Origin of the sequence: Pantoea sp. WMus005 (assembly GCF_013415305.1) — a bacterium.
GTDB lineage: Bacteria > Pseudomonadota > Gammaproteobacteria > Enterobacterales > Enterobacteriaceae > Pantoea > Pantoea rara.
Window position 1 is genome coordinate 171058 of the sequence record NZ_JACBXU010000005.1, and the last position, 56313, is coordinate 227370.

Here is a 56313-nt window from a genome sequence, read left to right on the forward strand (position 1 = left end):
TTCCGCCAGTCTTTCGGGGAGGGGAAGCAGATCGAAGCGCCCGATGACTGGCAGCGTGAACGCTATCCGTGGTTCCGCCACAATGCGGCGCTGGATGTGGAAGTCGCAATGGGGGGCCGGGTAGAAAAGCGGGAAAACGGCGGTGTACGCTGGCTTCCCGATTTTACGCTGCGTGGCGAGGCCTGGGATTTGCCAGTGACCGGCTACCACAACGGCGTGACACTGCCGCTGCGCCTGTGGCAGGCAGTGAGTGCGCATCCGTTTGATCTTACGGCCTTTAACGAGGGTAATTTCCTGCAGGCGGAGCAGCCGGGCATTGAGGCGGCAAAACTCACTAAGGTGCTCTATCCCAATGACAACCATCAGGCCGGCAAACGGCTGCGCCTGATGCAGCAATATTTTCAGTGCGCCTGCGCGGTGGCTGATATCCTCCGCCGTCACCATCTGGCGGGACGCAGCATTCACAGCCTGCCTGACTTTGAAGTGATCCAGCTCAACGATACCCATCCGACCATCGCCATCCCGGAGATGCTGCGTGTGCTGCTGGATGAGCATCAGCTGAGCTGGGATGAGGCATGGCAGATCACCAGCCGGTTGTTTGCTTACACCAACCACACGCTGATGCCGGAGGCGCTGGAGCGCTGGGATGAGAAGCTGATGCGTAATCTCCTGCCGCGCCACATGCTGATTATCAAAGAGATCAATCAACGGCTGAAAAAGCAGGTGAAACAGCACTGGCCCGATGACAAAGCGATGTGGCAAAAACTGGCAGTGGTGGCTGACGGTCAGGTGCGAATGGCCAATCTTTGCGTGGTCAGCGGGTTTGCGGTCAATGGCGTGGCGGCGCTGCACTCAAGCCTGGTTGTCAGCGATCTCTTTCCGGAATATCACCAGCTCTGGCCGCAAAAATTCCACAACGTCACCAACGGTATCACGCCGCGTCGCTGGCTGAAACAGTGCAATCCGGCCCTGGCGGAACTGATTGATGAGACGCTGAAAACGGAGTGGGTCAATAACCTTGATGCGTTAAGCGGTCTGGAGTCCTGTGCCGACGATCAGGCGTTTCGCCAGCGCTATCGCAGCATCAAGCAGCAAAACAAATTGCAGCTTACGGAATATATCGCCCGCCACACAGGCATCATCGTGAATCCGGCGGCACTGTTCGATGTGCAGATCAAGCGTCTGCATGAGTACAAGCGCCAGCACCTCAGCCTGCTGCATATCCTTTACTGCTATCAGAAGCTCCTGAATAACCCGGAAGATGTCAGCTTCACGCCTCGGGTATTCCTGTTTGGGGCCAAAGCCGCGCCGGGTTACTACCTGGCGAAAAACATTATCTACGCCATTAACAAGGTTGCGGAGGTGGTGAACAACGATCCTCGGGTCGGCGACAGGCTCAAAGTGGTGTTTATTCCCGACTACCGCATCACCGTGGCTGAACTGATGATCCCGGCAGCCGATCTCTCCGAGCAGATCTCTACAGCCGGTTATGAAGCGTCGGGTACCGGCAACATGAAGCTGGCGCTGAACGGTGCGCTGACTATCGGCACGCTGGATGGTGCCAATGTCGAGATTGCCGAACAGGTGGGTGAGGAGAATATCTTTATCTTCGGTCACACCGTGGATGAGGTGAAGGCGCTCAAGGCGAAAGGCTACAACCCCAAAAAGGTGCGTAAGCAGAATAAGCCGCTGGACGATTTACTGAAATCGCTGGAGAAGGGCAAATTCAGCGACGGAGATAAACATGCGTTTGATCTGATGCTTGAGAGCCTGACGAAACATGGCGATCCCTGGCTGGTACTGGCTGATTTCCAGGCCTATATCGAGGCGCAGCAACGGGTAGAAGCCCTGTGGCATGACCCGGAAGGCTGGACTCGCGCCGCCATCCTCAATACGGCCCGAACCGGCATGTTCAGCTCGGACCGTTCCATTCGTGACTATCAGCAACGTATCTGGCAGGCACCGCGCTAAGGAGCAGCAATGAAGCAAAATACACTCGATCAGGCCGCCCGTGCCGCAGGAATTTCACTGGATTACATCAACGTCAACGGCGAGAAAGAAGCGATCAGCGATGAGACCAAACGCGCGCTGCTGGCGGTGATGAACGATCCGCAGGACACCAAAAAAGCACCGCTGCCGCCGGTCGCCGTCTTCACCGGCAGTGGCAAGCGGCAGCTGACGCCACAGGGCAGCGGCGTCTACAGCTGGCAGTTGCAGACCGAAAAGGGCAAAACGCTTAGCGGCGAGTTAACCGCCGGGGAGCCTTTTACGCTGCCTGGCCCGCTGACGCAGGGTTATCACCAGCTGATGCTCAGCAAAGGGAAAAAGAGCTGGCAGACGCGGATTATCGTCGCGCCGCGCCGTTGCTATCTGCCGCCAGCGCTGGAGGCGGGAGAGAAACGCTGGGGCGCGCTGGTGCAGCTCTACACCGTGCGATCCGAACAGAACTGGGGTATTGGCGACTTTGGCGATCTCGACCAGCTGCTGGTGCAACTGGCTGAGCGTGGCGGCGATTTCGTCGGACTGAATCCGCTGCATGCGCTTTATCCCGCCAGCGCCGGTTTTGCCAGTCCATACAGTCCGTCATCGCGCCGCTGGCTGAACGTGATTTATATCGACGTCAGTCAGGTAACCGATTTTCAGCAAAGCGCGGCGGCACAGAAGTGGTGGAAAAGCGCCAAAACCCAGAAGGCGCTGACCAAAGCGCGTGAGGCGGAACGGGTTGACTACGAGGCCGTAATGGCGCTTAAGCTCGCCGCGTTGCGGCACGCCTGGGCCCATTTCCAGGCGCGTGACAGTGGGAGCGAAGAGCATCAATCCTGGATGGCCTTTGTGCATGAAGGCGGCGACAGCCTGCGTTATCAGGCGGCCTACGATGGCATCCAGATGGAGCGGCAGGCGGACAAGACACAGCAGGGCGGCTGGCCTGCGTGGCCGGAAGCGTGGCGCAACAGTCAGTTGCCCGAGGTGCAGCAGTGGTGTGAGCAGCATGAAGAGGAGATCGCCTTCTGGCAGTGGCTGCAATGGCTGGCACAGCAGCAGTTCTCTGGCTGCTGGACGCACAGTCAGGTGCTGGGCATGAGCGTGGGTCTCTATCGCGATCTGGCGGTTGGCGTAGCGGAAGGCAGCGCGGAAACCTGGCACGATCCGGAACTTTATCGCCTCAAGGCCTCAGTCGGTGCGCCACCTGATCGTCTCGGTCCGCTGGGACAGAACTGGGGCTTGCCGCCGATGGATCCGCATGTGATGCAGGCGCGTGGTTATCAGCCGTTTATCGACATGCTGCGCGCTAACATGCGCGACTGCGGCGCGTTGCGCATCGACCATGTGATGTCGCTGCTGCGTCTGTGGTGGGTGCCAGCCGGAGAGACGGCGGATAAAGGCGCCTATGTGGCCTATCCGGTGGACGATCTGCTGGGCATCCTGGCGCTGGAAAGCCACCGTCTGCGCTGCATGGTGATTGGCGAAGACCTTGGCACTGTGCCTCAGGAGATCGTCAGCCTGCTGCGCAAAAGCGGCGTCTTCTCATGGAAAGTACTCTGGTTTGAGCAGGAGAAAGATCAGCGCTATCGTGCGCCTCAGGACTATCCACGGCAGTCTATCGCCAGTGCCAGTACTCATGACCTGCCGACGCTGACCGGTTTCTGGGAGCAGGGTGATCTGGACCTGGGGAAGAAGCTTGGTCTCTATCCGGGCGATGCGGTGAAAGCCTTGCATCAGCAGCGCGCCGCACAAAAGCAGGCGCTGCTGGATGCGCTGCATCAGGCGGGTGCCTTACCGGCACGCAGTCAGAAGAAGGCAGAGAAGCTGACCATGACGCCTGCGCTGAACCGGGCGATCCATCGCTTCCTGGCGGATACCGACAGTGCGTTGCTTGGCCTGCAGCCTGAAGACTGGCTCGGCATGACCACGCCGGTTAACGTGCCCGGCACGGTGGATCAGTACCCTAACTGGCGACGCAAACTGAGTAAAACGCTGGAGGAGATCTTTGCGGACAAGGAAGTGAATGCGTTGCTGAAGGTGGTCAGCGAGCAGCGTCAGTCAGGAAAGAAAGAGAAGTAAGCAGGGTAATAAAATAGCGCGGCAGTCAGACTGCCGCGCATTATCATCAGTAGAACGAGTGTTCGCCGCGCTGATGCTCGGTAATATCCCGTACGCCTTTCAGTTCCGGGAAGGCAGCCAGCAGCTCCTTCTCAATACCATCTTTCAGAGTCACGTCGATCATCGAACAGCCGTTACAGCCTCCGCCGAACTGCAGAATGGCGTAGCCCTCATCGGTGATCTCCATCAGCGACACACGACCACCGTGGCCCGCCAGCTGTGGGTTGATCTGCGCCTGAAGCAGATATTCAACGCGCTCAACCATTGGCGCATCATCAGAGACTTTACGCATTTTGGCATTCGGCGCTTTCAGCGTCAGCTGAGAACCCAGATTGTCGGTTACGAAGTCGATCTCTGCATCTTCCAGATAAGGTTTGCTCAGTTCATCAACATACGCTGAGAGCTTCTCGAACTTCAGTTCAGTATCGGTGGCTTCAACGGCATCGGGCGGACAGTAAGAGACGCCACACTCGGCTGTTGGCGTACCCGGGTTAATCACGAATACGCGAATCTGGGTGCCATCTTCTTGTTTGGATAGCAGTTTAGAAAAATGTTCCTGGGCAGAGTCAGTAATTCGGATCATGTCGATTGCTCAATAGTTGACTAATTTAGTTGGTTATAATACGCCCATCAATGACGCTCTACAAGGTACGGCACAGGCACCAGACCTGCACGCTGGCGGCACCCTGCGCCAGTAACAGGCGGCTGATTTCATCTACGGTACTGCCGGTAGTAATGACATCATCCAGCAAGGCGATATGGCGTCCCTGCACCGCCATTTCAAGGCGGAAAGCACCCTGTAAGTTGGTGCGGCGCTGGCGGGCGCTGAGCTTATGCTGTAATGCGCCCCTTCGCTTGCGGGAAAGTCCTTCGCGCCATTCACATCCCAGCCAGTGTGCCAGCGGTGCGGCCAGCAATACCGTCTGATTAAAGCCACGCTGCCAGCGTCGTCGCCGATGCAGCGGAACCGGCAGCAACAGATCGGGACGCGGCACCGTGCTGTGCCGGTAAACATTAAGCCAGCTTAGCAAAATCAGCCGCGCCAGCATCACTCTAAGTGCGGTTATGTGAGAAAATTTCAGCTGATTAACCCACTGGCTGAACGGCGGACAATAGTCATTAACGCAGACCAGCGCCTGCCAGGCGGGCGGTTTAAGCTGGCAGCGGCCACAGGCGACTTTTGCTGAACCTGCCGGTAATCCGCAGCGCGGACAGAGCAATGGTAACGGCGGTAATCTGCGTAAACATAAGCTGCAGATGCCATGACGTGCTATCCGCAAGGGCATCTGGCATAGCCAACACAGGGCGGGCATTGCTAGCATAGCGACCTCCTTATCAATTTTCGGGATAGTAACTGATGACGTCGCTCTACTGGCACACCTGCGGAGAAGGAAAACGCGATCTTGTGCTGCTGCACGGATGGGGACTGAATGCCGAAGTCTGGCAAAGCATTATTCCGCGACTCAGCCCGCACTATCGCCTGCATCTGGTCGATCTGCCCGGTTATGGCCGCAGTCAGAATTTTGGCGCGCTGACGCTGGAGCAGATGGCTGAGCAGGTGCGACCGTTGTTGCCACCGCAGGCGATTATTGCAGGCTGGTCGCTTGGCGGACTGGTGGCGACGCAGCTGGCGCTGACCGCGCCAGAAAAACTGGCTGCACTGATTACTGTTGCGTCGTCACCCTGTTTCACCGCCACAGAGCGCTGGCCCGGCATTAAACCGGAGACGCTGCAGAACTTCCAGCAGATGCTCAGCAACGACTTTCAGCGCACGGTAGAGCGCTTTCTGGCGCTGCAGACGCTGGGCACGGAAACGGCGCGTGCCGATGCGAGGCAGCTGAAAGAGGTGGTGCTGTCACAACCGATGCCAGAGGTACCGGTACTCGATGGCGGCCTGGAGATTCTGCGTCAGGTCGATCTGCGCGCTGCGTTACCACAGATTACATTGCCGTTCCTGCGACTCTATGGCGCGTTAGATGGACTGGTGCCGCGCCGGATTGCCGCAGAGATAGATGAAATGTTGCCAGCCTCACCGTCAGTGATTATCGAAAAAGCCGCACATGCGCCTTTCATTTCCCATCCTGAGACCTTTTGTCAGCATATTGTTAATTTCATCAGTGATTTAGCGGGATAATCATGCTTTAAGTTGGCAAAATCTCAGGCAGCAGTAATACTTCTCTCTGTAAGCAAGGCCGCTGCAATTTTATGTGATTAGTCACGGAAATGACTATGCCGTTCCATACTGCCTTACGCGTTTAGCTGCTGCTTACATCTCACAATGGATCATGAATGAGGGTAAACATAATGAAGGTTTTCAAATGGGTTGTGGCTTCAATGATGATGGGCGCGATGTCATTTTCTGCGATGGCAGCAAAAGAAGTCACCCAGGAAGAAGTTAAGACAATGAACCTGCAAAAGATCGGCAACGTTAACACCACGGCGGAAACCACCTCGCCAATGGATGCTAAAAAAGTGCTGTCGAAGCTCGCTGACGAAAAAGGCGGTAAATATTACCGGGTGATCGCTGGCCGCGAACACGGTAAATTCAGCGCTACGGCTGAAGTCTACAAGTAATTAACGTAGCCACATGAACTGCCAGGCATCCAGCTTAACCGGCTGGGTGCCATCAACCTTCTCCCCGCTCACCACATCCTGCAACGTATGCGCCACCGGCAATCGCGTTTCCACCGACCGACCACTCAGATTAAACACGCACAGCAACCCCTCGCCGCTTTCAGGCTGATGACGGCTCAGCACCAGCACGGTGTTTTCGCTGTCATATAACGTCATCGGATTATCGGGATGGAAGGCCGGCTGGCGACGACGCAGCTGGATCAGCTGGCCGAGCCGGGTATAAATCTGCTGCCGCAGCCAGTCACCCCCCGCCAGTGCCGTCTCAATCTGCTGTAAATCATACTTCTGACGATTAATCGCCCGGTTGTGTCCGGCGGCCCGCACGCCATCATAATGGTTACGACCGCCCAGAATGCTCTGGATATAGATGGCAGGCACGCCAGGAAAGACCAGCAGAATCGCATGGGCCAGTAAAAAGCGTTTCAGCCGGGTGTTGTCGTCGTCCTCTTCACGGTTGAGCGCATCCAGATAGGTGACGTTGATTTCATAGGGGCTGGTGGTGCCGTCAGGATTGTTTTTATAGGAGACCAGCGCGCCTTCCAGCGCCAGATCGCGCACCAGCGCCACAATCTCCACTTCAGACAAAATGCCGCGTGCTGGATTAAGCCCAATGCCATCGTGTGACGCGAGGAAGTTGAAGAAGGTGGTGTCATTACTGCTGAGATCCAGTGAGCTGGCCCACTGCCGCAGCGCGCGCGCCGATCCGGTATGAATAGCATGCAGCACCAGTGGTGGCAGAGAAAACTGATAGACCATCTGCGCCTCATCGTGCCCGTTACCCAGATAGCTGATGTTGTCCTGATGCGGCACGTTGGTCTCGGTAATAATCACCGTGCCGGGCGCGACATGGTCGGCAATGGCGCGAAACAGCTTCACCAGCTGGTGGGTTTTTTCCAGATGAATACAGCGCGTGCCGGGCGTTTTCCACATGTAGCCAACCGCATCGAGGCGCACATAGTCGGCGCCGCGTATCAGGTAGTCGAGCAGCACGTTGACCATGCGCAGCAACACCTCAGGATTGGCAAAATTAAGGTCAATCTGATCGGCGCTGAAGGTGGTCCAGATAAAGCGGGTATCGCCATCGGCCATTTTAAACGGCGTCAGCAGCGGCGAGGTGCGCGGGCGCGTGACGGCGCTGAGATCGGTGGCGGGCGGCATGCTGATAAAGAAATCATTCCAGCCGGGATCCTGCGCCAGGAAGTGGCTGAACCAGGCACTCTTAGCCGACATATGGTTGCAGACGAAGTCGAACATCAGCCGGGTTTCCTGATGCAGGCGCGCAATATCCTGCCAGTCGCCGCACACGGGATCGACCTGATGATAATCAATCACCGAAAAGCCGTCGTCGGACGACCAGGGGAAAAAGGGCAGCAGATGAACCAGCGGAAACGTGGATTGCAGGTGCTGCTGATAGAAGCGTGAAAAGGTGCTGAGCGTGGGTTTATCGGCTTCCCGAAACTGATCGGCATAGGTGATCAGCACCACATCCTGTTCATCCCAGTGGGCCTTTCGCGGCAGCTTGATCGCCTCGTGGGCGGTCGCGATGTCAGACCGCAGGCGCGCAAAGGTCGCCTCCGGAAATGTGCCAGCATAAATCTTATCAATCAGATCGGTGATCGTTTCCATCGTGAATTGGGTGCCACAGCAGGTGTTGTTTTTATGACAGGCGTCTTTTTAGCGTAGCGCGATGATGGGGATTTTCAACCGTGAAGGAAGACGTGAAGAGGGGGCCAGATGTGGCCCCCTGAAAAGCTTAGCGTTTTTTACCCAAAGCGGCGGCCAGTGCATCACTCATCGCACTGTTACCGGCGGATGAACTGACCGGACGCGGACGGCCTTTACCGGCAGCCGGACGTTTCTCTTCGCGCGGCGCGGCATTCTTCGCGCCACCCCGTGCATTGCCTTCGCCCGGCTGCTCATCAAGACGCATAGTCAGGGCAATACGTTTGCGCTGGAGATCGACTTCCATCACTTTCACTTTGACAATATCGCCCGCTTTCACCACCTGATGCGGATCTTCCACGAAGCGATCAGCGAGCGAGGAGATATGCACCAGGCCATCCTGATGGACACCGATATCCACAAACGCACCAAAGTTAGTGACGTTGGTGACGGCACCTTCAAGGATCATGCCCGGCGTCAAATCGTTCAGGGTTTCGACGCCTTCCGCGAACTGTGCAGTTTTAAACTCAGGACGCGGATCGCGGCCCGGTTTCTCCAGCTCTTTCATGATGTCGGTGACGGTCGGCAGACCAAAACGTTCATCAATGAAATCACGCGGGCTGAGATTACGCAGGCTGCCCGCGTTGCCCATCAGATCGTTCAGCGCCTGCTCGGTGGCGGCCAGAATGCGTTCGACAACCGGATAGGCTTCCGGGTGAACGGTCGAGGCATCCAGCGGATTATCGCCATGGTTGATGCGCAGGAAGCCCGCACACTGTTCAAAGGCTTTTGGCCCAAGACGGCTTACTTTTAGCAACTGCTGGCGGTTCTGGAAACGGCCGTTCTCATCACGCCAGCCGACAATGTTCTGCGCCATCATGCGCGTCAGGCCCGCGACGCGGGTCAGCAGCGGTACTGAGGCGGTATTGAGGTCAACGCCGACGGCGTTCACGCAATCTTCCACTACGGCATCGAGTTTCTTCGCCAGCTGGCTCTGACTGACATCATGCTGATACTGGCCTACACCGATTGATTTCGGGTCGATTTTCACCAGTTCAGCCAGCGGATCCTGCAGACGGCGGGCAATCGACACCGCGCCACGCAGCGAAACATCGAGATCCGGGAACTCCAGCGCCGCCAGTTCAGAGGCCGAGTAAACCGAGGCCCCGGCTTCACTGACAATCACTTTCTGCGCCGTAACCTGCGGGAACTGCTGCTGCAAATCCAGGAAGAAGCGCTCGGTTTCACGTGAAGCCGTACCGTTGCCAATCGCCACCAGCTCAACCTGATGCCTGATACAGAGCGCGGCTACCGCGGCGGCGGCTTTGGCAGTCTGACCGGTGTGCGGATAGACGGTATCGGTCGCCACGACTTTACCGGTGGCATCGACCACCGCCACTTTGACGCCGGTGCGCAGGCCGGGATCCAGTCCCATGGTGGCGCGCATGCCCGCAGGGGCTGCCATCAGTAAATCGTGCAGGTTGCGGGCAAAGACGTTAATGGCTTCATCTTCTGCGCGTTCGCGCACCGTGCCCATCAGCTCCGTTTCCAGATGCAGCATCACCTTGATGCGCCACGTCCAGCTCACTACCGCTTTACGCCAGCTGTCGGCCGGTGCGTTGTTCAGACGCAGGTTCAGGTGTTCAGCAATCAGCGTTTCGCCGTGGCTTTCTCGCGGCGCTTCATCAAACTGCGGATCGGCATTCAGCGAGAGTTGCAGTACGCCTTCGTTGCGGCCACGCAGCATTGCCAGCGCACGGTGCGACGGCACGCCGCTCAGGGCCTCGTGGTGATCGAAGTAGTCGCGGAACTTCGCGCCCGCTTCCTCTTTCCCTTCCACCACGCGTGACACCAGATGGGCATTTTTCCACAGGTAGTTACGCACTTTCGCCAGCAGCGCGGCGTCTTCAGCGAAACGCTCCATCAGAATATAGCGGGCCCCATCCAGTGCGGCACGGACGTCGGCGATGCCTTTGTCGGCATCGACATACTGCTCAGCAAGCTGCTCAGGAATGTGTGACGGCGCCTGCCAGAGCGTGTCCGCCAGCGGTTCCAGACCAGCTTCAATAGCGATCTGTCCACGCGTCCGGCGTTTCTGTTTGTAGGGCAGGTAGAGATCTTCAAGCTCGGTTTTACTGAGGGTAGTGTTGATGGCGCGGGCGAGGTCGTCAGTGAGTTTACCCTGATCGTCAATCGACTTCAGAATCGACTGGCGTCGCTCTTCAAGTTCACGCAGATAGCTGAGACGGGTTTCCAGCTGGCGCAGTTGGGTATCATCCAGCCCGCCGGTGACCTCTTTACGATAGCGTGCGATAAACGGCACGGTATTCCCTTCATCTAACAGGCGAACGGCGGCGTCAACCTGCTCTGGTCGCGCCTGTAGCTCACTGGCAATTATCTGGCTCAGAACTTTCATCATCAGGACTGTCTTGCTTTCCGGGTTGAGAAATAGCCGACAGTTATACGGATTGATGGTTAAAATTGCCAGAGACGCGGGCGGCTTTCAGCGATAATCTGAATCGTTATTGCGGGTAGTCAATTGCATTGACATACCACAGCGCAGGACCGAGTGGCGTCTCAACGGTGGCGGCATCGCCAACCTCTTTTTTGAGCAGCGCCCGCGCCATCGGCGAGTCGATGGAGATGTAATCTTTGCGGCCAAAAATCTCATCGTAGCCCACAATACGGAAGCGTTTGAGGTCGCCCTCATCGTTTTCAATTTCCACCCAGGCACCAAAGAAAACTTTGCCATCCTGCTGGGGTGAGTAATCCACGATACGCAGCTGTTCGATGCTTTTGGTCAGATAGCGTACGCGACGGTCGATTTCACGCAGTCGTTTTTTGTTGTACTGATAGTCGGCATTTTCACTGCGATCGCCAAGGCTGGCAGCCCAGGTGACTTTTTTTGTCACTTCTGGTCGCTCTTCACGCCATAGATAGTCGAGCTCCGCTTTCAGCTTATCAAAGCCTTCGCGGGTAATGAGTCGGGTTTTCATGCTATACCGGCCACAGAGATCCAAAGAGCGACAGTGTAAGGCAAAGAGGGCGCGGCAAAAAAGAGTCGGGGAAAGGGTTTTTAAAGGCTAAAAACCCATGTTGCTTTCCCCGGCGGCGAAAGGGTTGGTGCTGTGATTCAAAATAAAGCCAGTAATCTGAAGCGGGTACAGAGGATGCTTAAGCTTATTTTCCGGCGTGGGTCGCCGTGGTGGTCGATGTACCGGTGCTGTGACCGTCACCGCCGCCGCCGCCCATGGTGGCCAGCGCGACGCCCAGCAGGGCTGCGACTGCACCAACACCGATGGCGTTAGAGTTACCTTGTGCTGTTGTTGTCGCTGCTGCGCCAGCCGCTTCACCGGTGGCTGTGGCAGCATAAGCTGGGCTGACGCTGCTTAATGCCAGCGCGCTCAGCAGTAAAATTGTTTTTTTCATTGTGTGTTTCCCCGTTGAGACATCGAATGTTGCCTGAGCAGTCTGGTTTAAAACGGAGAAGGCGAAAAGTTGACTTTACTGATTGATTTTAAGGACTTTAATTTCAACTGGCCTTGCTGGTGCCGCCGCTGAAACTAATCCGAGAGGAGCGTGGGGTGTTATGCAGTATTACTGGAATATTATGCTGTCTGGCTGCTGTTGAGGTAGATTATCTGGAGCTTATCCACAGTGATGGCTGATTATTAAGTCAAATTGCCTGCTAACTCACTGAATTACCTCACTGATTAAAAAATGGCACACTTCCAACGCCAGCGATTCAGAGAAACCAGGCCGTTTTTTCAGATTTGCCGTATCAGGGGTCGGGCAGGGGTAAATACGTTAAAACTGACCCGGAATCCCCTTAAATCAAATATAAGCTCCTGTTTAATATGCTTTGTAACAATTTTGGCTAGAATATAAACCAATAATGACTGTCACTATAAGGCATCTTTTTTTAACAATGTTGGCTCAGGCAATAGCGCCTTTGGGAGTTGAAAATGCAAGAGAACTACAAAATTCTGGTCGTCGATGATGATATGCGTCTGCGTGCACTGCTTGAACGCTATCTCACCGAGCAGGGCTTTCAGGTGCGCAGTGTCGCTAACGCCGAGCAGATGGATCGTCTGTTAACCCGGGAATCCTTTCATCTGATGGTGCTCGACCTGATGTTGCCAGGCGAAGATGGTCTCTCTATCTGCCGTCGTCTGCGCAGTCAGAGCAACCCGATGCCGATTATTATGGTGACCGCCAAAGGCGAAGAAGTGGATCGTATCGTGGGGCTGGAGATCGGCGCTGACGACTATATTCCCAAACCCTTTAACCCGCGTGAGCTGCTGGCCCGTATCCGTGCCGTGCTGCGACGTCAGGCCAATGAACTGCCAGGCGCACCTTCACAGGAAGAGGCGATTATCGCCTTCGGTAAATTCAAGCTTAACCTCGGCACCCGCGAGATGTTCCGCGAAGATGAGCCAATGCCGCTGACCAGTGGTGAGTTTGCCGTGCTGAAAGCACTGGTAAGCCATCCGCGTGAGCCGCTGTCTCGTGACAAGCTGATGAATCTGGCGCGTGGCCGTGAATACAGTGCCATGGAACGTTCGATTGACGTTCAGATCTCCCGCCTGCGTCGCATGGTGGAAGAGGATCCTGCGCATCCACGCTATATTCAGACCGTCTGGGGTCTGGGCTACGTCTTTGTGCCGGACGGCAGTAAAGCATGAAGCGACTGCGCTTCTCGCCACGGAGTTCGTTTGCCCGCACCCTGCTGCTGATCGTTACCCTGCTGTTCGTCAGCCTGGTAACGACCTATCTGGTGGTGCTGAACTTCGCCATTCTTCCCAGCCTGCAACAGTTCAATAAGGTGCTCGCTTACGAAGTTCGTATGCTGATGACCGACCGGTTGCAGCTGGAGGATGGCACGCAGCTGGAAGTGCCACCGGCGTTTCGCCGGGAGATCTATCGCGAACTGGGGATCTCGCTCTACACCAATGCAGCAGCAGAGGAGAGCGGATTGCGCTGGGCTCAGCATTATGAATTCCTCAGCGAGCAGATGGGTCAGCAGCTTGGCGGGCCAACCGATGTCCGGGTTGAGGTTAACAAAAACTCGCCGGTCGTCTGGCTGAAAACCTGGCTATCGCCTGATATCTGGGTGCGGGTGCCGCTGACTGAAATTCATCAGGGCGACTTCTCGCCGCTGTTCCGCTATACCCTGGCGATTATGCTGCTGGCGATTGGCGGAGCCTGGCTGTTTATCCGTATCCAGAACCGACCGCTGGTGGATCTGGAGCATGCTGCCCTGCAGGTCGGGCGCGGGATTATTCCGCCGCCGCTGCGCGAGTATGGCGCGTCAGAAGTGCGATCGGTGACCCGTGCCTTTAACCAGATGGCCGCCGGCGTGAAGCAGCTGGCGGATGACCGCACGCTGTTAATGGCGGGCGTCAGCCACGATTTGCGAACGCCGCTGACCCGCATTCGTCTCGCCACCGAGATGATGAGTGAGCAGGATGGCTATCTGGCCGAATCGATTAATAAAGATATCGAAGAGTGCAACGCCATCATTGAACAGTTCATCGACTATCTGCGTACCGGACAGGAGATGCAGACTGAGCGCGCAGATCTTAACAGCGTGCTGGGCGAAGTGGTGGCGGCTGAAAGTGGCTATGAACGTGAAATCGAAAATGCGGTGATGCCGGAAGAGTTAATGCTGGATATCAACCCGCTGTCGATTAAACGGGCACTGGCTAACCTGGTGGTCAACGCCGCGCGATACGGCAATGGCTGGATCAGGGTTAGCAGCGGACGGGAACTGCATCGCGCATGGTTCCAGGTGGAAGATGATGGTCCTGGCATCAAGCCGGATCAGCTGGCGCATCTTTTCCAGCCGTTTGTGCGGGGCGATAGCGCCCGAAGCACCAGCGGTACTGGCCTCGGTCTGGCGATTGTTCAGCGTATTATTGATGCCCATCAGGGATCGCTGGAGATTGGCGAGAGCGAACGCGGGGGATTACGTATTCGAGCCTGGTTGCCGTTAGTGGAAACGATGGCGCTGAGCCATAACAACGGCAGCAATAGCGTGTCTGGCTGATAAAAGCGGCGCGGCAGTATTATTGCCGCGCCGGTTCTTTTAGCGTTGCGGGCCAGCTTTCACCAGCGCAGCACCTGCGGCGTTATCAGTATACTTATCGAAATTATCAATAAAGCGCTGTGCCAGACCGTCGGCGGCCGCGGTCCACTTCTCTTCACTCTCCCAGCTACGACGCGGATCGAGCGTGTCACTATCCAGCTCGCCCAGCGCAACCGGCATCTGCAGATTAAAGATTGGCAATGTTTCCGTCGGTGCATCATCCAGTTCCCCCGCCAGAATCGCATTGATGATGGCACGGGTATTTTTCAGAGAGATGCGTTTGCCACTGCCGTTCCAGCCGGTATTCACCAGGTAAGCCTGCGCACCGGATGCCTCCATCCGCTTCACCAGCACTTCAGCGTATTGCGTGGGATGCAGCATCAGGAATGCTGCGCCAAAACAGGCGGAGAAGGTCGGCGTCGGCGCAGTAACGCCACGCTCGGTACCGGCCAGCTTGGCGGTGAATCCTGACAGGAAATGATACTGCGTCTGCTCCGGTGTCAGACGGGAAACCGGGGGCAGCACGCCAAACGCATCGGCGGTCAGGAAAATCACTTTCTTCGCGTGGCCCGCTTTTGAAACCGGCTGCACGATATTGTCGATGTGATTAATTGGATAGGAGACGCGGGTGTTTTCCGTTTTACTGCCATCGTCGTAATCGACGCTGCCATCTTCGCGCACCACCACGTTTTCCAGCAGCGCATTACGACGAATGGCGCGGTAGATCTCCGGCTCAGCCTGCTCAGAAAGGTTGATAGTTTTGGCGTAGCAGCCGCCTTCGAAGTTAAACACGCCATCATCGTCCCAGCCGTGTTCATCATCGCCGATCAGCTGGCGGTCAGGATCGGTGGAGAGTGTAGTTTTACCGGTGCCAGAGAGGCCAAAGAAGACCGCCACATCACCCGCTTTACCGACGTTAGCAGAACAGTGCATCGAAGCGATGCCTTTCAGCGGCAGCAGGTAGTTCATAATGGCGAACAGACCTTTCTTCATTTCGCCGCCGTACCAGGTTCCGCCAATCAGCTGCATACGTTCAGTGAGATTGAAGGCGACAAAGTTTTCTGAGTGCAGACCCTGCGCCTGCCAGTCAGGATTGGTGCATTTGGCCCCGTTCATCACCACAAAGTCGGGCGTGAAGTCGGCCAGTTCAGCGTCGGTGGGCTGGATGAACATGTTTTTCACGAAGTGTGCCTGCCAGGCGACTTCGGTAACAAAACGTACGCTCAGACGTGAATCGGCATTTGCACCGCAGAACGCATCCACCACAAACAGACGCTTGCCGGAAAGCTGGCGGGTGACGCAGCTTTTCAGCGCACTCCAGGTTTCCTGAGACAGAGGCTGATTGTCGTTTTTGCCGGTGCCCTGGTCGTTCCACCACAGGGTATCGCGCGTGGTGTCATCACGTACAATGTACTTATCCTTAGGCGATCGTCCGGTGAAAATCCCGGTGTCTACTGCAATCGCGCCGCTCTGCGTCAGGGTGCCACGAGCAAAACCTTCGAGGTCCGGGCGCGTCTCTTCCTGAAATAGCGTGTCGTAATCAGGGTTGTAAACCACTTCCGTGGTATCCACGATGCCCAAAGCGGCAAGGTCTTGCGAGGTCAGGCCGTTAACGCGCATTTTACTGCTCCTTAAATCGGTGTCTGTTCTGCAAAGCAGAGATAGGTTGGGATCGTGCCAACCGGCTGTTGCATCAGGTGCGGCGAATCACTGACAGTCCACTGCGCTTCGTTACCACAGCCTGCAAAGAGAACCGGACTTTTCAGGGCATCTGCCTCTGGCTTCCGGGCGTTTGCACGATCGCGCGCAGTTTACTCTTCTGCGTTATGGGAAAAAGGGCAGTGATCTAAAAATGCGACTCAGGGCGCGTTAAGGCTATGTTTCGAACGTTTAAAAGATGTTATGAAAGTAAAAAAAGATAATTTGTCTGGAAAATTATGGGGATAGGAAGGGAGGAAGGAGGAGGGGCGGCAAAAGCCGCCCGATCAATCAGTGCAGACGGTCGTTATTCTCAAGAGAGTGGCTGCGGATACCCGCGATATCGACGGCATCAAACACGTAGTTTGAACCGCAATAGTCACAGTGCATGTCGATTTTGCCATCTTCCGCGATGATCTCATCCACTTCTTCCTGTGGCAGCGTCGTCAGCACTTCGCCACAGCGTTCACGCGAGCAGGTGCATTTGTAGATCACCGGCTGCGGATCGTAGAGGGTGACCTCTTCCTGATGATAGAGACGCCACAGTGCTTCATTGGCAGGCAGATCGAGCAGCTCTTCTGTTTTAATGGTTTCAGTCAGTGTCGCCAGATGTTCGAAGACCTCTTTCTCTGTGTCCTGCGCAGGCAGCACCTGCAGCAGAATACCGGCGGCGCCTTTGTCACTGGTGCGGATAAACAGACGCGTGGGCAGCTGCTCTGAGCGCATGAAGTAATCTTCCAGGCACTCCGCCAGGGTTTCACCTTCCAGTCCGACCACACCCTGATAACGCTCACCCTTCTCCGGGGAGATAGTGATGACCAGATAGCCATTGCCGACCATGCTTTTCAGGCTGCTGTCGTCCGGGATGTCGCCTTTGATACGCGCCACGCCGCGCAGTTCCTGGCTGTTATTACCGTTAATCACGGCCAGCGACAGCGGACCGTCACCCTGCAACTGCACGGTGATTTCGCCATCAAACTTAAGCGTAGCGGTCAGCAGGCTGGTCGCGACCAGCATCTCACCCAGCAGCGTTTTGACCGGTGCCGGATAGTCGTGGTTCTTTACGGTTTCACGCCAGGTGTCAGAGACGTTCACCAGCTCGCCGCGCACGGCGGCATTTTCAAACAGATAACGGTGCAGTTGATCCGGGACTGACATATTTTTTTCTCTCACTGGAACGGAGCGATGGCGCGTCAGCTAAGACGGCGCTATTCATCGCCCGATAATTTAAACTTCATCAAATCGCGACGCTCTTTTTTGTCAGGTCGCCGATCGGGATGGGGCATAGTCAGCGCATTCATTTTGCGCGCCTGCGCCATTTTTTCGCGTTTTTCAATGCTGGCATCGGTTTCGCGATAGAGCTGCTGGGCCTCGCTGGCGGGGCGGCGCTGCGCGCTGATGTCTGCCACGATCACGGTGCGTTCATCGTTGCCCTGACGCAGTGTCAGTTCCGCATTCAGCTCCACCACTTTGCCAGGTTTGCTGCGCTGGCCGTTGTAATGCACTTTGCCGCCTTCAATCATCTCCCGCGCAATCGCCCGGGTTTTGTAGAAGCGCGCGGCCCACAGCCATTTGTCGAGGCGGACCTCTTCGCTGCTTTTCTCTTTCATTGCTGCTCCTGACTCAGATCAGCGTCCGGTAATCGCCAATGGCGCGGTGACGCTGAAAGATTTGCTCAGGACGACCCGAATCGGGATTCTTTACGCCTAAGCACCAGCCGATGCCCCATCGCTTTGCAGCATCCAGAATCACTTCGCTATCATCGATAAACAGCGTGCGCGGCGCAAAAAAGCCGGTGTGCTGTTGTACGGCCTGCCATAAACGTTGGTCTTCTTTCGGATACCCAAAGGTATGGGTAGAAAGTAATAAATCAAGGTGCGGCGCTAAACCGGTTTGCGCCAGTTTGACGTCCAGATTGTAAGGATGCGCGTTGGTCAGCAGGATGGTGGACTTGCCCGCGCGGCGCAGTGCCTGCAAAAAAAGCAATGTATCGTCACGCAGCGCGATACGGTTGCGCATCGCCAGCGTCATGGCACGGATGTCCAGCGCCAGCGACTCTGCCCAGTAATCCAGACAATACCAGTTTAGCGTATGGGCGGCGGCCTGATACTTTTCCGCGATGATCGCTTCGGCTTCCGCCCGGCTTATGCTGCGTTGCTGGCTGAGCTGTTCAGGCACATGTTCCAGCCAGAAGTGACGATCAAACGCCAAATCCAGCAGCGTGCCATCCATGTCGAGCAGCACGGTATCAATCTCAGACCAGTTGAGCATCCAGGTTCACCCCTAAAAAACCGGGCGACAGAGTAGCACAGAAGGGCAGGGCTCAGAATATCGAGCGCACACCCTGCAAAGTGCCAAGGTTATGGTTGAAACACTTTTCGTAGTATTGCTGGATATCGATCATGCGCTGGCGATTACGGTGCATACGGCGCAGCGCCAGTAGTCCGTTGATAATAGCGCAGGTGAGCAGTACCAGCAGCAGCAGCACAGTGCCGAGATAGCGCCACTGCGCCATGGTATCCGGTTCATTGTGCAGAACGATATGACGCGTGCCGTTGGCATCCGTTGAAATGCTGGTGATGATGCCGCTGGCGCTGAAAGGCGTGTGTAGCAGCATGGCGGAGATATTTTGCAGCTCGCGCCACTGAGAAGGCGGGTCGAGATCAAACAGAGACACAGTAGGCTGTGGCTGATTTACCAGCTGGCGACCCTCGTCGCTGACAATCAGGAATCCCCCTGGCGGTGGGCTGTTAAGGTTTTCTGCCGCACGACGGGTTTCACGGAAGAAGAAGGTCGAGGTTGCCGTGTTGACCAGGTTCTCCAGCGCTTCCGCACTCACCGGCCGCAGCAGCACATTCATGCCGTTTAACTGGCCGGAATCTGCCCGGCGCATCAGCGCTTCCCAGTCTTTGGCATTGCCCAGGTTTACCAGGGCATTTTTCAGGCGCATACAATCCTGTGGCTGATTACAGAGATCCTGCGTTTTCATCACCAGGTCTGAGAAGTCATCCAGCAGGATCATCCCGGATTTCTGAATCGCTGAGGCCAGTTGCGGGTTCAGTTTAGGGTCAGTATTGGTTTCCGGATGCAGCTGCTTTGTAGTGGTCTCCAGCAGAGCCGCAGCTTTATCAATAATGTCCGATTGCGGCTGCGGCAATGGCGTAGCGTTATTCCAGTACACTGCCGAGCAGTCGAACGGCATATAGGCGTAACTGCGGTTGCTCTGATAATTGTCCGGCACTGAACACATACCGGTCCCGCTTACCTTGAGGTTGTCGCCAATGTTCAACGCGACGCTGCTGAGTTTATCGACGCTGCTGACCTCCAGGCTGTCGGTGCCTCTGGCCCAGGCCAGACTGAGCTTGATTGGCATGCTGAGCGGAATCCAGGTGACCAGCATGATCAGCACCATTAGTGAACCACAAGCCAGCACCACGTTTTTCCGCCAGCGCTGAATCGGGAAGTTTTTGACTTCATCCTGCAGCGACAGGAAGCGACCCTGACGCACCACCTGACGGTTGAGGTAGATCTCAACATCGGTCACCTGGCCAAGATCGTGCGCCACATAAGGCTGCCAGTGCGGCGGATAGGCGAGGTCGATAATCCCCAGCGTGATGTTGCTCTGCTCCTGGTTCGACTCGCTGAACAGGCCCCAGCGCTTTGGTGCACCGCGCAGACAGTGTATGTCACGCAGGCCACGTTCACCGGGAATACGATAGAGCAACCACAGGCTGGCACCAATCATGGCTGTACCGGTCAGCACCAGCCAAATCATCAGCGTGGCAGGCACTAACAGGCTGAAGAAGAACAGTAAGAAGGCCAGGGCGATCATCACCGCTTCACGCGTGCCGTCTGGCCGCGACAGGCGATACTCTTCCGCGGTCTCTTTACGTACCTGAAGCAGTTCGACGTTTTCGGTTTCCGCCTTGCGGATAGAAGCATTGGTCGAGACCGGACGCATCAGCGTTGGCAGCGATTGCTGATCCACAGCGTAATCCACCAGCGAATGGCCGTTCAGCGAGATCACCAGGGGAATAGATTGGGTGCGGATTAACTCGACGTAGTTTTCGTCGGTGATGTATTGCTCCCACAGCGGCGGCAAATGAACTTCAACTTCATCCAGATAGTAGCGCCATTTGTGGGGATCATCCGTGGAGAGGCCGTAGCGGGTAATCGCGCGGGTAACCGGATAGACATTGTTGCTCTGCGCCGTCAGCGTCAGACGTTCAGAGGCGCTTCGCTTATCGGCAGTTACCGGGGCGCGCAGTTGTTTTTCCAGCGCGGCGACATACTTATCGACAGCCTCACGTTCCTGCGCAGAAAGCTTACGGCAGGGCGGGCTGATAAATGGCAGCGGTTTCGCCAACGGCGGACGATGCCGCATAGCGTACCAGAACCCAATACCTGCCAGGATTGAACAGGTCAGCACTATGGCCAGGATCATCAAGATTGTGCTCATGCTCTGCTCAATTCAGCCAAAATGCTGCCTTACTTTAAACTTTCGCTTTCGGTTATGCTCACTATAAAAGAGGCATTCCGGAAGATTATATAACCCTGAGGAGTCAGACACCCGATGAAATAGTGCCAGCGTATATCTGATTGGCATTTGTTAAACCCTGCCTTGTCCGAATGGTAACTGGCACACACTGGATTAAATATCGGTATTGTCTGAAACTTATCGCAGCATATTGACTAATGCAAATTTAGTCTTAACTGATAACCAAAGGCTGTTATTCAATCGCTTTAATCTGTGCAACGATAACGTCATTGTCTGACTGTCGCACAATTGCCTGTGGTTAGGTATGCTAATTCGCTACTGATAGCCGGCGCAGAATAATCTGGGGCTGATATGAAAATTCCAAAAAAACCTGACATCCTCAATATCACTGCCGTGGCACGTTCACGATTATTCACCATTGAATCAGTCGATCTGGCTTTCAGCAATGGCGTGCATCGCGTTTATGAGCGGATGAAGCCCTCAGAGCGTGAAGCGGTGATGATTGTGCCGATTATTGATGACCATCTGATCCTGATTCAGGAATACGCCGTCGGACTGGAAACCTATGAGCTGGGTTTCCCGAAAGGGCTGATTGATTCAGGTGAAACCGTGAATGAGGCGGCGGTGCGCGAATTAAAAGAAGAAGTCGGTTTTGGTGCCGACCAGCTGACAACGCTGGGGAAACTCACCATGGCACCTTCTTACTTTTCCAGCAAAATGAATATTGTGATAGCGGAAGGTCTTTACGCTGAAAAGCTGGAAGGTGATGAGCCGGAGCCGCTGATTATCCACCGCTGGCCGCTGACCGATATGCTGTCGCTGCTGGACGAACCTGATTTCCGCGAGGCGCGTAATGTCAGTGCGTTGTTTATGGCGCGCGAATGGCTGGTGAAGCAGGGGCGATTGAGTTACTGAATACACGGCGTGACTGAATAAAAAAGGCCGACTGATGTCGGCCTTTTTTATTGTGTGATTACGTCGGTCCCATCAGAACAGCTCGTGACTCTCACCGTTATCCATAATAGTTGTACCCACGTCGTGAACCGAATATTCGGTCGGCTGGGTGCCATTGATGAAATACTCCTGACGGGTGTTACCCCCGCCATTTGCCAGTTTGCCGGTACTGCGATCGATCGTCACGGTGACCACGCCATCCGGCGGTGTTAACGGCTGCACCGGAACACCGTCCAGCGCACTCTTCATATACTCATCCCATGCCGGTTGCGCACTCTTCGCGCCGCCTTCATAGCCCGAAATCTGATCGGGAATTGCACCGGAAAGCGTACTGCGGCCCAGGTTGCGGCGCGCATCATCAAAACCGATCCAGACTGACGTCACTACGCCAGGCCCGTAACCTGAGAACCAGGCATCTTTCGAGCTATTAGTCGTACCCGTTTTGCCGCCGATATCGTTACGCTTGAGGTCACGCCCGGCACGCCAGCCGGTTCCCATCCAGCCGGGTTCGCCAAAGATATTACTGTTCAGCGCGCTCCTGATGAGGAAGCTGAGCGGAGTGTTGATCACGTGGGGCGCATATTGCTGCTCACCCTGTTGAGCCTGTGCCGGAACCTGCTCCAGTTCAGGCTGGGGAACCGCCTGATTCTGGTTATTATTTGAGGCGGCAACGTTTTCAACGCTCTCCTCATTCAGCGCCAGCGCTTTCTTGGTCTCGCCGTAGATCACCGGCAGATTACACTGCGGACAGGCGATCTTCGGTTTCTCTTCAAAGACGGTGCCGCCCTGTTCATTCGTAATCTTCGTAATGAAGTAAGGATCAACCAGGAAGCCGCCATTCGCCATTACGGAGTAGCCACGCACGACCTGTAATGGGGTAAACGAAGCCGCACCCAGTGCCAGCGACTCGGTGTGAACAATGTTCTGCGCCGGGAAACCAAATCGCTGCAGATACTCTGCGGCGTAATCCACGCCCATCGCACGCATCGCACGCACCATCACCACGTTTTTCGACTGACCTAATCCCTGACGCAGACGAATCGGACCATCGTATGTTGGCGGTGAGTTTTTTGGACGCCAGTCTGCACCGGCACCGGCATCCCAGCGTGAAATCGGCACATCGTTCAGGATGGAGGCGAGCGTCAGTCCGCGATCCATAGCGGCGGTATAGAGGAAAGGTTTGATGTTGGAACCGACCTGGCGCAGCGCCTGGGTCGCACGGTTAAACATGCTCTGGTTAAAGGCGAAACCGCCTACCAGCGCGCGCACCGCACCATCATTCGGATCCAGTGAGACAAGTGCCGAGTTCACATCCGGTACCTGACCCAGCCACCAGTCATCACCCACTTTGCGCACCCAAATCTGCTGGCCAGCCTGCAGGACCTGCGTGACGCTTTTCGGCGTCGGGCCCTGCACGGTGTCAGACTTATAAGGACGCGCCCAGCGCACACCCGCTAATGACAGCGACACATTGCTGCCATCCTGCATCATCACGGTCGCTTCATCACTGCGCGCTTCCGTAACGACGGCCGGATGGAGTGGACCGTAGACCGGCAGCACCTTCAGCGCTTTCTCTATCTTCGTCTGATCCCAGGCCGGTTCACCCACTTTCCACAGCACGCTGGTCGGGCCGCGATAGCCATGACGCATATCGTAAGCCATAACGTTATTGCGAACCGAGGTCTGCGCAGCTTCCTGCAGGCGGCGCGTCACAGTGGTATAGACCTTGTAACCGTCGGTGTAGGCATTGTTGCCGTAGCGCTTCACCATCTCCTGACGCACCATCTCACTGAGATAAGGGGCAGAGAAGGCGATTTCAGGACCGTGATACTTCGCCACCAGCGGTGTATTACGGGCCTCGTCATATTGCTGCTGCGTGATGTAATGCTGATCCAGCATACGCGCCAGTACCACGTTGCGACGCGACAGGGCGCGGCTCGGCGAGTAGAGCGGGTTAAAGGTGGACGGCGCTTTCGGCAGACCGGCAATCATCGCCATCTCACTCAGCGACAGCTGGTCAACGGGCTTACCGAAATAGACCTGTGAGGCTGCACCGACGCCATAAGCGCGATAGCCCAGGTAGATCTTATTCAGGTAGAGCTCAAGGATTTCATCTTTATTCAGCAACTGCTCAATGCGGATCGCCAGGAACGCTTCCTTTATTTTACGCATCAGGGTGCGTTCCGGACTCAGGAAGAAGTTTCGGGCCAGCTGCTGAGTGATGGTACTGGCACCCTGTGAGGCATGACCGGAGACCAGCGCAATGCTGGCCGCACGGAAAATACCCACCGGATCAACACCATGGTGCTCATAAAAACGGCTGTCTTCGGTCGCAATAAACGCTTTCACCATCACAGGTGGCACTTGCTGCAGCGTCAAAGGGATACGGCGCATTTCGCCATACTGGGCGATTAAATCGCCATCGGCGCTGTAAACCTGCATAGGGGTTTGCAGACGCACATCTTTCAGCGTGTTCACGTCAGGCAGCTGTGGCTCTATGTATTTGTATAAACCATAAATCGAGCCAGCTCCCAACAGGATGCAACACACTGTAAGGATCAAGAGATACTTTACGAACTTCACCTGGAATTTCCCATCTGTTGTCGTTTGAGCAGTTTATAAACAACCGCGCGGTAGTATAAAGGCAAGCCAGACGCTTTGATATGTCCATCTTTCCCGGACGATAAGGAGATCGCGCGCATGGCTTTTCATACCTGGCAAATTGGGCTGGATATTCAGAATAGGCAGATTTGTGCCCTGGCCCTCCAGCCTCGTCGTGATGGCTGGCAGCTACGCCACTGGTGGCAGCAGCGGCTGCCGCAAGATACGTTAAGAAACGGCGTGCTGCAATCTTCACCTGAATTACTGGCGGCCTTAACGGGCTGGCGTCAGCGGTTGCCACGTCATTACTCACTGCGGGTCGCACTGCCTGCCCGGCTGGTGCTGCAGCGCCAGCTTCCCCTGCCAGCACAGTCACTGAATGAGCCTGCGCTGGGGCATTACGTGCAGGCGGCCGCGCGCCGTCTTTTTCCGCTGGAGCCGACTGCGCTGGCGCTGGACTACCGGCCGGATGCGCAGAGTGGCCAGCTCTGCGTCACGGCCGCGCGGCTGGAGATTATCGACCAGTGGGCGGCCCCCCTTTTGCAGGCCGGATTAAAGCCACAGGTGTTCGAACTGAGCACCGAAGCGCTGAAGCGGTTAGCCCAGCAGGCTGAACTGCAGAATGGCAGTGTGCTGGCCCTGCAGCAGGATAACCTCTGGCTCTGGAGCGATGCACGCACTGTAGCTGAGAGCGGTGAAGGCGACACGCTGGAGACACTGAAACAGCAGGCCTTCCCCAGGGGCCCTTCTGTTGCCTGGTGTGCAGCGGAGGCGTGTGCGCTGCCCGCTGACGCCATCGCATTTTCTCCTTTTGATCTGTTTCGTTATAAGCAGCCGCCCTTGCCGGAGAATCCGGGTGCTTTTGCGCTGGCGGCCGGTCTGGCGCTGCGCGACGGAGATGCATGATGGTGGCGGTTAATCTGCTGCCCTGGCGGCAGCGTCGTCAACAGCAGCAGCGGCGGCAGAGCCTGGTCGTGTTGTCACTGATGATGAGTGCTCTTTTGCTGGTGGTTGTGCAGCAAACCTGGCAGGTCCATCAGACGCGTCAGCAGGTTGCGCAGACGGGCAGGGTGCAGCAGCAGGCGCTGGCCATGCTGGAAAAGCAGTTAGCTGAGCAGAAGCAGTTACTGGCGCAAATAGCGGTCATACAAAAGCAACAGGCGAAGCAGCGCCAGCAGGCGGGACAACTGGCAGCCTGGCAACAGTTCTGGCTCGATTTACCTGCGTTGTTGCCTGACACCGCCTGGCTGACCCGGCTGGAGAAGCGCGACAACCATCTGACCCTGGAAGGCCAGGCGCAGGATATGGCGTCGGTGCGGCAGTTTCGCCAGCAGCTAACCCGCGTCGCCCTGCTGAGCCAGGTCAAGCAGGGCGGCGTTAAACGTCAGGCGGGTGGCAGCTACCGCTTTTCATTGCGGGCAGAGGTGCAGGAGGTCGCTGATGAGTGAATGGTGGGATCGCTGGTGGCAAATGGACGCTCTTCCGCGCTACGGCTTGCTCGCCGTCCTCTCATCGGGTCTGCTACTGCTCTCCTGGCTTCTTTGGTTACGGCCACAACAGCAGGCTTTGACCGCTGAAAAACAGGAGCTGCACAAGCTGAGCCGCACCCTGCAGCAGCGCCAGCAGCAGTGGCGTCAGAATCCGGATAATGCGCAGTTGCAGGCGCAACTGCAGTCGATGCAGATCGCCAGATCAGCATCGGGCGCATCGGGCCGGGCAGTGGAAGCGATTCTGGCAGCACGCCGTAATCAACTGGAGGAGTGGCAGCCGGATGCGCCTTCCCGCACGCTGACGCTGCATCTGCAGTGGCCGGCGTTCCCGTCGCTTTTTGCCGAGCTTGCCGATGCCTCCGCAGCGTTTCCGGTGCATTTCCAGCTGCTGGCGCAGCCGCAGTTCCTGGTTGCTCAACTCTGGCTGGAACCAGACGATGCGCCATAGCCTGCTGATTTTACTGCTGTGCTGTGGCGGGGTGCTGGCGCGTGACCCGTTCCGGCCGGTTGCCGGTTCAGTTTGTGAGGCGTCAGTAGAACCGCTCACCGGCTGGCGTCTGCAGGGGATCATTGGCCGGGAGGCGCATTTCCATGCCTGGCTGCTGGGCCCGCAGGGAGAGAGCGTCATCGCGCGCACCGGCAAACCATTTCCCGTATCGCCCTGGCAACTCGCTGATATGACCCGCCGCAGCATCACCCTGGCGGTGCAAAATAGCTGCACGGCACAACAGGCTGCATTCTATTTAAAAGGACGTTCGCATGAAAAGGATAGTCACTCTGCTGCTGGTCATCAGTTGCCTGCTGCCGGTTTACGCCGCTGATGAGGAGCCTCTCAGCCTGACATTTGATAATGCGCCGGTAGAGCGTATTTTGCAGGCGCTGGCAGACTATCAGCAGATCAATCTGATGATTGCGCCAGAGGTGGAAGGTTCGTTATCGCTGCGGCTGGATAACCTGCCATGGCATCAGGCGCTTGACCTGGTGGCGCGCATGGCAAAGCTGACGCTGATAGAACAGGATAATGTCCTGCTGGTCTATCCGGAGAGCTGGCAGCAGGCTCAGCAGCAGGCACGGCAAGCGGAACAGCAGGAGCAGTTGCAGCAGATACCTTTGCAGCAGCGCGCGGTAATATTGCGCTATGCCAGCGCCAGCGAGGTACATGCCAGCCTTCTGACTGAGCGGCAGACGCTGATGACTGAGCGCGGCAGCGTGACGGTCGACAAACGCACTAACGCCCTGTTACTGCGCGATACTGCGGCGGCGTTGAAAGAGACGGAACGCTGGATACGGGCACTGGATCTGCCACTGGAGCAGATTGAGCTGTCGGCCCACATTGTTACCATCAGCGAAGAGCATCTGCAGGAGCTGGGTGTGAAGTGGGGATTGCAGGCGGGTGATGCTGCAGTGACTGACATCCTGCATCATCCCCGGCTGGATATTCCGCTGGCGGTGAGTTCACCCGGCATCAGCGTGGGTATGGCACTCGCACGCATCGGGGGCCAGCTTCTGGATCTGGAGTTAAGCGCGCTGGAGCAGGAGAACCAGATCGAAATCATTGCCAGTCCGCGCCTCTTTACCTCACATCAGCAGACTGCATCGATCAAGCAGGGCACTGAAATTCCCTATGAAGTGTCGGCGGGAAACAGCGGTGCCACCAGTATTGAGTTTAAAGAAGCGGTGCTGGGCATGGAGGTGACCCCAACGATTTCAGGTAATGGCCGCATCCAGCTGAAGATCCATATCAGTCAGAATATGCCGGGTCGCAGCATCAGAACCGGCGATAGCGACATATTATCTATTGATAAACAGGAAATTGAGACTCAGGTCACGGTCAGTGACGGGCAAACTCTGGCGTTAGGCGGTATCTTTCAGCAGCAGCGTAGTCGTGGAGAAAATAAGGTGCCGCTGCTGGGAAATGTTCCGCTGATTGGCGGGTTGTTTCGCCAGCAATCTGAGCAGCGTAAAAAAAGAGAGTTGGTGATCTTCATAACGCCACGATTGGTCAGGGAAGCAGCGCTTACGGCTGGATAAAACGGAAAATGCGTCCCTTAGAGCCATCTGCGTTGACGCAGGGGACGAATTAGCTTACAAGGTTTAGCGATTTTCAATACGGTGTAACCGTCTATGTTGGGTAAATCCCGGCAAACAGATCAGAAAACTCCTCTGTAAGCAGCGTTGTAAAGACGCAGCGCTGGCGCGTTACAGTTTCGCGAACACAGGCTAATTCAGAAATGGATGTGCTGAAGGCAATATAATCGGTTGCCAAACAGCCTTGAGTGTTGAGATAATTTTTCATCTGACTCTTGCTAACGCTCATGAGGTCTCAGTTCCTGTCCCGCCAGCAAATGCTGAACGCGGGGTATCATTAACGAATTCTTAGTAATACCGACAAAATGGCAGAGAAACGCAATATCTTTCTGGTTGGGCCGATGGGTGCCGGCAAAAGCACTATTGGCCGTCAGTTGGCTCAGCAACTCAACATGGAGTTCTTCGATTCCGATCAGGAAATTGAGCGACGCACCGGAGCGGATGTGGGCTGGGTTTTTGATGTCGAAGGCGAAGCTGGCTTTCGCGATCGCGAAGAAAAAATCATTAACGAACTGACCGAGAAGCAAGGCATCGTCCTGGCGACAGGCGGTGGTTCCGTCAAATCACGGGAAACGCGTAATCGTCTCTCCGCCCGCGGTGTTGTGGTTTATCTTGAAACCACCATCGAGAAGCAACTGGCGCGCACCCAACGTGACAAAAAACGTCCGTTGCTGCAGGTGGATTCACCGCCGCGTGAAGTGCTCGAAGCGCTGGCTGGCGAACGTAACCCGCTCTACGAAGAGATCGCCGATGTAACCATTCGCACAGATGATCAGAGTGCGAAAGTGGTGGCGAATCAGATTATCCACATGTTGGAAAAAAGTTGATCCAACGTTCGAAGGCTCTTTAACAGGTATCGAGCATCATGGAGAAGATCACCGTCTCACTGGGGGAACGCAGTTACCCCATCACTATCGCCGCCGGACTGTTTAACGATCCGGCTTCTTTTTGGCCGCTAACGGCGGGCGAAAATGCCATGGTGGTGACAAACCAGACGCTGGCTCCGCTCTATCTTGACTCGCTGACAGCGTTGCTGACGGCGGCAGGTGTAAAAGTGGATCAGGTGATCTTACCCGACGGCGAGCAATATAAGACGCTGGCCGTGATGGATCAGGTTTTTACTGCACTTCTGCAAAAGCCGCACGGTCGTGATACGACGCTTATCGCCCTGGGCGGCGGCGTCATTGGCGATCTTACCGGTTTTGCTGCGGCCAGTTATCAGCGTGGCGTACGCTTTATTCAGGTACCGACTACCTTACTGTCGCAGGTTGATTCTTCGGTTGGCGGTAAAACGGCCGTTAACCATCCGCTGGGTAAAAACATGATCGGCGCATTTTATCAACCTGCGTCGGTGGTGATTGATACGGCCTGTCTGAAGACGCTTCCCGTCCGCGAAATGGCATCCGGTCTGGCGGAAGTGATTAAGTACGGCATCATCCTCGACGGTGCGTTTTTCCAGTGGCTGGAGCAAAATCTTGATGCTCTGCTGGCGCTGGATGAACAGGCACTTTCGTACTGTATTCGTCGCTGCTGTGAACTGAAAGCCGAGGTTGTAGCGGCCGATGAGCGTGAAAACGGTCAGCGGGCATTGCTAAATCTGGGCCATACTTTTGGTCATGCGATTGAAGCGCACATGGGGTACGGCAACTGGCTGCACGGTGAAGCCATTGCGGCGGGCATGGTCATGGCAGCACGCACGGCTGAACGTCTGGGGCAGTTCCAGGCGGAAGAGACCGAACGCATTATTGCCCTGTTCCGGCGTGCCGGTTTACCGGTGCATGGGCCGCAGACGATGAGTGCTGAGATGTATCTGCCGCACATGATGCGCGATAAAAAAGTTCTGGCGGGCGAACTGCGGCTGATACTCCCGCTGTCGATTGGCCGCTCTGAAGTGCGTGGTGGCGTGGCACATGATATGGTGCTGGCTGCAATTAACGATTGTCAGCAACCCTGAGATAAAGCAGTTGAGTGGTGACGCGGCGCGCAGGGTGCGCAGTGCGGAATGCCGCTTTACGGAGGAGCCAAAATGGATGAGTTTAAACCGGAAGACGAGTTAAAACCTGACGCCAGCGACCGCCGTCCCTCGCGCCCTCGTAAGTCGTCTACCGCGGCCAAAGCACCGGTTTCGCGCCAGCGCATCATGATGGGCGTTGGGATTTTGGTCCTGCTGTTACTGGTGCTGGGAATAGGTTCGGCGCTGAATGGCCCGGATGAGAAAAAACCTGCGACTGCAGGAACACCCCCTGCTGCCAGTGGCAGTTCCGGCAGCGAGAAGAATATTGACCTGGGCGGCTCCTCTTCCATGTCCGGTGGACAGACTCCTCCGTCAGCCGGTCAGACCACGCCAGCCACCAGTGAAAATACCGCAACGACCAGCGGCGATGCTACGTCTGACCCGCAGCGCGACGTTTCGATGCCGCCTGTGGCGTCTACGCCTACGCAGGCCGCGCCAGTTGACGCGCCAGCGAATCAGCAGCGTGTCACGCTGCCAGGCGATCTGAATAGCGCGCTGACAAATCAGCAGCAGCAGGTCGACAATGCTGCCATGGGAACGCAGGGTGGAAGTTCACTGCCAACAGCACCTGCTACCGTTAGCGGCAATGCCGGTACGGCGGCGAATCCTGTCACGACACCTTCAGGCCGTCAGACGCCGAACAAATCCACTGCTTCTTCCCGTCCGGTGCACGAGTCATCGCATAAAACGGCGGCGAAGCCTGCAACCCGTGACAGCAAAACGCATACTACGCCAGCACGGACACCAGCCAGTTCGGCTCCGGCCACTGCGGCGGCAGGCAGCAGCTCAGTGAGTAAATCCGTGCCAGGCGGCAGCTATACACTGCAGCTGAGCGGTGCATCAAAGGCGGAAAGCCTGAATGCCTGGGCGAAGCAGCAGAATCTGAGTGGGTATCATGTCTACAAAACCACCCGTAACGGTGAGCCGTGGTACGTGCTGGTGAGTGGCTCCTATGCCACGCCGGCAGATGCTAAACGCGCTGTCGCGTCGCTGCCTGCGGAAGTTCGTGCGAAGAACCCCTGGGTTAAACCCGTTAGCCAGGTGAAAAAAGAAGCCAGCCAATAGCGGATGTGGGGCCAGTCTCTGGCCCCGTTTTAAGCGCAGATCTGCTGTCGGTACAGCCACAGCCTCACAATAAGATGTAATAACCACGACAGCATGAAAAAAAATCGCGCTTTCCTGAAATGGGCAGGGGGAAAATTTCCCTTAGTAGAAGAGATCCATCGTCATCTGCCGCAAGGCGACTGTCTGGTCGAGCCGTTTGTTGGTGCGGGTTCGGTGTTTCTGAACACTGAATTTGATCGCTACCATCTTGCTGATATCAACAGTGACCTGATTAATCTCTACAACATTGTTAAAACGCGCACGGCGGATTTCATCCGTGACGCGCAACTGCTGTTTACGCCGGAAGGTAACAACGAGATCTGTTATTACCAGCGGCGCACCGAATTTAACACCAGCACCGACGCCTATCAGCGTGCGCTGCTGTTCCTCTATCTGAACCGTCACTGTTACAACGGCCTCTGCCGCTATAACCTGCGTGGTGAGTTCAACGTGCCATTTGGCCGCTACCGCAAACCCTACTTTCCGGAGGCAGAACTGTTATGGTTTGCCGAGCGCGCGCAAAAAGCGACGTTTGTCTGTGAATCTTACGATGTTACCCTGACCAGCGCTGGCAAAGGCTCGGTGGTCTATTGCGATCCACCTTATGCGCCACTGTCAGCGACGGCTAATTTTACGGCTTATCACACCAACAGCTTCAGCCTGCGTGAGCAGGAGAATCTGGCGGCGTTAGCGGCACAGCTGGCTTCGTCGGAGAACCGGATTCCGGTACTGATTTCTAACCACGATACTGCACTGACGCGTTTATGGTATCAGGATGCAGTGTTACATGTGGTCAAAGCCCGGCGTTCTATCAGCCGGAGCATAGCCGGTCGCACCAAGGTCGACGAACTGCTGGCACTTTATCGCTAGTCTGTTTCGTCCGCGACCAACGCATTACGCCAGCCGCAGGGCGGGCGCACAACAGTGGGAGAATCGGATGAAACAATATTTGCTGGCCCCTTCAATCCTTTCGGCGGACTTTGCTCGCCTGGGCGAAGACACAGCCAAAGCGCTGGCGGCCGGAGGTGACGTGGTTCACTTCGACGTGATGGACAACCATTACGTCCCTAATCTGACCATGGGTCCAATGGTGCTGAAAGCACTGCGTGACTATGGCATCACCGCCCCCATCGATGTGCATCTCATGGTGAAGCCGGTAGATGCGCTGATCCCGGAATTCGCCAAAGCCGGTGCCACCTACATCACCTTTCATCCGGAAGCCAGCCAGCACGTTGACCGCACTCTGCAGATAATTAAAGAGCACGGCTGCAAAGCGGGTCTGGTTTTTAATCCGGCGACCCCGCTGAGCTACCTCGATTACGTTATGGATAAGCTGGATATCATTCTGCTGATGTCAGTGAACCCTGGTTTTGGCGGTCAGTCATTTATTCCGGGCACCCTGGATAAACTGCGTGAAGCGCGCAGACGTATCGATCAGAGCGGTTACAGCATTCGTCTTGAAGTGGATGGTGGCGTTAAAATCGATAATATTGGCCAGATTGCTGCCGCAGGTGCCGACATGTTTGTCGCCGGTTCTGCCATCTTCGGTCACCCTGACTATAAAAAAGTGATCGACGATATGCGCAACGAACTGGAGAAGGCCAATGGCTCATTTCACTGATATTCGGGCGCTGGCGTTTGATCTTGATGGCACGCTGGTGGATAGCGCGCCAGGCCTGGCCGATGCGATTGATCGTACGCTGAAAGATCTTCGTCTGCCGCAGGCGGGCCTTGAGCGTGTCTCAACCTGGATTGGTAATGGTGCCGATATCATGATGGCCCGTGCGCTGACCTTCGCACTGGGCCGCGAGCCGCAGCCCGAAGAACAACGTGATGCGCGGGTGCTGTTTGACAGGCATTACGCCGATACCGTCGATGCCGGCAGTGCACTGTTCCCAAAGGTGAAGCAGACGCTGGACGCATTAAAGGCTTCCGGTCTGCCGATGGCGATTGTGACTAACAAGCCGACACCCTTTGTGGCACCGCTGCTGGCGTCACTCGGCATTGCCGATGCGTTTTCCCTGATTATCGGTGGCGACGATGTGCCGGTTAAGAAACCGCACCCTGCGGCGATCTTTATGGTGCTGGGCACCTTCGGCGTACTGCCAAATGAGTTGCTGTTTGTTGGCGACTCGCGCAATGATATCCAGGCGGCGCAGGCGGCCGGCGTACCTAATGTCGGTATGACGTTTGGCTATAACTATGGCGAGCCGATCGCGACCAGCCAGCCCGATTTAACCCTTGACGCTTTCGACGAACTTTTGCCCACACTGGGGCTGTAAATATCAGGACTTAAGTATGAAACCCATCGTTTTCAGCGGCGCACAGCCGTCCGGCGAACTGACCATCGGCAACTATATGGGAGCGCTGCGTCAGTGGGTGCAGATGCAGGATGATTTCCACTGCATATATTGCATCGTTGATTTGCACGCGATTACCGTGCGTCAGGATCCTGCTGCACTGCGTAAAGCGACGCTGGACACGCTGGCGCTCTATCTGGCCTGTGGTATCGACCCGCAAAAAAGCACCATCTTTGTTCAGTCGCATGTGCCAGAGCATACGCAGCTGAGCTGGATCCTGAACTGCTACGCCTATTTCGGCGAACTGAGCCGCATGACGCAGTTCAAGGATAAATCAGCGCGTTACGAAGAGAACATTAACGCCGGTCTGTTTGACTACCCGGTGCTGATGGCCGCTGACATTCTGCTTTATCAGACTAATCAGGTGCCGGTGGGTGAAGATCAGAAGCAGCATCTGGAGCTGAGCCGCGATATCGCGCATCGCTTCAATGCGATCTATGGCGATATCTTCCGGGTGCCAGAGCCATTCATTCCAAAATCCGGCGCACGCGTGATGTCGCTGCTGGAGCCGACCAAAAAAATGTCCAAGTCTGATGATAACCGTAACAACGTCATCGGCCTGCTGGAAGATCCTAAAGCGGTCGTGAAGAAGATCAAACGCGCCGTTACGGATTCAGAAGAGCCGCCAGTGGTGCGCTACGACATCAAAGAGAAAGCGGGCGTCTCTAACCTGCTGGATATTTTGTCTGGCGTAACCGGTAAAACCATCGCCGAGCTGGAGCAGGAATTCGAAGGTAAAATGTATGGCCATCTGAAAGGCGCAGTAGCCGATGCCGTGTCGGGCATGCTCTCTGAGCTGCAGGAACGTTATCATAGCTTCCGCAACGATGAAGCCTTGCTGGAGCAGGTCATGCGTGATGGCGCGGCGAAAGCACGTGCACAGGCGCAGGAAACGCTGAAGAAGGTTTATCAGGCGGTAGGTTTTGTCGCGATGCCGTAATGGCTGAACAGACAAAAAGGACGGCGGGCTTTGTGCCCGCCGTTTTTATTTGCCGGTTCAGAACCAGCGCAGGCTGTCGCGCAGACTCACCACGCTGCCGATGATCATCAGGCTGGGACTGATCACCTGTCCGGCTAACATTTCCAGCTCGCTCAGTGTCCCGGTGACGACCCGCTGACGCGTGCTTGTGCCGTTTTCCACCAGCGCCACCGGCATATCGCCGCGCATCCCGTGCTTTATTAACTGCTGCTGAATCTCTCCGGCCTGTGCCAGCCCCATATAAAACACCAGCGTCTGCTGTTCTGCCGCCAGCGTCTGCCAGGCGAGCGTGCCCGTTTTCTGCAGATGCCCGGTAACCAGCCTCACGCTCTGCGCATGATCGCGGTGTGTCAGGGGAATACCGCTGTAGGCCGCACAGCCTGAAGCAGCAGTAATCCCCGGCACCACGCTGAATGGAATCTGCAACTGCGCCAGCGCCTCCAGCTCTTCACCGCCGCGACCAAAGATAAAGGGATCGCCGCCTTTCAGTCGCACCACGCGCTTTCCGCGCTGCGCCTGGTCGCAGAGCAACTGGTTGATCTCATCCTGTGGCACGCAGTGATGTCCTGCCCGTTTCCCGACAAAGATGCGTTCAGCATCGCGGCGCACCAGGTTCAGGATCTCTTCGGAGACCAGCCGGTCATAAACGATCACATCCGCCTGCTGGATCAGCTGAAGGCCTTTGAGGGTGAGTAATCCGGCATCGCCCGGACCGGCACCGACCAGTGCCACTTCACCCTGCTGAACAGGATCTGCGCTAAAAAGTGCATCGGTAATCTGTTCCGCACGTTCGCCGTCGCCGTTAGCCAGGGTCTGGGCGAGCCGCTCGCTGTTAAAAAATCGCTCCCAGAAGTGACGTCGGGCATTGATGGCGTTGAACTGCTTTTTTACCCGCTCGCGCAGGGTGCCCGCCCGCTGCGCCAGCTGGCCCAGATGCTGCGGCAGCATCGCCTCCAGCTTTTCCCGCAACAGACGTGCCAGCACCGGCGCACGTCCACCGGAAGAGACGGCGACCATCAGCGGGGAGCGGTCAATGATCGACGGCATAATGGCGCTGGCCTGCTGCGGCGCATCCACCAGATTGCAGAAAATCTGCTGTTTTTCAGCTGCTTCCGCCACCTGCTGATTGACTGCGTCATCATTTGTCGCGGCGACCACCAGCCAGCAGCCGGTCAGCCACTCAGGATCGAAATGCCCGGGCAGCAGCGTGATGGCTTTCTGCTGCGCCCATTCCCGGAAGGTGGGGGAGAAATCAGGGGCACCAACCCAGAGCCCGGTGCCAGCTTCCAGCAGCAGGCGTGCTTTTCGCTCAGCCACGTCACCCGCGCCGACCAGCAGGCAGCGTCGGCCCTGCAGGCGGCAGAACAAGGGGAAGTAGTCCATCAGAGATCCTTAAAAAAGCCCGCAGAGGCGGGCTGTTGACGGGCGTTACAGGCAGACTTCGATCTGTCCGGCATTGACGCGCACTGGCCAGGACGCCACGGAGCGCGTTTCATCCTCCATGCAGAGGCCATCGCAGAGGCGAAAATGCTGCTTTTTCAACGGGCTGGCCACCCAGAGCGCATCCTGATGTTCGGCAATAATGCCGCGTGACAGCACACTGGCATCGGCAAACGGGTCGATATTGCTGATCGCATAGAGCTGTTCATCATCGCGTGGACGGAAGATAGCCACCTGCTGGCCTTTGACCAGCGCGCAGACGCCCGTGGCGGGCAGGATCTGTGTAAGCGGGCACACTGGATTCCACTGGCTCATGATTCGGTCTCCTCAATCAGGGTCACGGCAATACGTTCTTCGGGGCGTGCCGGGCGATGCTGGGCACGCTCTGCCACCCGCTGCACAGCAGGATCGCGCTGCGGCGAGTTGATAAAGTGGGCGAAGCGTGTCAGGTGGTCTTTATCTTCCAGCGTGGCCTGCCATTCACAGCTGACGCTGGCGCGCAGCTGTGCCAGTTGCTGTTCCATCTGGCTGTTGAGGCCGAGTTTGTCATCCACGATCACGTTGCGCAGATAGTCGATGCCGCCTTCCAGACTCTCCAGCCACAGCGAAGTGCGCTGCAGGCGGTCGGCGGTGCGGATATAGAACATCATGAAACGGTCGAGATAGGTGACCAGCGTCTGCTGATCGAGATCGGCCGCCAGCAGATCGCCGTGGCGCGGTTTCATGCCGCCGTTGCCGCAGACGTAAAGGTTCCACCCTTTTTCGGTGGCGATAATGCCGACATCTTTACCCTGGGCTTCCGCACATTCACGGGTGCAGCCAGAGACGCCAAATTTCATTTTGTGTGGTGTGCGGATGCCTTTGTAGCGGTTCTCCAGCATCACGCCAAAGCCGAGGCTGTCGCCCACGCCGTAACGGCACCAGGCGCTGCCAACGCAGGTTTTCGCCATACGCAGCGCCTTGGCATAAGCCTGACCGGTTTCAAATCCGGCATCGATCAGCTGTGACCAGATAGCGGGCAGATCGTCTTTCTGCGCGCCAAACAGACCGATGCGCTGAGAGCCGGTAATTTTGGTGTAGAGCTGGTAGCGTTCGGCGATATCGCCAATCACCTTCAGGCCCTGTGGCGTGATTTCACCGCCAGGCGAACGCGGGATCACCGAATAGGTGCCATCTTTCTGGATATTACCCAGATAGAGGTCGTTGCTGTCCTGCAACGGCGCGTGCTGTGGCTTGAGCACATACTCATTCCAGCAGGACGCGAGCAGTGAGCCAACCGCAGGTTTACAGACTTCACAGCCATAACCCTGACCATAGCGGGCCAGCAGTTCGTCAAAGGTTTTGATCTCTTCAAACTGAATCAGATGGTAAAGCTCCTGACGGGACCAGGCGAAGTGCGCGCAAAGATGGTTATTGACCTCAATGCCCTGACGGCTGAGTTCGCTGTTAAGCACCTGAGTGATCAGAGGAATACAGCCACCGCAGCCCGTGCCTGCACGGGTACTGTTTTTCAGCGCCGCCACGGTGTGACAGCCGCCCTGAACCGCCTTGATGATGTCGCCTTTGCTGACGTCGAAGCAGGAGCAGATTTGCGCACTATCTGGCAGGGAATCAACGCCGATGGCGGGTTTATTTCCACTGCCCGCCGGCAGAATCAACGCTTCCGGATTAGCGGGCAGCGGAATGGCATTCAGCGCCAGTTGCAGCAGGTTGCCATAGTCGCTGGTGTCGCCCACCAGCACGGCACCCAGCAGGGTTTTCTGATCTTCGCTGATAATCAGGCGCTTGTAGACGGATTTGCCTTCATCCAGCCAGACTACGCTGCGCGCGCCTGGCGTAGTGCCGCGCGCATCACCAATGCCGCCGACATCGACACCCAGCAGCTTGAGTCTGGCGCTCATGTCCGCGCCGGTAAACGCATTGTCACGGCCCAACAGATGGTCGCTGGCGACCTGTGCCATTTTGTAACCCGGTGCCACCAGACCGTAGATGCGATGCTGCCAGGCCGCGCACTCACCGATGGCGTAAATGGCGGGATCGCTGGTCCGGCACTGGTCATCAATGGCGATGCCGCCGCGCGGACCCAGCGTTAATCCACACTGCTTCGCCAGTTTGTCCTGCGGACGAATACCGGTAGAGAAGACGATGAAATCGACTTCCAGCGCGCTGCCATCGGCAAACTGCAGTGTTTTACCGCCATGCTCGTGGTGCACAATCTGCTGAGTATTTTTGCTGGTGTGGACCCGCACACCCATCTGCTCAATCTTGCGACGCAACTGTTCACCGCCTTGCTGATCGAGCTGTTCTGCCATCAGCACGGGCGCAAACTCAATGACGTGGGTTTCAATGCCCAGATTTTTCAGTGCACCCGCGGCTTCCAGTCCCAACAGACCGCCGCCAATTACCGCACCGCGTTTGCTGCGGCGTGAGCAGGCTTCAATGGCGTTGAGATCTTCGATGGTGCGATAGACAAAGCAGTCGCTACCTTCAGCACCGTTAATCGGCGGAATCCACGGATAAGATCCCGTAGCAAAAATCAGCGTGTCGTAGTGAACGGCGCGACCGGTGCTGGAGTGGATGAGCTTCTCATCACGGTTAATGGTGATGGCGCGCTCGCCCAGCAGCAGATTGACCTGATGCTTGTCGTAATAGCCTTCACGGACCAATGACAGTTCTTCAGCCGTGTGGTGAGAAAAGTAGGCGGACAGGTGGACACGATCGTAGGCGACGCGGGGTTCTTCACAAAAGACGGTCAGCGAAAACAGGTTGGGTTCTGCTTTCTCAAGTAACTCTTCTATGAAGCGGTGGCCGACCATGCCGTTACCGATAACGACGACATTGTGCTTGCTCATTTTGGCCTCAAATTTGCGATATCTGCGGCTACAATAGCGCGCCCTTTCTGGCGCTTATTGATATACATCAATCACGACCCTATATACCTATTAAGAGGTATATATTTGATTTTAATTAAGTTTATCCGTAAGGGCTAACCTGCTGAATATCCTGCATTGCCGCGTGAGGTATGAATCGTGCTAGTTTTAACCCCACAGGTTAACTGGATAAGGAATCAGCCATGCTGTCACCCAAGTGGATCAATAATGTGCGTCTACCCTGGCGGGAAGGTTTGTGGCAAATCGAAATCGCCGACGGAAAAATAGCCCGAATTTCAGCTCAGCCGCAGCAGCCTTCACCGGTGCAACAATCGCTGGATGGCGAGGGCGGCCTGGCCTGCGCGCCCTTTATTGAGCCACATATTCATCTGGATACCACCCAGACGGCGGGTGAACCGGCATGGAACCAGTCCGGGACGCTGTTTGAAGGGATTGAGCGCTGGGCCGAACGCAAGGCGCTACTCAGCCACGAAGATGTTAAACAACGGGCATTGCAGACGCTGAAGTGGCAGATCGCCAACGGCATTCAGTTTGTCCGCACCCACGTTGACGTGTCAGACCCGTCACTGACGGCGCTGAAAGCGATGCTGGAAGTGAAAGCAGAGATGGCGCCATGGATCACCCTGCAGATTGTGGCGTTTCCTCAGGAAGGCATTCTCTCTTATCCCAACGGCGAAGCGTTGCTGGAGGAGGCGTTGCGGCTGGGCGCAGATGTGGTTGGCGCGATTCCGCATTACGAATTCACCCGCGAATATGGCGTCGAGTCGCTGCATAAAACCTTTGCGCTGGCTAACCGCTACGACCGGCTGATCGATGTTCACTGCGATGAGATCGATGATGAACAGTCGCGCTTTGTGGAAACCGTGGCGGCGCTGGCACATCGCGATGGCAACGGTGCACGCGTGACCGCCAGTCATACCACGGCGATGCACTCCTATAATGGCGCGTATGCCTCACGGCTGTTCCGGCTGCTTAAACTGTCGGGTATTAACTTTGTCGCCAACCCGCTGGTCAATATCCACCTGCAGGGACGCTTTGACACCTATCCTAAGCGGCGCGGGATAACGCGGGTGAAAGAGATGCTGGATGCGGAAATTAACGTCTGCTTCGGCCACGACGATGTGTTTGATCCCTGGTATCCGCTGGGCACTGCCAATATGCTGCAGGTACTGCATATGGGCTTACATGTCTGTCAGCTGATGGGCTATGAGCAGATCGATGCGGGCCTGGATCTGATTACGCATAACAGCGCGAAGACGATGCAGCTGTCAGGCTATGGCATTCAGAGCGGCAACGAGGCCAGTCTGATTATTCTGCCGGCAGAAAGCGGTTTTGATGCGGTGAGAAGGCAGGTTCCGGTGCGCTATTCGGTGCGTCGCGGCGTGGTGGTTGCAGAGACAAAGCCCGCAGAAAGCGAAATTTACTGGCGGGAACGGGAGCGCATCGACTTCCGGCGGTAAACAGCAGGGCGGCGATCACTCGCCGCCCTGAATGATTAATGCATGACGTGACCGTGAGTACGATGACGGCTGACAAAGCCGAGCAGGGCACACATCACAAACACCACGGCGTAGAGCGCGTTAGCCGTCGCCAGTGCGGTATGCACACCACTTTTCTCAACGATAGGCGCCGTGACCACAAAGGTCAGCATGGTGCCGACGGTACCGCAGGTCAGGATGAAGTTCACCAGTTTCGGTGACGCGACCCTGGTCTGCAGCGAGCCGAGCGTGATGATGGTGGTGTAAATCGCGCTGGAGCTGAAGCCCAGCACCATGATGATCCACTTCAGCATGCTGGCATCACTGCTGCTGACAAACCAGTACATCAGCACGGTTGCCAGACCCGCCAGCACCATCAGAATGCGTTGCAGATCGAAGAAGCGCAGCAGGAAGCTGAAGGCCCACATGCCGACCATATAAGCCGTCCAGAAGCTGCCCACCAGTTGTCCGGCGTCATTGATGTTCATGCCCATGACTTTCGTGGCATATTCTGGCACCCAGGAGATAAAGCCGAGCTGGCCCAGAATGTAGCAGAGTGCCGCGACAGCCAGCAGCAGCACGCCCACACCCCATTTTTCTTTCTCAACGGTCGGGCTGTTTTCAGGCTTACGCAGCACCGGGAACTCGACAAACAGCGTCATGATAAAGATGGCGACGTAGATAAAGCCGATGCAGACGTAGACCCAGTACCACGGCAGCTGACGCGCCAGCAGAACCCCTGCCAGTACCGGAAACAGCGTACCCGCCATGCTGAAGAAGGAGTCGGTAAACAGCAGGCGTGAACCACGCTGACGGCCTTCATACATGTGGGTGATCAGGAAGGTGCCGATCGACATGGTAATGCCGCTGACCACGCCCAGGACAAACATACAGAGCGAGAAAATGGTCAGATCGCGGCTGGTCATCAGCCCGATTATCGCCAGCACCATCAGGACGAAGCCGAAAATCAGCTGACGTTTCAGTGGCACAATCACCATCAGCCAGGCGTTCAGGAAAACCGCAGCCAGGATGCCGCTGTTGAGGAAGGTGAAGGTGTTACTCATGCTGGAAATGGGGATCTGGAAATCTTTTGCGATATCGCCCATTACCATGCCGGTAACGATCACCAGCGCGCCGGTCAGCGCGTAGGAGAAGAAGCTTATCCAGGTAAGGCCAATACGATTACGGTTTGTCATGTTCTGAACCTGTTGAGAACCGGGTGCCAAAAAGTGTCAGAAAGTGTAAACGGAACTGTGATCTTAATAAACAAGCAGTGAAATTACTGATCCATATTTCATGTGATGTGTGATTTTAATCACGTAATTGCGGAGGGTTAACGTTTGCTCACCTCATTTGCCCTAACAGCGTAAATATAGGTAAAACGCTGGCTCCTGGAATAGAGTCTCTTTACAATCAATCACGTTTTTGTGCCCGCTCTCCCAGGTAAGGAATCTCTCATGTTCAAACGTACTTTAACAGCGGCTATCACCCTGTTAGCGCTCTCTTCCGTTTCCGCCCAGGCGCTGGCCGCAAAAGGTGACACCCACGTTCTGCTCACCACCTCCGCCGGCAATATCGAACTCGAACTGAATAACCAAAAAGCGCCGGTCTCTGTGAAAAACTTCGTTGATTACGTCAACAACGGTTTTTACAACAACACTATTTTTCACCGCGTGATCCCGGGCTTTATGGTACAGGGTGGTGGCTTCACCACTGACATGCAGCAGAAGCAGACCAACGCGCCGATTAAGAATGAAGCGGACAATGGCCTGCGTAACCTTCGCGGCACCATCTCTATGGCGCGTACCGCCGATAAAGACAGTGCGACCAGCCAGTTCTTCCTCAACGTCGCGGATAATGCCTTCCTCGACCACGGACAGCGTGATTTTGGCTACGCCGTATTTGGTAAGATTGTGAAAGGTCAGGATGTGGTTGAAAAAATTTCTCAGGTGCCGACTAAAGATGTGGGTCCTTACCAGAATGTTCCGTCCAGACCGGTAGTTATCCTTTCCGCTAAAGTCCTGCCTTAACGCTTTTCGTCGCCATCTGCGGATGGCGACCGCCTGCCGCCTCCGGCAAAGCCAGAAATTGCTCTTATACTTAGGGCAAAAACCTGAGCAGGAGGCGGCATGGCGAACAAACTCACCGAAAAACAGAAGGTCACCCTGTGGCAACAGCGACGTAGCGCCAGCTATCAGGCCAGCTGCCGGCTGGAAGGCTTCTCATCGAATGAAACCAGCGTCAACAGCGATGATGCAGCCGCACGTCTGGCGTCACTGAGGAGGCAATATGGACTCTAATACCGCCGTCAGTCAGGATCCCTACCTGTGGCAGCATGACAATGTGCTGAAAAATCTGCCCGATATTCATGACGCTGCGCAGCTGCGCAAGGCGGAGCTGAGCTTTAGTGCGGCGCGCGCCGCCACGCTGGAGCTGGGTCCCCGTAATGCCGGGTTGCCTTACCTGCGTCAGATCCATCGCACGCTGTTTCAGGATGTCTACAGCTGGGCAGGTGAACTGCGCACTATCGATATCTGGCGTGATGAGACGCCGTTCTGTCATTTCGAATATATCGAAAAGGAAGGCAATGCCCTGATGGCCGCGCTGGAAGAGGAGAAGGGGTTAGCTGATCTGCCGCGTGACGAATTTATTCAGCGCCTCGCTCACTACTATTGCGAAATCAATATGCTGCATCCTTTCCGCCACGGAAACGGTCGGGCACAGCGGATTTTCTTTGAACAGCTGGCGCTGCATGCCGGATATCTGCTGAACTGGGAAGAGACGGATGCTGAAAACTGGAAAGCGGCTAATCAGGCCGGTGTGGCCGGAGACCTGGCCCCGCTGGAGCAGGTCTTTGCGAAAGTGGTGAGTGAGGCGGCCTGACCGCGTAGAATAGCGGCGCGGTTTACCATTCTGGACACGTCATGCTGCTGATTATCGACAATTACGACTCCTTTACCTGGAATCTTTATCAATACTTCTGCGAGCTGGGCGCGCAGGTTCAGGTGGTACGAAATGATGCCATCACCCTGGAACAGATGGCGGTGCTACCATTGACGCATCTGGTGATTTCCCCAGGCCCCTGCACGCCATCGGAGTCAGGCATCTCTCTGGCAGCGATCAGGCACTTCGCCGGGCAGCTGCCGGTGCTGGGCGTCTGCCTGGGCCATCAGGCGATTGCGCAGGCGTATGGCGCACAGGTGGCGCGTGCGCGTCAGGTAATGCACGGCAAAACCTCCGCGATTCAGCACACCGGCCAGGGCGTGTTCCGCAATCTCAATAATCCCCTTACTGTGACCCGCTATCACTCGCTGATTGTGCAGCGCGATTCTCTGCCCGACGCATTCGAGGTGACTGCCTGGACGGTGCGTGACGGCGAGCCTGACGAGATTATGGGATTCCGCCATAAAACCCTGGCGCTGGAAGGCGTACAGTTCCATCCCGAAAGCATTCTCAGCGAGCAGGGACATCAGTTGCTGCGCAATTTCCTTGAGCAATAAGTTGCCTTTGAGTGATTTTTTATGCATATTTTGTGATTATTATTTCAAGGCAGCACAACAATCATTCAGATGGGGTTACTAATGGCAGCGGAAAAAATTGCGGTCACGCGGGAGACGTTCGATAACGTTATTTTGCCTGTTTATGCACCTGCGCAGTTCGTGCCGGTAAAAGGCAAGGGCAGTCGCGTATGGGATCAGCAGGGCAAAGAGTATATCGATTTCTCGGGTGGTATCGCCGTCACCGCACTTGGACACTGTCATCCTGCGCTGGTAGAGACGCTGAAAAGCCAGGGCGAGACGCTGTGGCACACCAGCAACGTTTTCACCAACGAACCGGCGTTGCGCCTCGCCAGTAAGTTAATCCAGGCAACCTTTGCTGATCGCGTCTTCTTTGCCAACTCCGGTGCCGAAGCCAACGAAGCCGCGTTTAAGCTGGCGCGCTATTACGCCTGCAAACGTCACAGTCCGTTCAAAAGTAAGATTATTGCTTTCCATAACGCCTTTCATGGCCGGACGCTGTTTACCGTTACTGTCGGCGGACAGCCAAAGTATTCTGACGGGTTCGGGCCGAAACCGGCGGACATCGTCCACGTGCCGTTCAATGACCTGGATGCGGTAAAAGCGGTGATTGACGATCATACCTGCGCCATCGTGGTTGAACCGATTCAGGGTGAGGGCGGTGTCGTGCCCGCAACGCAGGCGTTTATGCAGGGACTGCGTGAGCTTTGCGATCAGCATCAGGCGCTGTTGGTGCTGGATGAAGTACAGAGTGGTATGGGACGCAGCGGCAAGCTGTTCGCCTATGAGCATTATGGCATTCAGCCCGATATTCTGACCTCAGCCAAAGCGCTGGGCGGCGGTTTCCCGGTCAGCGCCATGCTGACGACCAACGAGATCGCCTCGACCATGGCGCCGGGCGTGCATGGCACCACTTATGGTGGCAATCCGCTGGCCTGTGCCATCGCCGAAACGGCGCTGGATATCATCAATACGCCGGAGGTGCTGGCGGGTGTGGAGAGGCGTCGTCAGCACTTTGTCACGGCGCTGGAGGCCATCGACGCGAAGTATGATCTGTTCAGCGACATTCGCGGCAAAGGGCTGCTGATTGGTGCAGCGCTGAAACCTCAGCATGCCGGCAGGTCGCGCGACATTCTGAATGCTGCCGCCGCTGAAGGCGTGATGGTGCTGGTAGCCGGCACCGACGTGATGCGTTTTGCCCCGTCACTGATTATCGAACCGGCCGACATTGAAGAGGGCATGAGCCGCTTCGCCACCGCCGTCGGCAACGTACTCAACGGCTAGCTTAGTTTTTACGTAAGCGTCTGATTAGCCAGCGGCCATGTTGCGGTCGCTGGTTCCACGCCAGCGATGAAATGGTGTACATCACGCTCAGATGGTCGAGAATGCGCCGTACATGCTGCTCCACCACCGTGATCGGTCCCTCGCTGATATTCTCCAGGTCATCCAGCAGATTCACCTGTGAGCTTTCACCATCATATTCCAGCCGCTGCTGACACCGCTGCAGCGCGATTTCACAGGATTGCAGGTAGCGTTCAGCCAGTGCGCTCGTCAGCATGGTGTGCTCCCGCGCCAGAATCGTTATCGCATTGATATGCTCAACAATAAACTGGCTGTGCGTGACCCAGAGTCGCATATCACTCAGATAGCGGGAGTTAAACGCCGGTTCCTGCATCGCCTGATTGAGTGAGTTAAATAGCGCATTGTGTGCCTGATTAACCTTCACGCGCTGATAAGCCAGTTTCTCTGGTGACTGTTCGTCGCCCAGCAACAGCCGCAGAGCATCCTGATAGGTTTCCAGCGCATCATGGGCATTTTGCCGCAGTAAGCCGCTCTGCCACTGCGGCCACAGCCACAGCATTCCGCCGAAGGCGATCAGACAGCCCATCAGCGTATCCATCAGTCGCGGCAGCAGGAACTGCGCGCCATTCAGCGACAGCAGTTGAAGCGAGTAAACCGCCGTGACCGTAAAGCCAATCATCGACCAGCCATAGAACTGGCGGGTAAAGCGATAGCTGATAAAGGTTATCGCCAGCATGATCATCAGCACCAGCGATTCCGGCACCGCCAGGCGCAGTGTCGCGGCCGCGATGACCAGACCAGCAAAGGTGCCCAGCGCCCGGTGCTGGATGCGGACACGGGTGGCGCTGTAGCCGTTCTGGCTGACGAACATAATGGTCATCAGGATCCAGTAGGGTTTGGGGATGTTGAAGAACAGCGCCAGCGCGCTGCCCAGCATCAGCATCACCGCAAAGCGTCCGGCAGTGCGCAGCGCCGACGAGCGGAACGAAAGATAACTGCGCAGTGCCGGTAACAGCGGCAGACGACGCTGACGGTCCGCCATGAGATCGCGCTGATACAGGGGTTTCTGCGTGCGCAGAACCCGCGCAATGCGGTTGAAGTGGTAAAGACAGAAGTTACCCACCGGATTGTCGGGATGCTGATGGGCGATCTTCTCCAGCGCGCCGAGCTGTTTATCCATCGCAAAGCGGTCGGGTAGCTGGTGATAAAGGATGTTATCCGCCAGCACCCGCAGCCGGGCCGAGATGGTTTTGGCATTCCAGCGGATCACCGCTTCGGCATGGCTCTGTTCGACCAGCTTCTGCACCTCTTCCGGCCGATGCAGGCTGACCGAGATATGTTCCTGCAGATCCAGCGCCACCTGAAAGGCGCGCGTCAGCCGTTTATGGCTGTGATCGCGACTTGCCGACAGCATATGCATCTGCTGATAACAGGTGTTAATCAGATCGACCACTTTTTGCTGACGGGCCAGCAGCGGCGGCAGTGCCTTTTCCGGGTCGGTCAGCTGCGTCAGCAGGGTATATTTGGCGTCGCAGTAGTTAGCCAGCTCGCGGTAGATTAGGCTCAGGCTCTCGCGCATCGGCTGCTCTTTCCACAGCCAGAACCAGAACCAGTTGAACAGTCCGTACCACAGCGTGCCACCGATATAGAGCAGCGGGGGAACATAGATTGGCATGCGGCCAATCAGGCTCAGGGTAAAGATGGCGGCAATCAGGGTGCCGGGCAGCAGACGAGCATGCAGCGGGCTGATCTCCCCGGTAACGCCGAGCAACAAAGGCATGGCGAACAGGATCAGCGGCAGCGGAATAGCATGCAGGGTAAGCCACTGCATCAGAAAGCTGCCGAGGGCAAACAGGCTGCCGCCAACGATCAGGCGTTTGAAGAAGCGTTTATGGGGGGTATCCAGACCGGCGATGTTGCAGCAGGCGGGCACTAATGAGAACAGGAGACCTTTTTGCAGGTCGCCAGCCAGCCAGCCCAGCGCCACCGGCAGACAGAGCACCAGCGTTTGCCGCAAGGCGTAGTTAACTTCAGGATGGTAAATAATTCGACGCCACATCGGCCCAACACAAACAATAACGGCGTGATGTTGCCATCACGCCGTGGGTGACAGGAATTAGCGGGTGCCGTAAACGACGATGGTTTTGCCGTGTGCGGAGATCAGGTTCTGATCTTCCAGCATCTTCAAAATACGGCCCACGGTTTCACGTGAACAACCAACAATCTGGCCAATTTCCTGACGCGTGATTTTGATTTGCATGCCGTCGGGATGCGTCATGGCATCTGGTTGCTTCGCCAGGTTGAGCAGGGTCTGTGCAATGCGTCCGGTGACGTCGAGGAAAGCGAGGTTACCCACTTTTTCAGACGTGACCTGCAGGCGACGCGCCATCTGCGATGAGAGTCGCATCAGGATGTCAGGGTTAACCTGGATCAGCTGACGGAATTTCTTGTAAGAAATCTCCGCCACTTCGCACGCACTTTTCGCACGTACCCAGGCGCTGCGCTCCTGGCCTTCTTCGAACAGGCCAAGCTCACCAATAAAATCGCCCTGATTCAGGTAGGAAAGAATCATCTCTTTGCCTTCTTCATCTTTAATCAGAACCGCGACGGAACCTTTAACGATGTAGTAAAGCGTTTCTGCTTTTTCACCTTGGTGAATCAGCGTACTTTTGGATGGATACTTGTGAATATGGCAATGGGACAGGAACCATTCGAGTGTAGGGTCTGTTTGCGGTTTGCCGAGAACCATTCGCTATTATCCTCTGTTGTAATCGTGCCCAAAATACAGGGGGCAGTTTTCCCTGTCAGGCGGTGAAAGCTTCAAGCGTTTCCATTTCAGGAAATTATTCGGGCCGCATCAGGCGCAGTGCGCATCATCCTTCCCGGCTTCGCCATCGGGTGACGAAAAATATTTTCAGCACTGTTTGTAGCACAGCTTTTGCCGACTGTCTTCTGTTGTCTCGCTTCAGCTATAGGCGGATTTCTCTGGATTGCTGTTTACCAGGCGAAAGCGTACTCTGGCGAGAAAACAGCGTATTCCGGAGCAAAAATCATGCAGGCAAGAGTGAAATGGGTAGAAGGGCTGACATTCCTCGGAGAATCCTCATCCGGCCATCAGATACTGATGGATGGAAATTCGGGTGATAAAGCGCCCAGCCCAATGGAGATGGTGCTGATGGCGGCCGGCGGATGCAGCGCGATTGACGTGGTTTCAATTCTGCAAAAAGGCCGCAACGATGTGGCTGATTGTGAAGTAAAACTGACCTCAGAACGTCGTGAAGAGGCGCCGCGAATCTTTACGCACATCAACCTGCATTTTATCGTGAGTGGTAAAGGGCTCCAGGATAAAGCGGTCTCACGCGCGGTGGATCTTTCTGCTGAAAAATATTGTTCGGTGGCTATCATGCTGGGTAAAGGTGTGACGATTACCCATAGCTATGAAGTCATTGAGCTGTAACAGGCTGAGGGGCCTTTAAAGTCACGGGCAAAATCTGAGCCAGCCCGGTGTCAGGCGGCTCCCTGCGTGTAGAATGTACGTATTGCTGTCAGATTCACCCTGATCAGGTCCAGTCACTCGGCTGAGAAGCCATGACTGGCCTTTATTCAATCCGTTTGCCTTCCATCAGTCGCTTCACCAGCGGACCCATGATCAACTCCATCGCCAGACCCATTTTGCCGCCGGGCACTACCAGCGTATTGATGTGCGAGATAAACGAACCCTGCAGCATCGCCAAAAGGTAGGGGAAGTCGATATCTTCCAGCGCCTGAAAGTGAATCACCACAAAGCTCTCATCCAGTGACGGAATGGCGCGGGCAGCGAACGGGTTTGAGGTATCGACAGTCGGGACGCGCTGAAAGTTGAGGTGAGTGCGTGAAAACTGTGGCGTGATGAAATTGATGTAATCTTCCATCGAGCGCACCACGGAATCCATCACCGCTTCGCGTGAATGACCGCGCTCGCCGGTGTCGCGCACCAGCTTCTGAATCCACTCCAGATTAACAATCGGCACCACGCCCACCAGCAGATCGACCTGTTCCGCCACGTTGTGCTGCGCCGTCACCACGCCGCCATGCAGGCCTTCATAAAAGAGAATGTCGGTGTTCTGCGGCAGCGGCTGCCAGGGCGTAAAGGTGCCGGGCACCTGATTCCACGGCACGGCTTCATCGTAGGTGTGCAGATATTTACGCGACTGGCCCTGTCCGCTTTGACCATACTCTTTAAAGCTCTGCTCCAGCAGACCAAAGTCATTGGCTTCCGGACCGAAGTAGCTGACATGACGTCCTAAATCGCGCGCCTTACGAATTGCCATATCCATTTCCGGGCGGGTAAAGCGGTGAAAGCTGTCACCTTCCAGTTCGGCCGCATGGAGATCGAGCTGCTGAAAGATTTTGCGAAACGCGAGGCTGGTGGTGGTGGTTCCTGCGCCGCTGGAACCGGTCACCGCGATAATGGGATGACGTGCAGACATAGAAAAGCTCCCTGTGAGGTCGGGCGATGAGCATTGTTATCATGAAATGATGCCGGGTGCATCAGCCGCGAAATTCTTTGCGTGGCATGATGTTGACCGATTCATGCAGTTCCGACCACACCAGTACCACTTCACCGGTTTCCAGCTGGCGTCGCACATCAGCTACTTTGTCCAGCAGGCTGCGTTCCTGCTCGCCGTAGTCTGTGCCTTCGCGTAGTACAAAGGTTTCAATCAGATTTTCAAGGGTCTCTGGTGAGACCTGTTGCCAGGGAATAATCACGTGATCAGTTATCCAGAAAAGGGGCGATCCACTGCGGGATGCGCTGTTCCAGCCACATTTCAGGCTGGCGTAACGTCCCGCCGACAAAACCTACGTGGCCGCCGTGGGGGGTCAGTTGATAAGTAATAGTGGCAGATAATTGGCTGCTGTGCGGGATCACTTCATCACTCATAAAGGGATCATCTTTGGCGTGGATGATCAGCAGCGGTTTCTCTGTGTGCTTCAGCCAGGGCATAGCGCTGGCGCGATGATAGTAATCTGCTGCATCAACAAAACCGTGGGCGCGGGCGGTAATCGCATCATCAAAATCGCGCAGTCGCCGCAGCGCTTTGAGTTGCGTCAGATTGACCGGCAGCGTGTCCGGCCAGGCATGCAGTTTGCGGCGGGCATTCTTCTTGAGCTGCGCCAGCAAGTAGTACTGATAGAAACGTGAGAAGCCGCGTTCCAGTTTCACGCTGCACGGTTCCAGCAGCAGCGGAGCGGAGACAATCACGGCCGCATCCACCTCAGCGGCTGTGCCCTGCTGGCCCAGCAGGCAGCCCAGCATGTTGCCGCCCAGTGAGAAACCGACGGCGGCGGTGGGAACGTGACCCCAGCGGCTGCGCAGCCAGTGCAGGAAGAAGCGGGCATCTTCAGTTTCGCCGGAGTGGTAGATGCGGTTCAGCCGGTTAGGTTCGCCGCTACAGCCGCGAAAATGCATCACCACCGCCAGCCAGCCGCGTGCGCGGCATACCGCCATCAGGCCATGAATATAGGGGCTGTGAAAACTGCCCTCCAGGCCATGAAACAGAACAACGCGCGGTTTATGCTGTGCCAGCTGCGGATCTTCGCTCCACGCGAGATCAACGAAGTCGCCATCCGGCAGATCGAGGCGCTGCCAGTGAGGATCGACCGTGATACGGCGACGCAACAGGCGCGGCAGCATTGTCTGCAGGTGCGCGTTGCGCAGACTGTCAGGTGGCGTGAAGTGCTCGTTTTCCGGTCCGGTAAATTTCATGTGGTAAAAGCTTGTCTGTTCCATATCACACTGTTAGCTTCGATAAGTTTTTTCTTGCAGGGTAAGGAGTACCCGATTGCCATGGAACTGAGTCTTTTCTTATCAATGTTGGGATTTCTTTGGGTCGCGGCTATTACGCCAGGTCCCAATAATATGTTACTCACCGCCTCGGGCGCTAATTTTGGCTTTCTGCGCACCATTCCGCTGATGATCGGCATCATGATCGGCATGCAGGTGATGCTGCTGATGGTGGCTTTTGGCGTAGGCGGTCTGATCCTGCTCTATCCGTCGCTGCATCTGGTACTGAAGATCGCCGGTAGCCTCTATCTGCTCTGGCTGGCGTGGAAGATAGCGACGTCCAGTTATGAAAAGCTGGAAACTGACCAGGCGCCGGATGCGCCGATGCCGTTCTGGCAGGGTGGGTTGCTGCAGCTGATCAATCCCAAGGCCTGGCTGATGGCGCTGGGTGCGGTCGCCAGCTTCAGCTTGGCCGGTGATGCATATCGCCATTCGGTCATGGCGATAAGCGTCGGCATGTTTCTGGTTAATCTGGTCTCGGGCGTGATCTGGATGGGATTTGGCGCGATGATCGGCCGCATCCTGCGCAGCCGTCGCGCCTGGAAAATCTTTAACCTCGCCATGGGGCTGCTGACTGCGGCCTGCGTGCTGTTAATCTGGCACTGAGTTAACTGGATGCGCGTTCGACGCGCGTCCAGGGCAGCACCTCACGAATCACTGGCGCGTTCGGATTACGAATCTTCTGCAGCAGCAGCTGCACACTGCGCGCGCCCAGTTGGTTCATCGGTTGCTCGATGGTGGTCAGTGGCGGATTGAGGCTGCGGGTAAACGACACACCATCAAACCCGACCACCGCCAGATCTTCCGGCACGCGCAGACCCGCTTCCAGCGCCGCATGCACCACGCCCACCGCCAGCACGTCTGACACCGCAAACACTGCGTCCGGCGGTTCCGGTAGCGCCATGAGTTCTCTCAGTGCCTGGCTGCCCGCCTCACAGGAGATCTCGTAGGTATAGGAGATGCCGGACCATGCATATCCCAGCTCCTCAATTGCCTGCCGGTAACCCTTTTCCCGATGATGTGAGTACAGGTAACGCATATCGCCATTGACCAGCCCGATGCGTTTACGCCCTTTCCCGGCGAGATAATGGACGGTGTCGCGGGCTGCCTCCTGGTGATCAATGCTGACTGAGGAAGCGGGGATATCCGGATCAAATTCACAGCACTGCACCCAGGGCGCACCGGCGATCAGCGCCTGTAAATCCGGTAAGCCTGAAGCAGCATCCATGGTAATAACGCCATCCACCACTTTCCCGGTCAACAGGGAGAGATAGGCGGCTTCACGCTGAAGCTTCGAGGCGGAGTTGCAGAGCAGGATGTGATAACCGTGCAGTTCTGCTTCGGCCTCAATGCCCTGAACCACGCGTGAACAGAAGGGATTAGTGATATCCGATATCAGCACCAGCAGCATGTGGCTTTGCGCCGTGCGCAACTGACGCGCCAGTAAATTGGGCTGATAGTCGCAGGCAGAGATGGCCGCCAGAACTTTCTCACGCGTATCGGGCTTTACGCCGGGATGCGCGTTGAGAACCCGCGATACTGTGGCTTTGGAAACGCCAGCCAGCTGAGCGACTTTCTCGATCGACATCGGATTCAGAGACCTTAACAGGCAATCATTGGGAACGCATATGAATAGCACAGGCACAATGTGAGCGCCTGACATTTTTGCTTACTTTAGCTATTTTCAGCATTTGCGATTTTCAGCTTAGTTTTGCAGATAGTGATCTAAGAACTTATTTCTATTAGGGATAATTTTTAATTCCTTTGTGAAACTATCGCGCACAGAGACACTGCCTCTACGATTAAAAGGGTGGGGTAGTGATCATGGCAGCAACACGTTTAACTTTTTTAGCCGCAGCGCTGGCGCTGCTGGCATTTCGGGCTGATGCAGTCAATGTCACCGTCGCGTACCAGACCTCTGCCGAACCGGCGAAAGTGGCACAGGCTGATAACAGTTTTGCCAAAGAGAGCGGGGCCAGCGTCGACTGGCGTAAGTTTGACAGCGGTGCAGGCGTATTACGCGCGCTGGCGTCCGGCGACGTCCAGATTGGTAACATCGGTTCCAGTCCGTTAGCGGTCGCGGCGGCGCAGAAGCTGCCAATTGAAGCCTTTTTACTTGCCTCTCAGCTGGGCAACTCTGAAGCGCTGGTAGTGAAGAAGAACATCACCACACCCAAAGATCTTATCGGCAAGCGCATCGCGGTGCCGTTCATCTCTACTACCCATTACAGCCTGTTGGCTGCACTGAAGCACTGGGGCATTCAACCGTCGCAGGTACAGCTGGTTAATCTGCAGCCGCCTGCGATTATCGCGGCCTGGCAGCGTGGCGACATTGATGGCGCTTACGTCTGGGCGCCTGCGGTGAACGAACTGGAAAAACAGGGCAAGGTGCTGACCGACTCTGCGGAAGTGGGGAGCTGGGGATCGCCGACGCTGGATGTCTGGGTGGTTCGTAAAGATTTCGCTGAGCAGCATCCGGAGATCGTGACCGCCTTTGCCCGCAGCGCGCTTGATGCGCAGCAGGCCTACCTTAACAGTCCCGACGGCTGGCTGAAGCAGTCTGATAACCTTAGCAAACTCTCTCGCCTCAGCGGGGTGCCGGAAGCGCAGGTGCCGGATCTGGTGAAGGGCAATACCTACCTCACGGCGCAGCAGCAGGTTGAGCAACTGGGTAAACCGGTCAATAAAGCAATTGTCGATACTGCGCAGTTCCTGAAAGCGCAGGGCAGAGTGCCTCAGGCGGATAACGACTACAGCAGCTACGTGACCTCCCGTTTCGTCGCGCCATTAGTTAAACCCTAAGGAGGCATTATGCTGCGTATCGCTCACCTTAATGCACGTTATGCCGGACAACCGGTGTTGCAGGATATCAGTCTGCAGCTGGACAGCCATGAACTGCTGGTGGTGCTCGGTCCTTCCGGCTGCGGTAAAACCACGTTGCTGAATCTGGTTGCCGGATTTCTGCCGGTGGAATCGGGCAGCATCACGCTGGATAACCAGCCAGTAACGGGGCCTGGTGCCGAGCGCGGCGTGGTGTTTCAGAATGAAGGCTTACTGCCATGGCGTAACGTGCTGGATAACGTCGCTTTTGGCCTGCAGCTGGCGGGGATGTCGCGCCCGGCGCGCGAGGCCATCGCGCGGAAGCTCATCAGGCAGGTGGGGCTGGAGGGTGCGGAGAAGCGCGCCATCTGGCAGTTGTCCGGCGGTCAGCGTCAGCGGGTAGGTATTGCGCGTGCGCTCGCCACCGATCCGCAATTGCTGCTGCTGGATGAGCCTTTCGGCGCACTGGATGCCTTTACCCGCGAACAGATGCAGACCCTGCTCCTGACGCTGTGGCGCGACAGCAGTAAACAGATCCTGCTGATTACGCACGATATTGAAGAGGCTATTTTCCTGGCCAGCGAACTGATTCTGTTGTCGCCAGGACCGGGCCGCATCGTGGAGCGGTTACGTCCCGGCTTTGGTCAGCGCTTTGCCGCAGGCGAGTCGTGCCGCAGCATCAAATCCGATCCGCAGTTTATCGCCCAGCGTGAATATGTACTGAGCCGGGTATTTGATCAGCGGGAGGCGTTTGCATGAGCGCGTTAATCCACGACAAGTCTCTGCCAGTGCGCCGTCGTTTGCGCTGGCCGTTTTCAACCGCTTTTACGCTAAGCATGCTGAGTCTCTCTTTGCTGTTGCTGCTCTGGTGGGGTGTGACTGCGCTGGGTCTGATTGCTCCGCTGTTCCTGCCGTCACCCCAGCAGGTATTCAGCAAGCTGCTGCTGATTGCCAGCGCGCAGGGCTTTATGGATGCCACGCTGTGGCAGCATCTGGCCGCCAGCCTGACGCGGATGCTGATTGCGCTGACGGCGGCGGCCGCCATCGGCATTCCTGTGGGAATTCTGATGGGTCTCAGCCCGGTAGCACGCGGGCTACTCGATCCGCTTATCGAAATCTATCGCCCGATTCCGCCACTCGCCTATCTGCCGCTGATGGTGATCTGGTTCGGCATTGGTGAGACGTCGAAAATCCTGCTGATCTACCTGGCCATCTTCGCGCCGGTGACACTCTCCACTCTGGCTGGGGTGCGAAACACCCAGCAGGTGCGGATTCGTGCGGCACGCTCGCTGGGGGCTAACCGCTGGCAGTTGCTGCGCTGGGTGATTCTGCCGGGCGCGCTGCCAGAAATTCTCACCGGTCTGCGCATTGGATTGGGGGTGGGCTGGTCAACGCTGGTGGCAGCGGAGCTGATTGCTGCCACGCGGGGCCTCGGTTTTATGGTGCAGTCAGCGGGAGAGTTTCTCGCCACCGATGTGGTGCTGGCGGGTATCGCAGTGATCGCTTTTATCGCTTTTAGCTTAGAACTTGGGCTTCGCGCGTTGCAGCGCCGTCTGACGCCCTGGAGTGGAGAACAATCATGAATGAACGTCTGAGTTTTACCCCGCTTGGTCCTTACATCGGCGCACAGGTCTCTAACCTGGATGTCTCTCGCCCATTGAGTGATGCGCAGTTCGAGCAGCTTTATCATGGTCTGCTGCGTCACCAGGTGCTGTTTCTGCGTGACCAGAAGATTACGCTGGAACAGCATCGTGCACTGGCGATCCGCTTTGGCGACCTGCATATCCATCCGGTCTATCCGCATGCGGAGGGCGTCGAAGAGATTATCGTCCTCGATACCCATCAGGATAATCCGCCGGATAATGACAACTGGCACACGGATGTCACCTTTATTGAGACACCACCCGCTGTCGCGCTGCTGGCCTCGAAGGTGTTACCGGCGTCGGGGGGTGACACGCTCTGGACCAGCGGGGTGGCGGCTTACGAGGCGCTGTCGGCGCCCTTTAAGCAGTTGCTGGCAGGTCTTTACGCCGAGCATGATTTCAAAAAGTCATTCCAGGAGTATAAGTACCGTAAAAGCGAGGAGGAGCACCAGCGCTGGCAGCAGGCGGTGGCGAAACATCCGCCGGTGCAGCACCCCGTGATCCGCACGCATCCGGTCAGTGGTAAAAAAGCGCTGTTTGTGAATGAGGGTTTTACCACGCGGATCGTGGATTTAAGCGAGAAGGAGAGTGATGCGGTGCTGAGCTTCCTGTTTGCGCACGCCACCAAACCGGAGTTTCAGGTGCGCTGGCGCTGGCAGCCAGACGATCTGGCTATCTGGGATAATCGGGTCACGCAGCATTATGCCAATGCCGACTACTATCCTGCGCGGCGGATCATGCAGCGCGCAACCGTGCTGGGTGATAAACCCCGTTAAAAGAGACGCTCCCCGCTCGTGGGGAGCGTGTTTTTATGAGGCCATAATCTGTTCGAGTTGTTCCTGCGCTTCCAGCCACGTCATCTCAACCTCCTCCAGCGCAGATTTACTCTCTGCCTGACGCTGCAGCGCAGTGGTCAGGTCCGCTTTACGGCTCTGATCATAAATCGCACTGTCTGAGAGCTGAGCTTCGGCATCGGCCAGCTGGCTCTGCCACTTGCTCATCTGCTTTTCCAGCTTCTCTATCTCTTTGCGCAGCGGCTGGGTCTGGGTGCGAAGTTCGGCATCCCGGCGCTTCTGATCTTTACGCGCCTGGGCACTGTTGCCGTTATCCTGCTTTGGTGCGGCAT

Annotated in this window: 55 protein-coding genes (2 of these 55 cut by a window edge); 31 read left to right on the forward strand and 24 right to left on the reverse strand. The window is 56.3% G+C overall.

The window, feature by feature from the left end; all coding sequences use genetic code 11:
* Together malP and malQ are read left to right on the forward strand one after the other, a co-directional pair.
* Nucleotides 1-1971 carry the 3' portion of a maltodextrin phosphorylase gene (malP, locus tag HZZ01_RS17700; protein ID WP_179898826.1) on the forward strand. It extends 435 nt beyond the left edge of the window, so the window shows 1971 of its 2406 coding nt (coding positions 436-2406); the start codon falls outside the window, past its left edge; its stop codon occupies nucleotides 1969-1971.
* A 9-nt stretch (nucleotides 1972-1980) separates the two neighbouring features.
* Nucleotides 1981-4062, forward strand: coding sequence for a 4-alpha-glucanotransferase (malQ, locus tag HZZ01_RS17705; RefSeq protein ID WP_179898827.1), 2082 nt, complete (start codon nucleotides 1981-1983; stop codon nucleotides 4060-4062).
* 46 nt (nucleotides 4063-4108) lie between these two features.
* Here the strand turns inward: malQ and nfuA are convergent, their stop codons facing one another.
* Nucleotides 4109-4684, reverse strand: a complete 576-nt coding sequence (gene nfuA, locus HZZ01_RS17710) for a Fe-S biogenesis protein NfuA (protein WP_010253194.1) — start codon at nucleotides 4682-4684, stop codon at nucleotides 4109-4111.
* A 58-nt stretch (nucleotides 4685-4742) separates the two neighbouring features.
* Nucleotides 4743-5423, reverse strand: a complete 681-nt coding sequence (gene gntX / locus HZZ01_RS17715) for a DNA utilization protein GntX (RefSeq protein WP_179898828.1) — start codon at nucleotides 5421-5423, stop codon at nucleotides 4743-4745.
* A gap of 35 nt (nucleotides 5424-5458) precedes the next feature.
* On the opposite strand from gntX, the gene bioH reads away from it, so the two are divergent.
* Nucleotides 5459-6235 carry a pimeloyl-ACP methyl ester esterase BioH gene (gene bioH, locus HZZ01_RS17720; RefSeq protein WP_179898829.1) on the forward strand — a complete coding sequence of 259 codons (777 nt, stop codon included), beginning with the start codon at nucleotides 5459-5461 and terminating at the stop codon, nucleotides 6233-6235.
* A gap of 170 nt (nucleotides 6236-6405) precedes the next feature.
* Nucleotides 6406-6675: a YdgH/BhsA/McbA-like domain containing protein gene (locus HZZ01_RS17725; protein WP_179898830.1), complete on the forward strand. Its 270-nt coding sequence runs from the start codon at nucleotides 6406-6408 to the stop codon at nucleotides 6673-6675.
* On the opposite strand, the gene HZZ01_RS17730 is transcribed toward HZZ01_RS17725, so the two are convergent.
* The 4 genes from HZZ01_RS17730 to yjbE form a co-directional block, all read right to left on the reverse strand.
* A complete protein-coding gene (locus tag HZZ01_RS17730; protein WP_179898831.1) occupies nucleotides 6676-8361 on the reverse strand; it encodes an alpha-amylase family glycosyl hydrolase in 1686 nt (561 codons plus the stop codon).
* Between the two features lie 127 nt (nucleotides 8362-8488).
* The gene (locus tag HZZ01_RS17735; RefSeq protein ID WP_179898832.1) at nucleotides 8489-10816 is read right to left on the reverse strand and encodes a Tex family protein; all 2328 of its coding nucleotides are present in this window, start codon (nucleotides 10814-10816) and stop codon (nucleotides 8489-8491) included.
* Between the two features lie 103 nt (nucleotides 10817-10919).
* Entirely contained in the window at nucleotides 10920-11393 is a 474-nt protein-coding gene (gene greB / locus HZZ01_RS17740) for a transcription elongation factor GreB (protein ID WP_090966786.1), read from the reverse strand.
* Between the two features lie 184 nt (nucleotides 11394-11577).
* On the reverse strand, nucleotides 11578-11826 hold the full coding sequence (gene yjbE / locus HZZ01_RS17745) for an exopolysaccharide production protein YjbE (RefSeq protein ID WP_086906577.1): 249 nt from the start codon (nucleotides 11824-11826) through the stop codon (nucleotides 11578-11580).
* A 536-nt stretch (nucleotides 11827-12362) separates the two neighbouring features.
* Here yjbE and ompR point away from each other — a divergent pair.
* Both ompR and envZ read left to right on the forward strand, forming a co-directional pair.
* Complete coding sequence (gene ompR, locus HZZ01_RS17750) at nucleotides 12363-13082, forward strand: two-component system response regulator OmpR (RefSeq protein WP_003853014.1); 720 nt, start codon at nucleotides 12363-12365, stop codon at nucleotides 13080-13082.
* A complete protein-coding gene (envZ, locus tag HZZ01_RS17755) occupies nucleotides 13079-14446 on the forward strand; it encodes a two-component system sensor histidine kinase EnvZ (RefSeq protein WP_179898833.1) in 1368 nt (455 codons plus the stop codon). The genes ompR and envZ overlap by 4 nt, the downstream gene beginning before the upstream one ends.
* 39 nt (nucleotides 14447-14485) lie before the next feature.
* Here envZ and pckA read toward each other — a convergent pair whose 3' ends face one another.
* From pckA to HZZ01_RS17780, 5 genes are all read right to left on the reverse strand, one after another.
* Complete coding sequence (gene pckA / locus HZZ01_RS17760) at nucleotides 14486-16105, reverse strand: phosphoenolpyruvate carboxykinase (ATP) (protein ID WP_179898834.1); 1620 nt, start codon at nucleotides 16103-16105, stop codon at nucleotides 14486-14488.
* Between the two features lie 369 nt (nucleotides 16106-16474).
* Nucleotides 16475-17341, reverse strand: a complete 867-nt coding sequence (gene hslO / locus HZZ01_RS17765; RefSeq protein WP_179898835.1) for an Hsp33 family molecular chaperone HslO — start codon at nucleotides 17339-17341, stop codon at nucleotides 16475-16477.
* A gap of 50 nt (nucleotides 17342-17391) precedes the next feature.
* A complete protein-coding gene (gene hslR / locus HZZ01_RS17770) occupies nucleotides 17392-17793 on the reverse strand; it encodes a ribosome-associated heat shock protein Hsp15 (protein WP_179898836.1) in 402 nt (133 codons plus the stop codon).
* Nucleotides 17794-17806: 13 nt separating this feature from the next.
* Complete coding sequence (gene yrfG, locus HZZ01_RS17775) at nucleotides 17807-18454, reverse strand: GMP/IMP nucleotidase (RefSeq protein ID WP_179898837.1); 648 nt, start codon at nucleotides 18452-18454, stop codon at nucleotides 17807-17809.
* Nucleotides 18455-18506: 52 nt separating this feature from the next.
* Nucleotides 18507-20642 (reverse strand): intracellular growth attenuator family protein, encoded by a 2136-nt coding sequence (locus HZZ01_RS17780; protein WP_179898838.1) that lies wholly within the window; start codon nucleotides 20640-20642, stop codon nucleotides 18507-18509.
* A 390-nt stretch (nucleotides 20643-21032) separates the two neighbouring features.
* Between HZZ01_RS17780 and nudE the strand changes: the two genes are divergently transcribed.
* A complete protein-coding gene (nudE, locus tag HZZ01_RS17785; RefSeq protein ID WP_179898839.1) occupies nucleotides 21033-21596 on the forward strand; it encodes an ADP compounds hydrolase NudE in 564 nt (187 codons plus the stop codon).
* 72 nt (nucleotides 21597-21668) lie between these two features.
* Here nudE and mrcA read toward each other — a convergent pair whose 3' ends face one another.
* Nucleotides 21669-24218 carry a peptidoglycan glycosyltransferase/peptidoglycan DD-transpeptidase MrcA gene (gene mrcA / locus HZZ01_RS17790; protein ID WP_179898840.1) on the reverse strand — a complete coding sequence of 850 codons (2550 nt, stop codon included), beginning with the start codon at nucleotides 24216-24218 and terminating at the stop codon, nucleotides 21669-21671.
* 117 nt (nucleotides 24219-24335) lie between these two features.
* Between mrcA and pilM the strand changes: the two genes are divergently transcribed.
* The 5 genes from pilM to hofQ are packed head-to-tail and all read left to right on the forward strand — an operon-like array spanning nucleotide 24336 to nucleotide 27757.
* Nucleotides 24336-25142: a type IV pilus biogenesis protein PilM gene (gene pilM / locus HZZ01_RS17795; protein WP_179898841.1), complete on the forward strand. Its 807-nt coding sequence runs from the start codon at nucleotides 24336-24338 to the stop codon at nucleotides 25140-25142.
* Entirely contained in the window at nucleotides 25142-25684 is a 543-nt protein-coding gene (locus tag HZZ01_RS17800) for a PilN domain-containing protein (RefSeq protein WP_179898892.1), read from the forward strand. Before pilM ends, HZZ01_RS17800 begins: the two co-directional genes overlap by 1 nt.
* A complete protein-coding gene (locus HZZ01_RS17805) occupies nucleotides 25677-26174 on the forward strand; it encodes a hypothetical protein (protein WP_179898842.1) in 498 nt (165 codons plus the stop codon). Before HZZ01_RS17800 ends, HZZ01_RS17805 begins: the two co-directional genes overlap by 8 nt.
* Nucleotides 26164-26547, forward strand: coding sequence for a HofP DNA utilization family protein (locus tag HZZ01_RS17810; protein ID WP_179898843.1), 384 nt, complete (start codon nucleotides 26164-26166; stop codon nucleotides 26545-26547). Before HZZ01_RS17805 ends, HZZ01_RS17810 begins: the two co-directional genes overlap by 11 nt.
* Complete coding sequence (gene hofQ, locus HZZ01_RS17815) at nucleotides 26486-27757, forward strand: DNA uptake porin HofQ (RefSeq protein WP_179898844.1); 1272 nt, start codon at nucleotides 26486-26488, stop codon at nucleotides 27755-27757. The genes HZZ01_RS17810 and hofQ overlap by 62 nt, the downstream gene beginning before the upstream one ends.
* A 91-nt stretch (nucleotides 27758-27848) precedes the next feature.
* Here the strand turns inward: hofQ and HZZ01_RS17820 are convergent, their stop codons facing one another.
* Nucleotides 27849-28022, reverse strand: coding sequence for a hypothetical protein (locus tag HZZ01_RS17820; RefSeq protein ID WP_255434305.1), 174 nt, complete (start codon nucleotides 28020-28022; stop codon nucleotides 27849-27851).
* Nucleotides 28023-28119: 97 nt separating this feature from the next.
* Between HZZ01_RS17820 and aroK the strand changes: the two genes are divergently transcribed.
* The 7 genes from aroK (at nucleotide 28120) to trpS (ending at nucleotide 34232) form a co-directional block, all read left to right on the forward strand.
* Nucleotides 28120-28641 carry a shikimate kinase AroK gene (aroK, locus tag HZZ01_RS17825; RefSeq protein ID WP_003852989.1) on the forward strand — a complete coding sequence of 174 codons (522 nt, stop codon included), beginning with the start codon at nucleotides 28120-28122 and terminating at the stop codon, nucleotides 28639-28641.
* Between the two features lie 38 nt (nucleotides 28642-28679).
* On the forward strand, nucleotides 28680-29768 hold the full coding sequence (gene aroB / locus HZZ01_RS17830) for a 3-dehydroquinate synthase (RefSeq protein ID WP_179898846.1): 1089 nt from the start codon (nucleotides 28680-28682) through the stop codon (nucleotides 29766-29768).
* Nucleotides 29769-29840: 72 nt separating this feature from the next.
* A complete protein-coding gene (locus HZZ01_RS17835) occupies nucleotides 29841-30893 on the forward strand; it encodes an SPOR domain-containing protein (RefSeq protein ID WP_179898847.1) in 1053 nt (350 codons plus the stop codon).
* A gap of 93 nt (nucleotides 30894-30986) precedes the next feature.
* The gene (gene dam, locus HZZ01_RS17840; RefSeq protein WP_179898848.1) at nucleotides 30987-31802 is read left to right on the forward strand and encodes an adenine-specific DNA-methyltransferase; all 816 of its coding nucleotides are present in this window, start codon (nucleotides 30987-30989) and stop codon (nucleotides 31800-31802) included.
* Nucleotides 31803-31869: 67 nt separating this feature from the next.
* A complete protein-coding gene (rpe, locus tag HZZ01_RS17845) occupies nucleotides 31870-32553 on the forward strand; it encodes a ribulose-phosphate 3-epimerase (RefSeq protein ID WP_179898849.1) in 684 nt (227 codons plus the stop codon).
* Entirely contained in the window at nucleotides 32537-33214 is a 678-nt protein-coding gene (locus HZZ01_RS17850; RefSeq protein WP_179898850.1) for a phosphoglycolate phosphatase, read from the forward strand. Before rpe ends, HZZ01_RS17850 begins: the two co-directional genes overlap by 17 nt.
* A 16-nt stretch (nucleotides 33215-33230) precedes the next feature.
* Nucleotides 33231-34232: a tryptophan--tRNA ligase gene (trpS, locus tag HZZ01_RS17855; RefSeq protein ID WP_136196875.1), complete on the forward strand. Its 1002-nt coding sequence runs from the start codon at nucleotides 33231-33233 to the stop codon at nucleotides 34230-34232.
* A 57-nt stretch (nucleotides 34233-34289) separates the two neighbouring features.
* Here the strand turns inward: trpS and cysG are convergent, their stop codons facing one another.
* Genes cysG through nirB form a run of 3 tightly spaced genes read right to left on the reverse strand, consistent with a single transcriptional unit; the run spans nucleotide 34290 to nucleotide 38563 of the window.
* Nucleotides 34290-35654, reverse strand: coding sequence for a siroheme synthase CysG (gene cysG, locus HZZ01_RS17860; protein ID WP_179898851.1), 1365 nt, complete (start codon nucleotides 35652-35654; stop codon nucleotides 34290-34292).
* Nucleotides 35655-35699: 45 nt separating this feature from the next.
* Complete coding sequence (gene nirD, locus HZZ01_RS17865) at nucleotides 35700-36026, reverse strand: nitrite reductase small subunit NirD (protein ID WP_179898852.1); 327 nt, start codon at nucleotides 36024-36026, stop codon at nucleotides 35700-35702.
* Nucleotides 36023-38563 (reverse strand): nitrite reductase large subunit NirB, encoded by a 2541-nt coding sequence (gene nirB / locus HZZ01_RS17870; protein WP_179898853.1) that lies wholly within the window; start codon nucleotides 38561-38563, stop codon nucleotides 36023-36025. The genes nirD and nirB overlap by 4 nt, the downstream gene beginning before the upstream one ends.
* A 221-nt stretch (nucleotides 38564-38784) precedes the next feature.
* Between nirB and HZZ01_RS17875 the strand changes: the two genes are divergently transcribed.
* Entirely contained in the window at nucleotides 38785-40062 is a 1278-nt protein-coding gene (locus HZZ01_RS17875) for a cytosine deaminase (RefSeq protein ID WP_179898854.1), read from the forward strand.
* A gap of 35 nt (nucleotides 40063-40097) precedes the next feature.
* On the opposite strand, the gene tsgA is transcribed toward HZZ01_RS17875, so the two are convergent.
* Nucleotides 40098-41276 (reverse strand): MFS transporter TsgA, encoded by a 1179-nt coding sequence (tsgA, locus tag HZZ01_RS17880; protein WP_179898855.1) that lies wholly within the window; start codon nucleotides 41274-41276, stop codon nucleotides 40098-40100.
* Between the two features lie 261 nt (nucleotides 41277-41537).
* On the opposite strand from tsgA, the gene ppiA reads away from it, so the two are divergent.
* The 5 genes from ppiA to HZZ01_RS17905 all read left to right on the forward strand — a co-directional run bounded on the left by ppiA (nucleotide 41538) and on the right by HZZ01_RS17905 (nucleotide 44882).
* The gene (gene ppiA, locus HZZ01_RS17885) at nucleotides 41538-42110 is read left to right on the forward strand and encodes a peptidylprolyl isomerase A (protein ID WP_179898856.1); all 573 of its coding nucleotides are present in this window, start codon (nucleotides 41538-41540) and stop codon (nucleotides 42108-42110) included.
* Between the two features lie 99 nt (nucleotides 42111-42209).
* Complete coding sequence (locus tag HZZ01_RS17890) at nucleotides 42210-42380, forward strand: YhfG family protein (RefSeq protein ID WP_090966735.1); 171 nt, start codon at nucleotides 42210-42212, stop codon at nucleotides 42378-42380.
* The gene (locus HZZ01_RS17895; protein ID WP_179898857.1) at nucleotides 42370-42963 is read left to right on the forward strand and encodes a putative adenosine monophosphate-protein transferase Fic; all 594 of its coding nucleotides are present in this window, start codon (nucleotides 42370-42372) and stop codon (nucleotides 42961-42963) included. The genes HZZ01_RS17890 and HZZ01_RS17895 overlap by 11 nt, the downstream gene beginning before the upstream one ends.
* 41 nt (nucleotides 42964-43004) lie before the next feature.
* Nucleotides 43005-43580: an aminodeoxychorismate/anthranilate synthase component II gene (locus HZZ01_RS17900; RefSeq protein WP_179898858.1), complete on the forward strand. Its 576-nt coding sequence runs from the start codon at nucleotides 43005-43007 to the stop codon at nucleotides 43578-43580.
* 81 nt (nucleotides 43581-43661) lie between these two features.
* On the forward strand, nucleotides 43662-44882 hold the full coding sequence (locus HZZ01_RS17905) for an aspartate aminotransferase family protein (protein WP_179898859.1): 1221 nt from the start codon (nucleotides 43662-43664) through the stop codon (nucleotides 44880-44882).
* Nucleotide 44883: 1 nt separating this feature from the next.
* Here HZZ01_RS17905 and HZZ01_RS17910 read toward each other — a convergent pair whose 3' ends face one another.
* Nucleotides 44884-46959, reverse strand: coding sequence for a YccS/YhfK family putative transporter (locus HZZ01_RS17910; RefSeq protein ID WP_179898860.1), 2076 nt, complete (start codon nucleotides 46957-46959; stop codon nucleotides 44884-44886).
* Between the two features lie 57 nt (nucleotides 46960-47016).
* Nucleotides 47017-47649, reverse strand: coding sequence for a cAMP-activated global transcriptional regulator CRP (gene crp / locus HZZ01_RS17915; protein WP_003852956.1), 633 nt, complete (start codon nucleotides 47647-47649; stop codon nucleotides 47017-47019).
* A 303-nt stretch (nucleotides 47650-47952) separates the two neighbouring features.
* Between crp and HZZ01_RS17920 the strand changes: the two genes are divergently transcribed.
* Nucleotides 47953-48357, forward strand: coding sequence for an OsmC family protein (locus HZZ01_RS17920; protein WP_179898861.1), 405 nt, complete (start codon nucleotides 47953-47955; stop codon nucleotides 48355-48357).
* 142 nt (nucleotides 48358-48499) lie between these two features.
* Here the strand turns inward: HZZ01_RS17920 and HZZ01_RS17925 are convergent, their stop codons facing one another.
* The 3 genes from HZZ01_RS17925 to HZZ01_RS17935 form a co-directional block, all read right to left on the reverse strand.
* The gene (locus HZZ01_RS17925) at nucleotides 48500-49369 is read right to left on the reverse strand and encodes a phosphoribulokinase (protein ID WP_179898862.1); all 870 of its coding nucleotides are present in this window, start codon (nucleotides 49367-49369) and stop codon (nucleotides 48500-48502) included.
* A 61-nt stretch (nucleotides 49370-49430) separates the two neighbouring features.
* On the reverse strand, nucleotides 49431-49649 hold the full coding sequence (locus HZZ01_RS17930; RefSeq protein WP_003852945.1) for a YheU family protein: 219 nt from the start codon (nucleotides 49647-49649) through the stop codon (nucleotides 49431-49433).
* A 4-nt stretch (nucleotides 49650-49653) separates the two neighbouring features.
* On the reverse strand, nucleotides 49654-50670 hold the full coding sequence (locus HZZ01_RS17935; protein ID WP_179898863.1) for a hydrolase: 1017 nt from the start codon (nucleotides 50668-50670) through the stop codon (nucleotides 49654-49656).
* Between the two features lie 57 nt (nucleotides 50671-50727).
* Here HZZ01_RS17935 and HZZ01_RS17940 point away from each other — a divergent pair, with 57 nt between their 5' ends.
* Complete coding sequence (locus HZZ01_RS17940; protein WP_179898864.1) at nucleotides 50728-51330, forward strand: LysE family translocator; 603 nt, start codon at nucleotides 50728-50730, stop codon at nucleotides 51328-51330.
* A gap of 1 nt (nucleotide 51331) precedes the next feature.
* Here HZZ01_RS17940 and HZZ01_RS17945 read toward each other — a convergent pair whose 3' ends face one another.
* Entirely contained in the window at nucleotides 51332-52312 is a 981-nt protein-coding gene (locus HZZ01_RS17945) for a LacI family DNA-binding transcriptional regulator (RefSeq protein WP_179898865.1), read from the reverse strand.
* Nucleotides 52313-52548: 236 nt separating this feature from the next.
* On the opposite strand from HZZ01_RS17945, the gene tauA reads away from it, so the two are divergent.
* Genes tauA through tauD form a run of 4 tightly spaced genes read left to right on the forward strand, consistent with a single transcriptional unit; the run spans nucleotide 52549 to nucleotide 55963 of the window.
* The gene (tauA, locus tag HZZ01_RS17950) at nucleotides 52549-53526 is read left to right on the forward strand and encodes a taurine ABC transporter substrate-binding protein (protein WP_179898866.1); all 978 of its coding nucleotides are present in this window, start codon (nucleotides 52549-52551) and stop codon (nucleotides 53524-53526) included.
* Between the two features lie 9 nt (nucleotides 53527-53535).
* Entirely contained in the window at nucleotides 53536-54303 is a 768-nt protein-coding gene (gene tauB / locus HZZ01_RS17955) for a taurine ABC transporter ATP-binding subunit (RefSeq protein WP_179898867.1), read from the forward strand.
* Nucleotides 54300-55127, forward strand: coding sequence for a taurine ABC transporter permease TauC (gene tauC, locus HZZ01_RS17960; RefSeq protein ID WP_179898868.1), 828 nt, complete (start codon nucleotides 54300-54302; stop codon nucleotides 55125-55127). Before tauB ends, tauC begins: the two co-directional genes overlap by 4 nt.
* Nucleotides 55124-55963 (forward strand): taurine dioxygenase, encoded by an 840-nt coding sequence (tauD, locus tag HZZ01_RS17965; protein WP_179898869.1) that lies wholly within the window; start codon nucleotides 55124-55126, stop codon nucleotides 55961-55963. The genes tauC and tauD overlap by 4 nt, the downstream gene beginning before the upstream one ends.
* Nucleotides 55964-55996: 33 nt before the next feature.
* Here tauD and HZZ01_RS17970 read toward each other — a convergent pair whose 3' ends face one another.
* Nucleotides 55997-56313: the end of an ABC transporter ATP-binding protein gene (locus HZZ01_RS17970; RefSeq protein WP_179898870.1), read on the reverse strand. The gene runs 1588 nt beyond the window's last position; the window shows 317 of its 1905 coding nt (coding positions 1589-1905); its start codon lies beyond the right edge, outside the window; the stop codon is at nucleotides 55997-55999.

What these genes read in the sequence shown, in the direction of transcription:
- malQ (WP_179898827.1), top strand. Translation starts at nt 1,981, where the DNA reads ATGAAGCAAAATACACTCGATCAGGCCGCCCGTGCCGCAGGAATTTCA.
- nfuA (WP_010253194.1), bottom strand. Translation starts at nt 4,684, where the DNA reads ATGATCCGAATTACTGACTCTGCCCAGGAACATTTTTCTAAACTGCTA.
- gntX (WP_179898828.1), bottom strand. Translation starts at nt 5,423, where the DNA reads ATGCTAGCAATGCCCGCCCTGTGTTGGCTATGCCAGATGCCCTTGCGG.
- bioH (WP_179898829.1), top strand. Translation starts at nt 5,459, where the DNA reads ATGACGTCGCTCTACTGGCACACCTGCGGAGAAGGAAAACGCGATCTT.
- HZZ01_RS17725 (WP_179898830.1), top strand. Translation starts at nt 6,406, where the DNA reads ATGAAGGTTTTCAAATGGGTTGTGGCTTCAATGATGATGGGCGCGATG.
- HZZ01_RS17730 (WP_179898831.1), bottom strand. Translation starts at nt 8,361, where the DNA reads ATGGAAACGATCACCGATCTGATTGATAAGATTTATGCTGGCACATTT.
- HZZ01_RS17735 (WP_179898832.1), bottom strand. Translation starts at nt 10,816, where the DNA reads ATGATGAAAGTTCTGAGCCAGATAATTGCCAGTGAGCTACAGGCGCGA.
- greB (WP_090966786.1), bottom strand. Translation starts at nt 11,393, where the DNA reads ATGAAAACCCGACTCATTACCCGCGAAGGCTTTGATAAGCTGAAAGCG.
- yjbE (WP_086906577.1), bottom strand. Translation starts at nt 11,826, where the DNA reads ATGAAAAAAACAATTTTACTGCTGAGCGCGCTGGCATTAAGCAGCGTC.
- ompR (WP_003853014.1), top strand. Translation starts at nt 12,363, where the DNA reads ATGCAAGAGAACTACAAAATTCTGGTCGTCGATGATGATATGCGTCTG.
- envZ (WP_179898833.1), top strand. Translation starts at nt 13,079, where the DNA reads ATGAAGCGACTGCGCTTCTCGCCACGGAGTTCGTTTGCCCGCACCCTG.
- pckA (WP_179898834.1), bottom strand. Translation starts at nt 16,105, where the DNA reads ATGCGCGTTAACGGCCTGACCTCGCAAGACCTTGCCGCTTTGGGCATC.
- hslO (WP_179898835.1), bottom strand. Translation starts at nt 17,341, where the DNA reads ATGTCAGTCCCGGATCAACTGCACCGTTATCTGTTTGAAAATGCCGCC.
- hslR (WP_179898836.1), bottom strand. Translation starts at nt 17,793, where the DNA reads ATGAAAGAGAAAAGCAGCGAAGAGGTCCGCCTCGACAAATGGCTGTGG.
- yrfG (WP_179898837.1), bottom strand. Translation starts at nt 18,454, where the DNA reads ATGCTCAACTGGTCTGAGATTGATACCGTGCTGCTCGACATGGATGGC.
- HZZ01_RS17780 (WP_179898838.1), bottom strand. Translation starts at nt 20,642, where the DNA reads ATGAGCACAATCTTGATGATCCTGGCCATAGTGCTGACCTGTTCAATC.
- nudE (WP_179898839.1), top strand. Translation starts at nt 21,033, where the DNA reads ATGAAAATTCCAAAAAAACCTGACATCCTCAATATCACTGCCGTGGCA.
- pilM (WP_179898841.1), top strand. Translation starts at nt 24,336, where the DNA reads ATGGCTTTTCATACCTGGCAAATTGGGCTGGATATTCAGAATAGGCAG.
- HZZ01_RS17800 (WP_179898892.1), top strand. Translation starts at nt 25,142, where the DNA reads ATGGTGGCGGTTAATCTGCTGCCCTGGCGGCAGCGTCGTCAACAGCAG.
- HZZ01_RS17805 (WP_179898842.1), top strand. Translation starts at nt 25,677, where the DNA reads ATGAGTGAATGGTGGGATCGCTGGTGGCAAATGGACGCTCTTCCGCGC.
- HZZ01_RS17810 (WP_179898843.1), top strand. Translation starts at nt 26,164, where the DNA reads ATGCGCCATAGCCTGCTGATTTTACTGCTGTGCTGTGGCGGGGTGCTG.
- hofQ (WP_179898844.1), top strand. Translation starts at nt 26,486, where the DNA reads ATGAAAAGGATAGTCACTCTGCTGCTGGTCATCAGTTGCCTGCTGCCG.
- HZZ01_RS17820 (WP_255434305.1), bottom strand. Translation starts at nt 28,022, where the DNA reads ATGAAAAATTATCTCAACACTCAAGGCTGTTTGGCAACCGATTATATT.
- aroK (WP_003852989.1), top strand. Translation starts at nt 28,120, where the DNA reads ATGGCAGAGAAACGCAATATCTTTCTGGTTGGGCCGATGGGTGCCGGC.
- aroB (WP_179898846.1), top strand. Translation starts at nt 28,680, where the DNA reads ATGGAGAAGATCACCGTCTCACTGGGGGAACGCAGTTACCCCATCACT.
- HZZ01_RS17835 (WP_179898847.1), top strand. Translation starts at nt 29,841, where the DNA reads ATGGATGAGTTTAAACCGGAAGACGAGTTAAAACCTGACGCCAGCGAC.
- dam (WP_179898848.1), top strand. Translation starts at nt 30,987, where the DNA reads ATGAAAAAAAATCGCGCTTTCCTGAAATGGGCAGGGGGAAAATTTCCC.
- rpe (WP_179898849.1), top strand. Translation starts at nt 31,870, where the DNA reads ATGAAACAATATTTGCTGGCCCCTTCAATCCTTTCGGCGGACTTTGCT.
- HZZ01_RS17850 (WP_179898850.1), top strand. Translation starts at nt 32,537, where the DNA reads ATGGCTCATTTCACTGATATTCGGGCGCTGGCGTTTGATCTTGATGGC.
- trpS (WP_136196875.1), top strand. Translation starts at nt 33,231, where the DNA reads ATGAAACCCATCGTTTTCAGCGGCGCACAGCCGTCCGGCGAACTGACC.
- cysG (WP_179898851.1), bottom strand. Translation starts at nt 35,654, where the DNA reads ATGGACTACTTCCCCTTGTTCTGCCGCCTGCAGGGCCGACGCTGCCTG.
- nirD (WP_179898852.1), bottom strand. Translation starts at nt 36,026, where the DNA reads ATGAGCCAGTGGAATCCAGTGTGCCCGCTTACACAGATCCTGCCCGCC.
- nirB (WP_179898853.1), bottom strand. Translation starts at nt 38,563, where the DNA reads ATGAGCAAGCACAATGTCGTCGTTATCGGTAACGGCATGGTCGGCCAC.
- HZZ01_RS17875 (WP_179898854.1), top strand. Translation starts at nt 38,785, where the DNA reads ATGCTGTCACCCAAGTGGATCAATAATGTGCGTCTACCCTGGCGGGAA.
- tsgA (WP_179898855.1), bottom strand. Translation starts at nt 41,276, where the DNA reads ATGACAAACCGTAATCGTATTGGCCTTACCTGGATAAGCTTCTTCTCC.
- ppiA (WP_179898856.1), top strand. Translation starts at nt 41,538, where the DNA reads ATGTTCAAACGTACTTTAACAGCGGCTATCACCCTGTTAGCGCTCTCT.
- HZZ01_RS17890 (WP_090966735.1), top strand. Translation starts at nt 42,210, where the DNA reads ATGGCGAACAAACTCACCGAAAAACAGAAGGTCACCCTGTGGCAACAG.
- HZZ01_RS17895 (WP_179898857.1), top strand. Translation starts at nt 42,370, where the DNA reads ATGGACTCTAATACCGCCGTCAGTCAGGATCCCTACCTGTGGCAGCAT.
- HZZ01_RS17900 (WP_179898858.1), top strand. Translation starts at nt 43,005, where the DNA reads ATGCTGCTGATTATCGACAATTACGACTCCTTTACCTGGAATCTTTAT.
- HZZ01_RS17905 (WP_179898859.1), top strand. Translation starts at nt 43,662, where the DNA reads ATGGCAGCGGAAAAAATTGCGGTCACGCGGGAGACGTTCGATAACGTT.
- HZZ01_RS17910 (WP_179898860.1), bottom strand. Translation starts at nt 46,959, where the DNA reads ATGTGGCGTCGAATTATTTACCATCCTGAAGTTAACTACGCCTTGCGG.
- crp (WP_003852956.1), bottom strand. Translation starts at nt 47,649, where the DNA reads ATGGTTCTCGGCAAACCGCAAACAGACCCTACACTCGAATGGTTCCTG.
- HZZ01_RS17920 (WP_179898861.1), top strand. Translation starts at nt 47,953, where the DNA reads ATGCAGGCAAGAGTGAAATGGGTAGAAGGGCTGACATTCCTCGGAGAA.
- HZZ01_RS17925 (WP_179898862.1), bottom strand. Translation starts at nt 49,369, where the DNA reads ATGTCTGCACGTCATCCCATTATCGCGGTGACCGGTTCCAGCGGCGCA.
- HZZ01_RS17935 (WP_179898863.1), bottom strand. Translation starts at nt 50,670, where the DNA reads ATGGAACAGACAAGCTTTTACCACATGAAATTTACCGGACCGGAAAAC.
- HZZ01_RS17940 (WP_179898864.1), top strand. Translation starts at nt 50,728, where the DNA reads ATGGAACTGAGTCTTTTCTTATCAATGTTGGGATTTCTTTGGGTCGCG.
- HZZ01_RS17945 (WP_179898865.1), bottom strand. Translation starts at nt 52,312, where the DNA reads ATGTCGATCGAGAAAGTCGCTCAGCTGGCTGGCGTTTCCAAAGCCACA.
- tauA (WP_179898866.1), top strand. Translation starts at nt 52,549, where the DNA reads ATGGCAGCAACACGTTTAACTTTTTTAGCCGCAGCGCTGGCGCTGCTG.
- tauB (WP_179898867.1), top strand. Translation starts at nt 53,536, where the DNA reads ATGCTGCGTATCGCTCACCTTAATGCACGTTATGCCGGACAACCGGTG.
- tauC (WP_179898868.1), top strand. Translation starts at nt 54,300, where the DNA reads ATGAGCGCGTTAATCCACGACAAGTCTCTGCCAGTGCGCCGTCGTTTG.
- tauD (WP_179898869.1), top strand. Translation starts at nt 55,124, where the DNA reads ATGAATGAACGTCTGAGTTTTACCCCGCTTGGTCCTTACATCGGCGCA.